Origin of the sequence: Streptomyces sp. NPDC051576 (genome assembly GCF_040681835.1) — a bacterium.
In the GTDB taxonomy this organism is placed as follows: Bacteria; Actinomycetota; Actinomycetes; order Streptomycetales; family Streptomycetaceae; genus Streptomyces.
In genome coordinates this window covers 293,871-349,030 of the sequence record NZ_JBFAZO010000002.1, presented here as the reverse complement: position 1 = coordinate 349,030, position 55,160 = coordinate 293,871, and the positions used below count along the sequence as shown (strand labels likewise).

At 71.3% G+C, this 55,160-nt stretch carries 53 protein-coding genes and 3 pseudogenes (1 of these 56 only partly in view); 32 read left to right on the top strand and 24 right to left on the bottom strand.

The annotated features are described in order from the left end of the window. The 3 genes from AB0M63_RS07515 to AB0M63_RS07505 all read right to left on the bottom strand — a co-directional run. Nucleotides 1-970: the 5' portion of a glycoside hydrolase gene (locus AB0M63_RS07515; protein ID WP_366018745.1), read on the bottom strand. Its footprint begins 887 nt before the window's first position; only the first 970 of its 1,857 coding nucleotides appear in the window; it begins with the start codon at nt 968-970; its stop codon lies beyond the left edge, outside the window. A gap of 11 nt (nt 971-981) precedes the next feature. Then, nucleotides 982-2,223 (bottom strand): ROK family transcriptional regulator, encoded by a 1,242-nt coding sequence (locus AB0M63_RS07510; protein WP_355907378.1) that lies wholly within the window; start codon nt 2,221-2,223, stop codon nt 982-984. Between the two features lie 136 nt (nt 2,224-2,359). After that, entirely contained in the window at nt 2,360-3,604 is a 1,245-nt protein-coding gene (locus tag AB0M63_RS07505) for a D-arabinono-1,4-lactone oxidase (protein ID WP_366018744.1), read from the bottom strand. Nucleotides 3,605-3,751: 147 nt separating this feature from the next. Here AB0M63_RS07505 and AB0M63_RS07500 point away from each other — a divergent pair, with 147 nt between their 5' ends. The 6 genes from AB0M63_RS07500 (at nt 3,752) to AB0M63_RS07475 (ending at nt 10,046) form a co-directional block, all read left to right on the top strand. Then, a complete protein-coding gene (locus AB0M63_RS07500) occupies nt 3,752-4,411 on the top strand; it encodes a pyridoxamine 5'-phosphate oxidase family protein (protein WP_366018743.1) in 660 nt (219 codons plus the stop codon). A 97-nt stretch (nt 4,412-4,508) separates the two neighbouring features. Then, nucleotides 4,509-5,828 (top strand): radical SAM protein, encoded by a 1,320-nt coding sequence (locus tag AB0M63_RS07495; RefSeq protein WP_366018742.1) that lies wholly within the window; start codon nt 4,509-4,511, stop codon nt 5,826-5,828. A gap of 221 nt (nt 5,829-6,049) precedes the next feature. Then, on the top strand, nt 6,050-7,540 hold the full coding sequence (locus AB0M63_RS07490) for a cellulose-binding domain-containing protein (RefSeq protein WP_366018741.1): 1,491 nt from the start codon (nt 6,050-6,052) through the stop codon (nt 7,538-7,540). Nucleotides 7,541-7,721: 181 nt separating this feature from the next. Beyond that, nucleotides 7,722-8,597 (top strand): BTAD domain-containing putative transcriptional regulator, encoded by an 876-nt coding sequence (locus tag AB0M63_RS07485; protein ID WP_366018740.1) that lies wholly within the window; start codon nt 7,722-7,724, stop codon nt 8,595-8,597. Between the two features lie 142 nt (nt 8,598-8,739). Beyond that, nucleotides 8,740-9,711, top strand: coding sequence for a glycoside hydrolase family 25 protein (locus AB0M63_RS07480; protein WP_355907360.1), 972 nt, complete (start codon nt 8,740-8,742; stop codon nt 9,709-9,711). A 41-nt stretch (nt 9,712-9,752) separates the two neighbouring features. Beyond that, entirely contained in the window at nt 9,753-10,046 is a 294-nt protein-coding gene (locus AB0M63_RS07475) for a hypothetical protein (RefSeq protein ID WP_355907356.1), read from the top strand. A 243-nt stretch (nt 10,047-10,289) separates the two neighbouring features. On the opposite strand, the gene AB0M63_RS07470 is transcribed toward AB0M63_RS07475, so the two are convergent. Continuing rightward, on the bottom strand, nt 10,290-10,496 hold the full coding sequence (locus tag AB0M63_RS07470) for a hypothetical protein (RefSeq protein ID WP_366018739.1): 207 nt from the start codon (nt 10,494-10,496) through the stop codon (nt 10,290-10,292). Nucleotides 10,497-10,772: 276 nt separating this feature from the next. Beyond that, nucleotides 10,773-11,621 carry an alpha/beta hydrolase-fold protein gene (locus AB0M63_RS07465; RefSeq protein WP_366018738.1) on the bottom strand — a complete coding sequence of 283 codons (849 nt, stop codon included), beginning with the start codon at nt 11,619-11,621 and terminating at the stop codon, nt 10,773-10,775. 84 nt (nt 11,622-11,705) lie between these two features. Between AB0M63_RS07465 and AB0M63_RS07460 the strand changes: the two genes are divergently transcribed. Together AB0M63_RS07460 and AB0M63_RS07455 are read left to right on the top strand one after the other, a co-directional pair. Then, nucleotides 11,706-12,122 carry a DUF6193 family natural product biosynthesis protein gene (locus AB0M63_RS07460; protein ID WP_366018737.1) on the top strand — a complete coding sequence of 139 codons (417 nt, stop codon included), beginning with the start codon at nt 11,706-11,708 and terminating at the stop codon, nt 12,120-12,122. Between the two features lie 183 nt (nt 12,123-12,305). After that, on the top strand, nt 12,306-12,749 hold the full coding sequence (locus AB0M63_RS07455; protein WP_366018736.1) for a VOC family protein: 444 nt from the start codon (nt 12,306-12,308) through the stop codon (nt 12,747-12,749). 220 nt (nt 12,750-12,969) lie between these two features. On the opposite strand, the gene AB0M63_RS07450 is transcribed toward AB0M63_RS07455, so the two are convergent. Next, nucleotides 12,970-13,833 carry a helix-turn-helix transcriptional regulator gene (locus tag AB0M63_RS07450; RefSeq protein ID WP_355907341.1) on the bottom strand — a complete coding sequence of 288 codons (864 nt, stop codon included), beginning with the start codon at nt 13,831-13,833 and terminating at the stop codon, nt 12,970-12,972. A 145-nt stretch (nt 13,834-13,978) separates the two neighbouring features. On the opposite strand from AB0M63_RS07450, the gene AB0M63_RS07445 reads away from it, so the two are divergent. Next, on the top strand, nt 13,979-14,950 hold the full coding sequence (locus AB0M63_RS07445; RefSeq protein ID WP_366018735.1) for an SDR family NAD(P)-dependent oxidoreductase: 972 nt from the start codon (nt 13,979-13,981) through the stop codon (nt 14,948-14,950). Between the two features lie 47 nt (nt 14,951-14,997). Here AB0M63_RS07445 and AB0M63_RS07440 read toward each other — a convergent pair whose 3' ends face one another. The 3 genes from AB0M63_RS07440 to AB0M63_RS07430 are packed head-to-tail and all read right to left on the bottom strand — an operon-like array spanning nt 14,998 to nt 16,929. Beyond that, entirely contained in the window at nt 14,998-16,026 is a 1,029-nt protein-coding gene (locus tag AB0M63_RS07440) for an iron-containing redox enzyme family protein (protein WP_366018734.1), read from the bottom strand. Further along, entirely contained in the window at nt 16,026-16,265 is a 240-nt protein-coding gene (locus AB0M63_RS07435; RefSeq protein WP_366018733.1) for a CDGSH iron-sulfur domain-containing protein, read from the bottom strand. The genes AB0M63_RS07440 and AB0M63_RS07435 overlap by 1 nt, the downstream gene beginning before the upstream one ends. Beyond that, complete coding sequence (locus tag AB0M63_RS07430; protein ID WP_355907330.1) at nt 16,249-16,929, bottom strand: HemK2/MTQ2 family protein methyltransferase; 681 nt, start codon at nt 16,927-16,929, stop codon at nt 16,249-16,251. Before AB0M63_RS07430 ends, AB0M63_RS07435 begins: the two co-directional genes overlap by 17 nt. Nucleotides 16,930-17,132: 203 nt before the next feature. Here AB0M63_RS07430 and AB0M63_RS07425 point away from each other — a divergent pair. Both AB0M63_RS07425 and AB0M63_RS07420 read left to right on the top strand, forming a co-directional pair. Continuing rightward, nucleotides 17,133-17,228, top strand: a pseudogene (locus AB0M63_RS07425) (NAD(P)-dependent dehydrogenase); the annotation flags it as partial. Nucleotides 17,229-17,423: 195 nt separating this feature from the next. Further along, nucleotides 17,424-18,089 carry a nitroreductase gene (locus AB0M63_RS07420; protein WP_366018732.1) on the top strand — a complete coding sequence of 222 codons (666 nt, stop codon included), beginning with the start codon at nt 17,424-17,426 and terminating at the stop codon, nt 18,087-18,089. A gap of 15 nt (nt 18,090-18,104) precedes the next feature. Here the strand turns inward: AB0M63_RS07420 and AB0M63_RS07415 are convergent, their stop codons facing one another. Then, nucleotides 18,105-18,659, bottom strand: coding sequence for an isochorismatase family cysteine hydrolase (locus AB0M63_RS07415; protein WP_366018731.1), 555 nt, complete (start codon nt 18,657-18,659; stop codon nt 18,105-18,107). An 84-nt stretch (nt 18,660-18,743) separates the two neighbouring features. Between AB0M63_RS07415 and AB0M63_RS07410 the strand changes: the two are divergent. Beyond that, nucleotides 18,744-18,941, top strand: a pseudogene (locus AB0M63_RS07410) (hypothetical protein); the annotation flags it as partial. A 53-nt stretch (nt 18,942-18,994) separates the two neighbouring features. On the opposite strand, the gene AB0M63_RS07405 reads toward AB0M63_RS07410, so the two are convergent. The 3 genes from AB0M63_RS07405 to AB0M63_RS07395 are packed head-to-tail and all read right to left on the bottom strand — an operon-like array spanning nt 18,995 to nt 20,159. Then, nucleotides 18,995-19,261: a DUF4235 domain-containing protein gene (locus tag AB0M63_RS07405; RefSeq protein WP_355907321.1), complete on the bottom strand. Its 267-nt coding sequence runs from the start codon at nt 19,259-19,261 to the stop codon at nt 18,995-18,997. Between the two features lie 35 nt (nt 19,262-19,296). Further along, complete coding sequence (locus AB0M63_RS07400) at nt 19,297-19,725, bottom strand: DUF3618 domain-containing protein (protein ID WP_366018730.1); 429 nt, start codon at nt 19,723-19,725, stop codon at nt 19,297-19,299. Then, complete coding sequence (locus AB0M63_RS07395; protein ID WP_355907315.1) at nt 19,722-20,159, bottom strand: phage holin family protein; 438 nt, start codon at nt 20,157-20,159, stop codon at nt 19,722-19,724. The genes AB0M63_RS07400 and AB0M63_RS07395 overlap by 4 nt, the downstream gene beginning before the upstream one ends. 205 nt (nt 20,160-20,364) lie before the next feature. Between AB0M63_RS07395 and AB0M63_RS07390 the strand changes: the two genes are divergently transcribed. The 5 genes and pseudogenes from AB0M63_RS07390 (at nt 20,365) to AB0M63_RS07370 (ending at nt 24,978) form a co-directional block, all read left to right on the top strand. Beyond that, nucleotides 20,365-20,526, top strand: coding sequence for a hydrophobic protein (locus AB0M63_RS07390; RefSeq protein ID WP_355907312.1), 162 nt, complete (start codon nt 20,365-20,367; stop codon nt 20,524-20,526). Between the two features lie 643 nt (nt 20,527-21,169). After that, nucleotides 21,170-21,431 (top strand): annotated as a pseudogene (locus AB0M63_RS07385) (catalase); the annotation flags it as partial. A gap of 473 nt (nt 21,432-21,904) precedes the next feature. Beyond that, nucleotides 21,905-23,014 carry a ribosome small subunit-dependent GTPase A gene (rsgA, locus tag AB0M63_RS07380; RefSeq protein ID WP_366018729.1) on the top strand — a complete coding sequence of 370 codons (1,110 nt, stop codon included), beginning with the start codon at nt 21,905-21,907 and terminating at the stop codon, nt 23,012-23,014. A gap of 75 nt (nt 23,015-23,089) precedes the next feature. Beyond that, on the top strand, nt 23,090-24,484 hold the full coding sequence (locus tag AB0M63_RS07375; RefSeq protein ID WP_355907443.1) for an AlkA N-terminal domain-containing protein: 1,395 nt from the start codon (nt 23,090-23,092) through the stop codon (nt 24,482-24,484). After that, nucleotides 24,481-24,978, top strand: a complete 498-nt coding sequence (locus tag AB0M63_RS07370; protein WP_355907307.1) for a methylated-DNA--[protein]-cysteine S-methyltransferase — start codon at nt 24,481-24,483, stop codon at nt 24,976-24,978. Before AB0M63_RS07375 ends, AB0M63_RS07370 begins: the two co-directional genes overlap by 4 nt. On the opposite strand, the gene AB0M63_RS07365 is transcribed toward AB0M63_RS07370, so the two are convergent. Then, nucleotides 24,975-25,346, bottom strand: a complete 372-nt coding sequence (locus AB0M63_RS07365) for a PPOX class F420-dependent oxidoreductase (RefSeq protein ID WP_355907305.1) — start codon at nt 25,344-25,346, stop codon at nt 24,975-24,977. The two genes, AB0M63_RS07370 and AB0M63_RS07365, sit on opposite strands and share 4 nt — an antisense overlap. Nucleotides 25,347-25,546: 200 nt before the next feature. On the opposite strand from AB0M63_RS07365, the gene AB0M63_RS07360 reads away from it, so the two are divergent. After that, nucleotides 25,547-26,755 (top strand): SGNH/GDSL hydrolase family protein, encoded by a 1,209-nt coding sequence (locus AB0M63_RS07360; protein ID WP_366018728.1) that lies wholly within the window; start codon nt 25,547-25,549, stop codon nt 26,753-26,755. A 29-nt stretch (nt 26,756-26,784) separates the two neighbouring features. Here AB0M63_RS07360 and AB0M63_RS07355 read toward each other — a convergent pair whose 3' ends face one another. Further along, entirely contained in the window at nt 26,785-27,267 is a 483-nt protein-coding gene (locus AB0M63_RS07355; RefSeq protein ID WP_355907299.1) for a DUF456 domain-containing protein, read from the bottom strand. A 581-nt stretch (nt 27,268-27,848) separates the two neighbouring features. Here AB0M63_RS07355 and AB0M63_RS07350 point away from each other — a divergent pair. Next, a complete protein-coding gene (locus AB0M63_RS07350; RefSeq protein WP_366018727.1) occupies nt 27,849-29,831 on the top strand; it encodes a protein phosphatase 2C domain-containing protein in 1,983 nt (660 codons plus the stop codon). A 79-nt stretch (nt 29,832-29,910) separates the two neighbouring features. Next, entirely contained in the window at nt 29,911-31,653 is a 1,743-nt protein-coding gene (locus tag AB0M63_RS07345; protein WP_366018726.1) for a pyruvate dehydrogenase, read from the top strand. 12 nt (nt 31,654-31,665) lie between these two features. Here AB0M63_RS07345 and AB0M63_RS07340 read toward each other — a convergent pair whose 3' ends face one another. Beyond that, the gene (locus AB0M63_RS07340; RefSeq protein ID WP_366018725.1) at nt 31,666-32,733 is read right to left on the bottom strand and encodes a helix-turn-helix transcriptional regulator; all 1,068 of its coding nucleotides are present in this window, start codon (nt 32,731-32,733) and stop codon (nt 31,666-31,668) included. Nucleotides 32,734-32,914: 181 nt separating this feature from the next. Here AB0M63_RS07340 and AB0M63_RS07335 point away from each other — a divergent pair, with 181 nt between their 5' ends. Both AB0M63_RS07335 and AB0M63_RS07330 read left to right on the top strand, forming a co-directional pair. Further along, nucleotides 32,915-33,385, top strand: coding sequence for a hypothetical protein (locus tag AB0M63_RS07335; RefSeq protein WP_366018724.1), 471 nt, complete (start codon nt 32,915-32,917; stop codon nt 33,383-33,385). A 477-nt stretch (nt 33,386-33,862) separates the two neighbouring features. Then, nucleotides 33,863-34,315 carry an ATP-binding protein gene (locus AB0M63_RS07330; protein ID WP_366018723.1) on the top strand — a complete coding sequence of 151 codons (453 nt, stop codon included), beginning with the start codon at nt 33,863-33,865 and terminating at the stop codon, nt 34,313-34,315. 84 nt (nt 34,316-34,399) lie between these two features. Here AB0M63_RS07330 and AB0M63_RS07325 read toward each other — a convergent pair whose 3' ends face one another. Further along, nucleotides 34,400-35,440, bottom strand: coding sequence for a DUF2637 domain-containing protein (locus AB0M63_RS07325; protein ID WP_355907284.1), 1,041 nt, complete (start codon nt 35,438-35,440; stop codon nt 34,400-34,402). A 303-nt stretch (nt 35,441-35,743) separates the two neighbouring features. Then, nucleotides 35,744-36,592, bottom strand: coding sequence for a (2Fe-2S)-binding protein (locus tag AB0M63_RS07320; RefSeq protein WP_366018722.1), 849 nt, complete (start codon nt 36,590-36,592; stop codon nt 35,744-35,746). 156 nt (nt 36,593-36,748) lie between these two features. Between AB0M63_RS07320 and AB0M63_RS07315 the strand changes: the two genes are divergently transcribed. Further along, the gene (locus tag AB0M63_RS07315) at nt 36,749-37,558 is read left to right on the top strand and encodes a GntR family transcriptional regulator (RefSeq protein WP_355907278.1); all 810 of its coding nucleotides are present in this window, start codon (nt 36,749-36,751) and stop codon (nt 37,556-37,558) included. 128 nt (nt 37,559-37,686) lie between these two features. Further along, the gene (locus tag AB0M63_RS07310) at nt 37,687-37,950 is read left to right on the top strand and encodes a hypothetical protein (RefSeq protein ID WP_366018721.1); all 264 of its coding nucleotides are present in this window, start codon (nt 37,687-37,689) and stop codon (nt 37,948-37,950) included. Nucleotide 37,951: 1 nt separating this feature from the next. Here the strand turns inward: AB0M63_RS07310 and AB0M63_RS07305 are convergent, their stop codons facing one another. Next, nucleotides 37,952-38,734: a hypothetical protein gene (locus tag AB0M63_RS07305; protein WP_355907272.1), complete on the bottom strand. Its 783-nt coding sequence runs from the start codon at nt 38,732-38,734 to the stop codon at nt 37,952-37,954. A 128-nt stretch (nt 38,735-38,862) separates the two neighbouring features. Beyond that, the gene (locus AB0M63_RS07300) at nt 38,863-40,527 is read right to left on the bottom strand and encodes a PucR family transcriptional regulator ligand-binding domain-containing protein (RefSeq protein WP_366018720.1); all 1,665 of its coding nucleotides are present in this window, start codon (nt 40,525-40,527) and stop codon (nt 38,863-38,865) included. Nucleotides 40,528-40,849: 322 nt separating this feature from the next. On the opposite strand from AB0M63_RS07300, the gene AB0M63_RS07295 reads away from it, so the two are divergent. From AB0M63_RS07295 to AB0M63_RS07275, 5 genes are all read left to right on the top strand, one after another. Beyond that, complete coding sequence (locus AB0M63_RS07295) at nt 40,850-41,740, top strand: xanthine dehydrogenase family protein subunit M (RefSeq protein WP_366018719.1); 891 nt, start codon at nt 40,850-40,852, stop codon at nt 41,738-41,740. After that, nucleotides 41,740-42,309 (top strand): (2Fe-2S)-binding protein, encoded by a 570-nt coding sequence (locus tag AB0M63_RS07290; RefSeq protein WP_366018718.1) that lies wholly within the window; start codon nt 41,740-41,742, stop codon nt 42,307-42,309. The genes AB0M63_RS07295 and AB0M63_RS07290 overlap by 1 nt, the downstream gene beginning before the upstream one ends. 2 nt (nt 42,310-42,311) lie before the next feature. After that, on the top strand, nt 42,312-44,696 hold the full coding sequence (locus tag AB0M63_RS07285; RefSeq protein ID WP_355907261.1) for a molybdopterin cofactor-binding domain-containing protein: 2,385 nt from the start codon (nt 42,312-42,314) through the stop codon (nt 44,694-44,696). 135 nt (nt 44,697-44,831) lie between these two features. Next, nucleotides 44,832-46,292, top strand: a complete 1,461-nt coding sequence (locus tag AB0M63_RS07280; RefSeq protein WP_355907258.1) for an NCS2 family permease — start codon at nt 44,832-44,834, stop codon at nt 46,290-46,292. A 49-nt stretch (nt 46,293-46,341) separates the two neighbouring features. Continuing rightward, on the top strand, nt 46,342-47,493 hold the full coding sequence (locus AB0M63_RS07275) for an XdhC/CoxI family protein (protein ID WP_355907255.1): 1,152 nt from the start codon (nt 46,342-46,344) through the stop codon (nt 47,491-47,493). A gap of 11 nt (nt 47,494-47,504) precedes the next feature. On the opposite strand, the gene AB0M63_RS07270 is transcribed toward AB0M63_RS07275, so the two are convergent. Next, on the bottom strand, nt 47,505-49,643 hold the full coding sequence (locus AB0M63_RS07270; protein WP_366018717.1) for a PQQ-binding-like beta-propeller repeat protein: 2,139 nt from the start codon (nt 49,641-49,643) through the stop codon (nt 47,505-47,507). A gap of 146 nt (nt 49,644-49,789) precedes the next feature. Between AB0M63_RS07270 and AB0M63_RS07265 the strand changes: the two genes are divergently transcribed. Beyond that, nucleotides 49,790-50,431, top strand: a complete 642-nt coding sequence (locus AB0M63_RS07265) for a LysE family translocator (RefSeq protein WP_355907249.1) — start codon at nt 49,790-49,792, stop codon at nt 50,429-50,431. Between the two features lie 180 nt (nt 50,432-50,611). On the opposite strand, the gene AB0M63_RS07260 is transcribed toward AB0M63_RS07265, so the two are convergent. After that, on the bottom strand, nt 50,612-51,052 hold the full coding sequence (locus tag AB0M63_RS07260) for an SRPBCC family protein (RefSeq protein ID WP_366018716.1): 441 nt from the start codon (nt 51,050-51,052) through the stop codon (nt 50,612-50,614). 204 nt (nt 51,053-51,256) lie between these two features. Between AB0M63_RS07260 and AB0M63_RS07255 the strand changes: the two genes are divergently transcribed. Then, complete coding sequence (locus AB0M63_RS07255; RefSeq protein ID WP_366018715.1) at nt 51,257-52,267, top strand: DUF2278 family protein; 1,011 nt, start codon at nt 51,257-51,259, stop codon at nt 52,265-52,267. An 87-nt stretch (nt 52,268-52,354) separates the two neighbouring features. After that, nucleotides 52,355-53,566, top strand: coding sequence for a cytochrome P450 (locus tag AB0M63_RS07250; RefSeq protein WP_366018714.1), 1,212 nt, complete (start codon nt 52,355-52,357; stop codon nt 53,564-53,566). A 1-nt stretch (nt 53,567) separates the two neighbouring features. Here the strand turns inward: AB0M63_RS07250 and AB0M63_RS07245 are convergent, their stop codons facing one another. Both AB0M63_RS07245 and AB0M63_RS07240 read right to left on the bottom strand, forming a co-directional pair. Next, nucleotides 53,568-54,302 (bottom strand): polysaccharide deacetylase family protein, encoded by a 735-nt coding sequence (locus AB0M63_RS07245; protein ID WP_366018988.1) that lies wholly within the window; start codon nt 54,300-54,302, stop codon nt 53,568-53,570. 135 nt (nt 54,303-54,437) lie between these two features. Beyond that, entirely contained in the window at nt 54,438-55,007 is a 570-nt protein-coding gene (locus AB0M63_RS07240) for a histidine phosphatase family protein (protein ID WP_366018713.1), read from the bottom strand. Nucleotides 55,008-55,160: the final 153 nt, after the last annotated feature.

Sequence of the window (55,160 nt, the reverse complement as noted above, 5' to 3'; positions counted from 1 at the left end):
TCAGCAGGGCGTTGTCGATCGTCGGGTCGTACTCCTGGTTCCAGCCCGTGGTGCCCTTGCCGAAGCAGCAGATCTCGGTGGCCCAGGACGGCTTGCCGACCGTCCTCGCCGTCTCGTAGACATTGCCCAACTGGCCGTCGTTCGGGTTGTTGTAGGTGTGGTGCGCCAGCTTCGACACGTACTGGGCGGTGTCCGGCTGTGAGATCCACTGCGGGAGCTCGGTGCTGAAACCGACCGTGCTGCTCGACTCGTCCGCGATGATGGAGGTCTTCTGCTGCCGGGCCCGCTGCTCGGCGCCCAACGCCCGCACGATGTCGTCGCGTTGGTCGACGGTGACCTGCATGCCCTCCTGGCCGCAGTCGCCGAAGTTGTTGTCGGGCTCGTTGAAGGGGCTGATGTAGTCGAACTTCGCGCCCTGCTTGGCGAAGTGGGCGGTGACGTCGGCGATGTACTTCGCGTAGTCGCCCTCGTTCTCCGCCTTCAACTGCCCGCCGCAGCTCTGCCCGTTGGTGGTCCACTGCGCGGGCGCGCTGTTGACGAAGCCGATCAGGTCCTGGACGCCGTACTGCGCCGCGTACTCGAGGAACGTCCGGCCGCCCTTGTCCTTGCTCCAGTCGTACGTCCCGTCGGCGTTCAGGAAGTCCTGGGCCGCACGGGCCGGGGTGGTCACCGCGGTGCCACCGCCGCCGATGTTGTAGCGGTAGGAGCTGAGGTCCAACCCCTTCGAGGAGAACAGGAGTCGGGCCACCCGCGCCTGGACGGCCGGGCTGAAGTGTTGCAGGTCGTTGACCCACCAGGCGCCGGACGCGCCGATGTTGTCGATGGTCTGGGCGGCATGGGGGGAGACCTCGGCCGGTGCGACGCCTTCGGCGTTCGCGGGTGGCGCGGAGATCAGGGCCCCGGTGACGGCGAGCGCGGCCGCCGCTGTCGCGAGGATCGATCTCCTGGGGTGGGGGTGAGTCACGTGCATCCCTTCCGTCGTCATGAAGGTGGTGCGGTACGGCTCCTTGCGGGGGTGGTGCGCCTCGCCCGCTGCCCGACCGACTGCAGTGCCCCTTCGAGTGCGAACGTCGCCGCGCCCAGGCACGCCGGATCGGTGGGGATGGGGGAGAGGACGATCTCGGTGGCGGCGAACGGCCGCCTGAGCGCGTGCCGTTGGACGGCCTCGCGCACTTCACGCAGCAGGGGGGTGCCGAGTTTGCGGGCGACCCAACTGCTGAGCACGACCACTTCGGGGTTGAGGACGTTGACGAGATTGGCGATGCCCGCACCGATGTAACGGGCGGTCTCCCGCACGACCTTGAGGGCCACGGGGTCGTTCGCGGCCACCCCCTGGGCCAGCGCGTCGATGGTGGCCGTCTGGTCCTCGGGGTGCAGCAGCGGGCTCTCGGGGCTCAACTCCCGTAGGTTCAGCATGATTCCGGGCGCGCCGACATAGGCCTCCACACAGCCGTGGTTGCCGCAGCGGCACAGTCGCCCGTCCAGGACGAGCGTGGTGTGGCCCCATTCGCCGGCGCTGTTGCTCACGCCCCGGTACAGGCCGCCGCCGAGCGCGAGCCCGGCGCCGACCCCGGTCCCGAGGTTGACCACCACCGCGTCCCCGCGTCCGCGCGCCGCCCCGAACCACATCTCGGCTACCGCGCCGGCCCGCAGCGGGTTGTCCAAGTAGAGGGGGTAGGCGATGACTTCGGAGAGCAGGTCGAGCAACGGCACGTCGTGCCAGTCCCAGTTGGGGGCGTACTCCGAGACACCGGTCCTCCGGTCCACCTGACCCGGCACGCTCACCCCGACGCCGAGCACCCGGGCCGCCTCGACGCCGGCCTGCGCGACCACCGAGCCGACGGCGGCGGCGACATGGCCGACCACCTGCTCCGGGAGGCTCTCGCCGGGCCGCATGTCCTCGTCGGCCCGGGCGAGGACGTTCAACGCCAGGTCGAACAGCTCGACATGGATGTACGTCTCCGCGATGTCGACGCCGATCAGCGCGCCCCCGGACGCGTTGACGGCGACGAGACCGCGCGGGCGGCCCCCCGCCGAGTCCTCGAACCCGACCTCGGTGATCATCCGCAGATCGAGCAGCTCACCGACGAGCGTGGCCACCGTGGCCAGGCTCAGTCCGGTGGCGGCGGCCAACTCCTGCCGGGAGGTGGGCGATTCGGCGATGATCTGGCGCAGCACCTCGTAACGGTTCGCGGTACGGATGTCACGTGATGTGCGCTTCACCGAGGTGCCCCCACCCTTTGCCGTCATACCGGGGCACGACGGCACCGGCGCGCGGCAAGGCTATGGGCTGCGGGCGAGGTTCGACAAGGGGTTAGGAAAGGGGCTGTATAAAGTCTGGCCCCCGCCATCGGTCCCCTCAGTCGCCGAGGACGTCCCGGACGAAGGCGTTGGCGAATTTGCCCTGTGGGTCGAGGCTCCGCGCCAGCGCCGCGAAGTCGCCGAGCCGGGGATAGCGTTCGCGCAGTACCGCCGCCTCCGCGGTGAACACCTTGCCCCAGTGCGGCCGCGCGTCGAAGGCGTCCAGCGCCTCCTCCAGCCGTCGCACCACGGGCAGTACCGCCGCCGTGTCCTCGATCCAGGTGAAGTGCAGCGCCACCGTGTCCCGGCCGTACGACGGGCTCAGCCACTGCGCGTCGGCGGCCACCGTCCGCACCTCGCAGGTCTGGAGCACACCGGCGACCGTGTCCCGGATGCCGTCGACCGCGTGCAGCGCGTCGAGCGCGGCCGAGCGCGGCAGCAGGTACTCCGACTGAAGTTCCGCGCCGCTGCTCGGGGTGAACTCCGCCCGGAAATGCGGCAGTCGCTCGTGCCACGGGCCCGCCACCCCGAGCTGTTCGGTGGTGTTGACCGCGGGCATCCCCGGCACCGGGTGCAGCGCCTCCGTGGCGGGCGCGGCCCACGGGAAGTCGACCGGTGACTGGTCGGTGCGCCGCTTCAGCCACACCTGCCGGAAGCCCGGCTCGCGCCAGTCGGTGAACAGACTCACGCTGTACGCCGACGCCGCCACCGTCTCGAAGTCCAGCCCGGCGAGCGGGAGTTCGGTGAAGACATACTGCTCGACCTCGAAGGCCGGCTCCAGGTCGAGGGTGAGCGAGGTGACGACACCGAGGGCGCCGAGCGAGGTCACGGTGCCCTCGAAGCGCTCGTCGTCGCGTGCGATCGTCACCGTGGCGCCGTCCGCCGTGACGATCTCGACCTCGCGGACGGCCGCCGCGAGCGAACCGTTGCCGACACCCGAGCCGTGGGTGCCGGTCGCCACCGAGCCGGCCACCGAAATGTGCGGCAGGGACGCCATGTTGGGGAGCGCGAGCCCGTGCCCGTGCACCCGGCGGGCCAGCTCCGCGTACCGGACGCCGCCCGACACCCGTACCGTACGGGCCGTGGTGTCCACGTCGAACTCGGGCGGCAGGGCGGCGATCGTCAGCAGGGTGCCGTCGGGGCCCGGCTCGGCGATCTCGTTGAAGGAGTGGCCGCTGCCCAGCACCCGGACCCGGTCGCTCTCGGCCACGAGGGTCCTGAGCGCGTCGAGTGTGCGCGGGCGGTGGAGTTCCTTCGCCGCGTAGGTGATGTTGCCGGCCCAGTTGGTGACCGTCTCCGTCATCCCTGCCGTCCCTCCGGGTGCGTGCGTTTTCCCCGACCCTCTCACCTGCGGACAACGGATACGGATTTCGTCGACCTACGGCAGTGAAAGTGACGTGATGGATAAATCCGTAGCCTATTTCCTGCGATATCGGTAGCCTCTCGTGTCATGGCCGACTCCCTTCCCGTCACCGACCTCACCCGCCACCGCCGCCTGCGCGAACAGGGCAGCCTCGACCGCGCCGACCTGGAGGCGATCCTCGACGCCGGGTTCGTCTGCCACCTCGGGGTCGTGATCGAGGGGCGCCCGGTCGTGATACCCACGGTGTACGGGCGGGACGGGCGCCGGCTCTATCTGCACGGGTCGGTCGCCAGCCGCAGTCTCGCGGGCGGCACCCCCGTGTGCGTCACCGTCACACATGTCGACGGGCTGGTGCTGGCCCGGTCGGTCTTCGAGCACGGGGTCAACTACCGCAGCGCGATGATCCACGCGGTGCCCCGCAAGGTCACCGACCCCGAGGAGAAACTCGCCGGGCTGCGCCGCCTCACCGAACACGCGACGCCGGGGCAGTGGTCGTACGCCAGGCAGCCGAACCGCAAGGAACTCGCCGCCACCACGCTGCTCGCCCTCTCCCTCGACGAGGCCTCCGTCAAGATCCGCACCGGCGCGCCCGACGACGGCGACGGTCCCGACGCGGAGCTGGGCCTGTGGGCGGGCACGCTCCCGCTGACCGCGACCTGGGGCACACCGACACCGGACCCACTGCTGTCGCCCGGCATCCCGGTACCGGACCACATCGCGCGCCGGGAGGGGGCCGTGCAGGGCTGACCCGCCGACACCCCCGCCCCCACCTCAAGACCGCCGGGGGCATACCGTGAGGAGTCGTACGCCTGAGCAGGGCGCCCGAGCCGGGAGGAGACACGGGATGGGCAGCCGTACCGCACTGGTCGAGGACCTGATGGAGCGCTTTCCGCATGTGCCGCGGGAAGCCGTCTTCAAGGAGGACCTGTTGCGCGGGGGTGTCGCCTTCGACCCGTCCGCGCTGAGCGACAACGAGGGCGGTGAGGTGAAGCCGAAGTCGTACTTCATCTTCTCCTTCGACCACGGCACCCTGCCGGAGCTGGGCGAGGCCGCGCTGCGGCGGCCGCCGGAGGAGATCATCCTCACCGGTGGACCGTACGACCTGCGGCGGACCGTCGTCTCCGTGCGCGTCAACCCGGCGTCGCCCTACCGCGTGGCCGCCGACGACGACGGCGTGCTCGGGCTGTATCTGGATGGCAAGCGGATCGCCGATGTCGGAGTGCCGCCCATGCCCGAGTACTACCGGCACAAGCTCGCCAACGGGAAGTCCGTGATGGAGGTCGCCCCGACCATCCAGTGGGGGTATCTCATCTACCTCACCGTCTTCCGCGTCTGCCAGTACTTCGGCGCCAAGGAGGAGTGCCAGTACTGCGACATCAACCACAACTGGCGCCAGCACAAGGCCGCCGGGCGGCCGTACACGGGCGTCAAGGATGTGGAGGAGGTGTTGGAGGCGCTGGAGATCATCGACCGGTACGACACCGCCAAGACGTCCACGGCCTACACCCTCACCGGCGGTGCGATCACCAAGACGGTCGCCGGGCGCGACGAGGCCGACTTCTACGGCCACTACGCCAAGGCCATCGAGGAGCGGTTCCCGGGTCGGTGGATCGGCAAGGTCGTGGCCCAGGCGCTGCCGAAGGACGACGTACAGCGGTTCAAGGACTACGGCGTGCAGATCTACCACCCCAACTACGAGGTGTGGGACGAGTATCTGTTCAAGCTGCACTGCCCGGGCAAGGAGCGCTACGTCGGCCGCGCCGAGTGGCACAAGCGCATCCTCGACTCCGCCGAGATCTTCGGCGCCCGCAATGTGATCCCCAACTTCGTGGCCGGCGTGGAGATGGCGGAGCCGTTCGGCTTCAAGACCGTTGACGAGGCGATCGCGTCGACGACCGAGGGCCTGCGCTTCTTCATGTCGCAGGGCATCACGCCCCGTTTCACCACCTGGTGCCCCGAGCCGACCACCCCGCTGGGCAAGGCGAATCCGCAGGGCGCTCCGCTGGAGTACCACATCCGGCTGCTGGAGGCCTACCGTTCGACGATGGAGGACTTCGGCCTCAAGTCCCCGCCCGGATACGGCGAACCGGGTCCCGGCCGCGCGGTCTTCTCCGTCAGCTCCTTCATGGACAGCCTTCCCGCCGAGGAGCCCGCGCCCTTGTAAGGAATCGGTAACGGTGTGGTCAACTCCCGCGACCGGTGAGACGGGAGAGGCTCGAACACGTACAACTGCACAGAGGGCGACTGACAGTTACCGCAATTGAATACGCGGCTTGTCAGTTGTGTGGGATGCGTGAAAGGCTCTTGCCCTGTCACGAGGCAGCCCCCCTCCAACTCGCTTACCGTCAGAGCTAGTTGGCCGTCATTCGTGGATGCAGGAGACCCATGCCCGACCTGCCGACTCCTCAGGACGCCGCTGAGGCAGCGCTGTTCACCGAGTGCTGGGACGCCGTGCTGTCCTACGCCGACCTGTGCACGTCCGGAGCCGCCTCGGCCACCGAACTGGCCGGCGAGGCGTTCACGCTCGGCATGCAGGAGGCCCGCAGCGCCGGGTCCGGCCCGATGCGCGGTTCCACCCGGCGCGTCCTGCCGGTGATACCGCTGCTGCTGACCGCCGTACGGACCACGGCGGCGGCCTGGGAGGCCGCCGGGCGGGGGCACCGGCTCGACCCGGACCTGCGGCTGTGGCTCAACTCGGACAAGGCGGCCCGCTACACCGGCATGCCGTTGCAGCGCCCGATCGCGCTGCGCGGCCTGCGGGACCTTCAGGAGGCGGACGCGGCGCTGCTGTGGCTGGCCGAGGTGGAGGCGCTGCCGATGCCCGTCGTGGCCCGCCGCCTCGGCCTCGACCCGGCGCTCGTCTCCGGTGAACTCGCCCAGGTGCGGGGCCTGTTCAGGGACCGCTGCCACCGCAGCCACCTCGACACACCGATGGCCGCCGAGTGCCGCAGCTATGCCCGGCTGCTGGACGCGGTGACCCGTTCACCGTCCGCCGACACGCCCGAGGACCTCTCACGGCACCTCGCCACCTGTGTGCAGTGCGCGGAGGCCGCCGCCTGCCTGCGGCTCCAGGGCGGCGGACTGCCGTCGGCCCTCGCGAGCGGCGTGATCGGCTGGGGCGGGCTCGCCTATCTGGAGCGCCGCCGCCGGGCCGCCGAGGTGCGGCTGGGCGCGGGGCGCCCCGCGGCCGAGATCGAGGCCGGGGAGCCGAGGGAGGGCGCGGGCAAGGCGCGCCTCGTGCGCAACGGGTTGCTCGCCGCCGCCGTCCTCCTCTCGCTGGTGGCGCTCGGCGTCTCGATGATGCCGATGGGCGGTGCCGGGCGCGACAACGCGGCCGGCGACGACGCCGACCGCCAGCCGGTGGCCGACCCCAGCTCCACGGTGGCATCCGTCGGCGCGCGCCCGCCGGTCACGGCCTCCTCGACCGGCCGGCCCGCGGCGAGCCACACGGCGACGGCCTCACCCGGCGACAAGAACCCCGACACGGAACCCCAGGGCACCGCCTCGGCCACCGCGAGCAACTCACCGGACCCGACGGCGAGTTCGAGCCCGAGTGCGCCGGCGAGCTGCGAGGTCACGTACGACATGGTCAACCAGTGGAACGACGGCTTCCAGGCCGCCGTCACCGTGACCACCACCAAGGCCCTCGACAACTGGCGCGTCTCCTGGTCTTACCGCGACGGCCAGCAGGTCACGCAGATGTGGGACGCGAGCGTCGCCCAGGACGGCTCCCGGGTCACCGCCACCGCCGCCGACTACAACAAGAACGTCGCCGCGGACGGCAGCTTCACCTTCGGCTTCCTCGGGACGTGGAACAACAGCAAGAACTCCGCGCCGTACGGGTTCACGCTCAACGGGGGCGCTTGCAGCCAGTAGTCGCGCGTACCCTGTGAGGTGCGCGTTCGAGGTGTCGCCGGGCACGTGACCCCGCGCGTCGGCTGCTCGGTCCGATGAGCGGAACGGCATATGACAGACCTTGTCCGGCCTCCCCAGGCTGGTCCCCGTACACGGCGCGCCGCTCAACCAGCGGTCGCCACACGGGGAAACGGGGACGGCGATGGCCTGGAACGAACTGACCGCGGAGACGCGAAGACACGGGACGACGGAAGACCCGGCGGGCGACCCGACAGGCGACCCGGCGGGAGACCTGACGGGCGATTCGGCAGAACGGTCACCGGCGCTCGCCCGGCTGCGGCTGTTCGGCGCCTTCCGGCTGGAGGGCAGAGAGGGGAGCATCGCCGTCCCCGCGAACGAGCAGCGGCTGCTGGCCTATCTCGGGCTGCACCAGCGCGCGCCCCGGTCGGTCGTCGCCGGGACCCTGTGGCCCGACGTCACCGAGGAGCACGCGCAGGGCAGCCTGCGGACCACGCTCTGGCGGCTGCGCCGGGTGCCGTACCCGGCGGTCGGCAGCGACGGCGACACCCTGTACCTCACGGACGGTGTGTCCGTCGACGTCGACGACTTCACCCGGGCCGCCCTGCGGCTGACCGGCCCCGGACACGATCCGGGTGACGTGGCGCCGCAGCTCGGACTGCCGGCGAGAGGCGAGCTGCTTCCCGGATGGGACGAGGAGTGGATCTGCTCCGAGCGGGAGCGGCTGCGCCAACTCCGACTGCACGCACTCGAATCGCTGAGTGCCCGGCACACCCGGCGCGGCAGCTACGCACTCGCGCTGGAGGCCGCCCTCACCTGCGTCGCGATCGAACCGCTCCGCGAGAGCGCGCACTGCGCGGTGGTGACCGTGCACCTCGCCGAGAGCAACGTCGTGGAGGCGATCCGGCACTACGAGGCGTTCCGGCGGCTGCTCCGCGCGGAACTGGGGATCGAGCCCTCGGCACGCTTCGCCGGCATGCTCCCGCAGCGGGCCGAGGGCGCCGTGCGCACACCGTCGCGCATGGCCGAGACGCCCGAGCGGCACGACCGCTCCGGGTGACGGGACCGGGCCCGGCGTCGTCGGCGGCGCCGGGCCCGGTGACGTTGACGCGGCGGTGACGTCCCGGTCACGGGGTGCCTGCCAGCGTTCCCCCTGACACGCCGAAGCCCCACGAACGACGACCCGAAAGGGGAATGCCGACATGGCCACCTGCCGTGGCGTCGACGTCTCCGCCTATCAGACGCCCCAGAACTGGACCGCCCGCAAGGCCGAGGGCGTCGTCTTCGCCTTCGCCAAGGCCAGCGAGGGCGAGCACACCCACGACACGCGCTTCGCCCAGCACATCACCGCGGTCATCGGCGCCGGACTCGTCCCCGGCGCCTACCACTTCGGCTGGCCGAACCAGAACCCCGCCACCGAGGCGGCCAACTACGTGGCGGCCGTGAAACCCCACGCCCGGCCCGGTTTCGTGCACTGGCTCGACCTGGAACGCCGGTCCGACGGCGCGAACTACGCCGGCGTCTCCGCGGCCGGGATCCAGTCCTACGCCACGAAGTGGATCACCGCGGTCCAGGCCGCGTTCCCCGGCCAGCGCGTCGGGGTCTACACCTCGGGCAGCGACCTGTCCGCCGGACACGCACCCGCCGCCGTACCGCTGTGGTACCCGGCCTACCCGTGGGCCGGCGCCGCGACCTACGCACAGGCCGAGGCGCACGCGCGGCCCGCCCCGTCCGGGCGGTCACCGCTGTTCTGGCAGTTCACCTCGACCCCGCTCGACCGATCCATCTGCTACCTGAGCGAGTCCGCGCTGCGTACGTGGGCCGCCGGAACGGAGACCGACATGCCGCTCACCGCCGACGACATCAGCAAGATCGCCACCGCTTCCGCGAAGGCGGTACTGACCATGGACGGCCTGATCGCCGCCCCCGCCGACGCCCCCGACGTGAAGACCAATCCGTACTGGGAGCTCCAGTCCTACATCAAGGACACCCACGTGCGGCTACGGGCCGTCCAGGCGACCGAGGCGGCGCAGAGCGCTGCCATCGCCCAACTCGCCACCGCCATCGCGACGTTCGACAAGAACATCGACCCCGCCGCGCTGGTCTCCTCCATCACGGCGGCCATCGAGACGGCCGTGGGCAAGGTCGTCGTCCACCTCGACACGGCCCCGTGAGCACGGGCCGCCGGCCACAGAAACTGAAAGGACTCCCTGCGATGAACCTCTTCGTCAGCTTCATGCGCACGCTCGTACCGATCGTCGCCGGACTCGTACTGACCCTCCTGGTCCATATCGGCGTCACCTTCGACTCGGCGTCGGTGGCCGCCGTCGTCACCACTGTCCTGACCGGCGCCTACTACACCGTCTTCCGGCTCCTGGAGACCCTCGCGGCGAAGATCCGGAACCGCCCGCTGGCGGCCGTCGCCGGGATCCTGCTGGGCTGGGCGACTCCGCCGGACTATCCGGCCACGGCCGGCTCGGCGGTCCGGCTCGCTCCCGAGAGGGCGTAGCAGCACGGCCCTTGTCATCGCCGCATGACGTCCCATCAGGCGGATCCCGCGTAGGTCTCCGCGCGAGGTGCGGGACGCCGGACGCCGTGCCCGACGGGCAGCGCGACGGCGCGGTGAGCACGCTGCTCATCGACGCGTGGCCCGGTCCACCCGCGTGCGCCGCCGTGCGTACGTACCTCTTCGTCGACGGCCTCGACGTGGTCGCGCGGAGCGACAGCGGAATGGCCGGCCTCGACCAGCCCGCTAGTCGCCCTTCTCAGGGCCCCAGCGCTCGGGCCCTCCATCACGCCAGTCGATCCACGGTGACTCCGCCACCTCCGCCGGGTCGATCTCCAGCCCGGCTCGGCGGAGAAACTCGGCGATGTCGGCCAGGTTGTGGGCCAGGCCGAGGATCTCGCCGTCCACGCGCACACGCCGGCCGCCCTTGGGCAACGGCGGAAGCACGATCACGCGAACCGGCCCGGACCTGCCTCCGGCGTCATCCGGGACCTGTGCCTCTCCGTCCCAGTGCGTCATTGGTGCAGCCGCTCACTCTCATCACCGTAGGACCGTTCCAGGTGGCGGAAGAGACGGAAGGGATGAGAGGGGTGAGAGGGATGGGAGGGGCGGAAGCGGAGCCGGGCGGGGGCGTGAGGGAGCGATCGCATGGCCAGATTCAAGCACGTGTTCGAATATTTAGGCCACCAAAGAGGCCAGGCGGGGTTGTCGATCAGCGCCTGGCGGCACTCAGCCCTCGCCGGACCGCCACAGCCAGCGGAGGGCATCGGGGAGCAGGACGCCGCCGTGGTTGGGGCTGTGACCGCCGTCGCCAAGCACGAGGCGGAAGTCGTAGCCGGCTTCCGCGAGCGCGGCGGCGACGCGCAGGTTGTCGGCGAGCCAGTTCCGCTCGGGCTCGTTCCAGCGCAGGTCACGATGGCCCGCTTGCAGGAAGACGCGCAGCGGCTTGCGGGGGACGCGTGGAATGAGTTCGGGGTACGGGTTGCCGTCCGGCATCTGCGTGAAGCTGGACAGGAACGCGGTGACCCGGCGGAACTTGTCGGGGCGCAGCCAGGCCGCGGTGAAGGCGCAGTTGCCGCCGCTGCTGCCACCGCAGATGCCCCACTGATCGGGGTCCTCGGTGATCGAACAGCGCTTGCCGACCTCGGGGATGATCTCGTTCAGGAGAAAACCCACGTACCGGTCGTCGAACGCGTCGTACTCGGTGTTGCGGTTCTTCGGTTCTACGGCGTCGGGGAAGACGCCGGGGTCGACGAACACGCCGATGGTGGCCGGGATGTCACCCCGGTGCGTGAGGTTGTCGAGGACGATCGCGCCGCGGACCTCTCCCGCGGGGTCCAGGTACCACCAGCCGTCCTGGAACACCATGAGCGAAGCTGGTTCGGCGGGGTTGTGATGTGCCGGCACGTGCACCCAGAACTTCCGGGACGTGCCGGGGTAACTCGCGCTGTCGTTCCAGTCGAACTCGATCGTCTCGCCCCGGGGTACGCCGGGCTGTGCGGTGGAGTCCGGGCCGTGGGCATAGCGGACGTCCGACTGGTGGATCGGAAGCGGTCGGTAGGGAACCTCGATCGTCACGTGGGTCAACCTAGGAGAGACCGCGACCTGCTCAAAGGGGTTTCGGGCATGCACTGCCCCGGCTGTGGCGAGATGATGGTCGCCATGGACACAACACCGCCGGGCCGAGCCCGCGTCGAAGCGGGTTGGCAGAAGGTTCGCGACGACGGGCGGGTTCGCCCGGATCTGCTCGCGGCGGCCTTCGCCGAACCCCGCCTGCGCCAACTGTTCCCGTGGACAGGCATGGGCGAGCTGCACTTCAGCCGCTGCACAGAAAATCCCTGGACATGGGACATCCCCTACGTCCTGCCTGCGGCAGAGGGCGAGTACTGGGTCGCCGGCCCTCTGCGCACCGAGACCGTCGGTCCCGCCGCGACGCCCCGACAAGCTGTCACGATGGTGCTCGGCCGTCTCCCTCCCGACTGCGGCCCTGCCTTCGTCGGAACCCGGGACGAACTCGCCGCCCACGAGGCCACGGTCCTCCCCTCGGCCGCCGGGGACGTGGACCGCTCAACAGACTGATCCCCGCGGGAAAACGGCACATCCCCGACCCCTGCGCTCGCTGTGGTCTCTGAATCGGGAGTCGGGATTCGGGATTCGGTGGTCCGCTGATGTCGAGAACGTGCCATCGGCTCCGTCCCAGGGGCATCAGCGGCCACCACCGGCCGCACGAGGAAGCACGACGAGGAAGAAGGAGACGCCGGCATGGCGATTCAGCGGATGGACAACGTCGGCATCGTCGTCGAGGGCATGGATGCCGCCATCGCGTTCTTCGTGGAACTCGGTATGGAGCTGGAGGGCAGGGCGGATGTCGAGGGCCTCTTCGCCGACCAGTGCACCGGACTCGACGGCGTCCACTGTGACATCGCGATGGTCCGGACGCCGGACGGCCACAGCCGGCTTGAGCTGGCGAAGTACCGCAGCCCTACGGCGATCAGCGCCGGGCCGCGCAACCGGCCGCACAACATTCTGGGCACGCACCGCGTCATGTTCGCCGTGGACGACATCAAGGACACCGTTGCCCGCCTCCGTCGCTCTCACGGCGCCGAACTCGTCGGCGAGATCGCCCGGTTCGAGGACAGCTATCTGCTCTGCTACCTCCGCGGCCCTGACGGCATCATCGTCGGCCTGGCCGAGCAACTGAACTGAACGCTCGCTGAGAACCGGCTCGTTGTCGGCCGAAGGGCGTGGGTGGGCGATGAGGCTCACATCCGTACGATGAGCACCCGGTGAATTCGTCGCAGGCGAAGTCGGCTGTGCCGTAGTTGGGGCCGTCGGCGCAGTGATGCCGATGGCCCGGGCCACGCCCGACAGGGCCAGAAGCTCCAACTACAGCGCAGAGAGGGAGACATGACGCACGGGCCTGCTTTCATGCGTGCGCGGTGGTGGTTCGGGCGCCGGTCACGCGAAGGAGGTCCAGTTTCCCCGCGTCGTCGCTTCCGGCCGCCGCCGTGTAGGTGACCATGCGCAGGTCCGCGCCGGGGACGATGAGAACGTCGCAGTCGAGGTGGATGTCGCCGACCTCGGGGTGCCGGATCGTCTTGCGGTCGCTCGTGTGCTGGGCGGCCGTCTCCGTGGCCCATTGATGGGCGAAGTCGTCCGACACCTCTCGCAGTTCCCGCACGAGACGACCGAGTTGGGCGTCCGTGGGACAGCGGGACACCGCGTCCTTGAGGTCGGCGACGATCGACGCGGCGAAGGTGTCCGGTCCGCGCTCGGACCGGACGGAGAGCATCAGGGCATGAGCGGCGCCGTCGCCGAAGAGCGCGCGGGCGAGGTTCCGTTCGCTGACGGGGAGGAATGAGGGGTCACCGAGCAGGGCGCACCACGCGGTGTTCCACCACACCAAGGTCCAGTCGGCGGCGAACACCCCGATCGGGACGTCGCCCAGGCGTGCGACGAGCCGTTGGATCCCTGCGGGCACATGGGTGTTGACCGTCCCGTCCCGGGGCGGCAGGAGCCCGGCGCCTCGGTACAACTGGTCGCGCTCCGCGCGGGACAACTGAAGGGCCCGGGCGAGGGCGCCGACGACCTGGGGCGAGGGGTTCTTCGCACGTCCCTGTTCCAGGCGCAGGACGTAGTCGACGGAGAGCCCGGCCAACTGTGCGAGCTCCTCGCGGCGCAGGCCCGGTGCACGACGTCCGGGCATCACGGTGAAGCCGGCGTCCGCCGGGGGCAGGCGGTCGCGCCAGGCGCGCAGGAGTGCGGCGAAATCGGAGCGGGCGGAAGCCATGGGTCCATTCTCGCCTCCAGGGAGTGGACGAGCCTGGGTACTGCCAGTCCTAGTGACGGCTACGGCACTGGCCGGCATCGGCGCGAGCCGCGAAGGTGAGGACGCGCCCGAGGGGCGCCATCGGCCGACCAGCTAAGGAGTCCCCATGCGGCACACCATCGTGATGACGGGAGCGAGCGGCGGGATCGGCCGCGTCGCGGCGGAGTACATCCTGCGCCGTTCGCCGGACGCGCACCTCGTCGTCGTAGCACGCGGACCCTCCGGCGCACGGACGGCCGCGGAGCTCGGAACGGGCGGACACGCGGTCTCGCACGTCTCGGCGGACCTCGGCTCGCTGCAGAGCGTCCGCTCGGCCGCCACCGAGATCCGCGACCGGCTGGAGCGAGGTGAACTGCCGCCGCTGCGCGGCTTCGTGGGCAACGCGGGCGTGCAGTACTCGAACGCGCTCACCGAGGGCCCCGACGGGTTCGAGTCCACCTTCACCGTCAACGTGCTCGCCAACCACCTGTTCGTACGCCTTCTCCAGGACCGCTTCGCCGCTCCCGCCCGGATCGTGATCACGACCAGCGACACCCACTTCGGCGACTTCAGGCACAACCTGGGTCTGGTGCCGGGACCGGTCTGGAAGTCCCCGGACGCCCTCGCCCGCACAGGAGCCTTCTCCGCACCGGACACCGTGGCCGCCGGACGCACCGCGTACTCGACGAGCAAGCTGGCGACGATCTACCTGGTGCACGCGTACGCGCGCCGGCTGCCGGCCGGGATCGACGCCGTCACCTACAACCCGGCGTTCGTCCCCGGCACGGGTCTCGCGCGCAACGCGGGACCCCTCTCCCGGTTCGCGATGCGGCGCGTCATGCCGATGCTGACGCTCACACCGTTCGCCACCAGCCGCGCCGCTGCGGGCCGCCACCTTGCCGATGCCGTCCTCGGCACACCCCGGGTACCGACCGGTTCCTACGTCGACCGCGGCCGTGCGGACCGCTCGTCGGATGAGTCCTACGACCCACGGCGTGAGGACGAACTCTGGGCGGCCGTCGAACGGTTCACCGCGGTGACCGGCAGGCTCGGCACCACCGCCGCCGGAAGCAGCACCGCGAGCGGCAGCGCCGACTGACGGTGGTTCCGGCCCGGCCGGGGAGGACGGCTCTGGGCCTGCGCTCGCTACCGCCCCGCCGGACTCGGGCTCCCGATGGGGGTGCGGAGCGCGCTGCGATTGTCGTGCCACGCCCGGAGGAGTTGTGTGCCGAGCCGGTCCTCCAGCAGGACGGTTGCCTGGATGCCGAAGACGACGTCGGGTTCCAGGCCGGGTTCGTTCTCCAGGAGGCCGCCGATCACTTCGTGGCGTACGACCTGTTCGTGGACGGCGTCGGCCTCGACGTGTTCGTCGTAGAAGCGTGCGGCGGCGGGCCCGGCGCCGGTGCGGCGCATGGCCTTGGCCAGTCGGCGTGAGCCGGGTGGGGAGGTCACCTCGACGGTGGCGAAGTGACCGACGAGTGCGCCGCGCAGGGCCCGGTGCAGTCCGAGAAGGGACATGAGGTTCACGGGGGCGAGGGCCTCGGCGGGGGCCGCGTGGAGGTAGTGGCCGTAGGCGGTCTCCAGGCCGAGGTCCGTCATGAGGTCGGCGAAGAGCCGGGCATGGATGTCGTCCGCGCGTCCGGCGCCGAACTCGTCGAACTCCACCGCCACCATCGCCGCCTTGGCGCGCCCGTATAGCCGGGGGAGGACCCACGCGTGCGGATCCGCCTCCTTGAGGTGGTAGAGCGAGCGGAGCGCCGCGTACTCCCTGAGTTGGGGCAGGCCGCCCTCGTTCCGCAAGTAGTGGGTGACGCTGGTGGTGGGGTCGCCGACGGGTTCGGTCAGCAGTCCGTCGAGGGCCTGCCGCAGGGGCTGGGGGCCGGGTACGTCGGCGCGCAGCGCGGTGAGGAAGCGCCGTTCGAGCGCGCGGCGGAGAGCCAGGAGGTCCGGGTCCCACTCGTGGCTGTCGTCGACGCCGGCGAAGCCCTGGTAGTGCAGTTCGTACAGGAGGTAGAGGGCGAGTTGCAGATCCTCCCCGTACGGGTCGGCGCTGGTCGTCTCCTGTGGCGGTGGCGTGATGCCTTCCCGGAGCGCGGAGACGACGGCGGCGGAGAGCGTTCCTCGCGGGGAGGGCAGGGGCGGGCTTTCGAGCCGGGCTTCCCGGTGGGCGGACATCACTCGCCCCGCTTCTGGTCGTCGGGAGCCCGCCGGTCCCGCGGCTTCTCGTGGCGGCGGTGGCTGGTGTCGCACCAGGGGTAGGTACGACTGCGCCGGCAGGTGCAGACCGCGACCGCGAAGCGTCGTGAGACGACGACCCTGCCGTCGTCCGTGACCACCTCGACCGGGCCTTCCACGAGCAGGGGCCCTCCGGGGTCGACCCGGATGCGGCGCGGGCGTTCAGGCGTGTTCGGCACGGACGACCACCACTTCCTCCTCGTTCTCCTCGGCCATCAGGCCCTCGTGACGCAGCCAGGGAAGGCGGGAGCGCAGCACCGGTCCGAGGGGGATCAGCACGCGATCGGTGACCGTCGCCTTCATTCCGGCTCTCTCCAACCGCTCCAGGGTGGCGTCGGTTCCGCACAGGCCCGAATGGACGAGGAGCAGGACTCCGCCGGCCCGCAGCGCCGAGGGCGCGCCGTCACAGATCCGGTCCACGAGCGCGCGGCCGTCACGCCCCGCGTCCCAGGACCGGGCCGGGCCCCGCCGGGGCAGACGGTCGGTGGGCGAGGGGACGTAGGGGGGATTGCTGACGACCAGGTCGAAGGAGCGGCCGGGGACGGCATCCGTCAGATCTCCGCGGTGTACGACGACGTGTTGCCGGGCGGCCAGCGCGTTGAGGCGCGCGGTGAGCACCGCACGCCAGGAGATGTCCACGGCGGTCACCCGCGCACCCAGTCGCGCCGCCGCCACGGAGAGCGCTCCGGTTCCGGTTCCCAGATCCAGTACCTCCGACCCGGGGGCCACGCCCTCGCGGCACAGGGCGCGGGTGAGGAGCCGGGTGTCGTGCTGGGGCCGGTAGACCCCGGGCGGTGCGAGGAGAAAAGACGGCGTGGGGCGCGGGAGCACTGCGGTGGCCATATGCACCTCCGGTACGTGAGCGGCGTGGGACGACCCGGTGCACTCTGTCCCACCCATCGCTCGGTGGAAGCCGCTCACCACTGGGGTGCCGGCGTCGCGGGCGTCCCGTCAGCGAGTCGGATCCCGTTCGACACTCGGGTCTGTTCACGCCGCGAGTGCCCCGACACCCGTGATCCACACGTCGGCCCCAACTCGGACACCTCCGCGACGGCGCGGACGTCCTGTTCACCTACCTGCCCGAAGAGGACGAAGGAGACGAAGAGACCCGCGCGACCGCCCGCCTCGTCGAGGAAGCCGGTTCCCCCGGTTCGAAAGGCCGGGTGCCCGCCGGACCGTAGCTCATGCTGGCCTTGTCGTGGTCGTTGGCCGCCAGGACCGCGGACCGGTGGTCGGCGCGGTCCCGCCGGGGACGCTGAGTCCGATGAGGATCCGACGGGGAACCCACCCTCGTGTCTTCGCTGCCCGCGACGGACGCGATGGAGAGGACGCAAGACGTGGATGTGTATGAAGCCGTGGACAGTCGCCGGGCGGTGCGGGCGTTCAGCGACGAGCCGGTATCCAAGGAGGTGCTCGAACGAGTGCTGGCCGCGGCGACGCGGGCTCCGTCGAGTGGGAACCTCCAGCCGTGGCATGTGTACGTCGTCAGCGGCGAGCCCCTCGCCGAGCTGAAAAGACGCGCGACGGCCAGGGCGCTGGCGGGCGACCCGGGTGATGAGCGGGAGTATCCGATGTACCCGGCCGAGCTGACGGCGCCGTATCTGGACCGCTTCTCCGCCGCGGCCGCCCAGCGGTACGAAGCGCTGGGGATCGAGCGCGACGACCCCGACAGGCCCATGAAGATCGCGGCCTTGAACTCGGAGGCGTTCGGGGCGCCGGTCGTACTCTTCTGCTACCTCGACCGGACGATGGGGCCCGGGCAGTGGGGGGACGCGGGGATGTACCTGCAGACGGTCATGCTGTTGCTGAGGGCGGAGGGGCTGCACAGTTGCCCCCAGGTGATGTGGACGATGTACCGCAGGACCGTCGGCCAGACAGTCGGAGCCGGTGATGGGCTCGCGCTGTTCTGCGGTGTCTCGGTGGGTTTCGAGAGGGAAGGCGTGCCGCAACTGCGCACCGGGCGGGCGGACCTGACGGAAACCGTGAGCTTCATCGGGGTGTGACCCGCTGCCCCGTACTCAGCGGCCGGTGGTGTCGGAGAAGCGGACGTCGTCGGCGATGGTGATGCGCGCGGCCATGTTGCGTTCCATCATCCTCAGGGCGGCTTCGGCCAGGTCCTGGTGGATGTGGGCGACCGCGTCGCGGGGCACCGTCACGCTCAGATGCCGGATGTGGGCGTCGAGCGCCGAGTACAGCACGCACTGCTCGGTGACCTGCCCGCACAGCACCACGTGGTCGACGTCTTCCTGGCCGAGCAGGTAGCTGAGCGGGGTCTCGTAGAAGGCCGAGTGCCGTGCCTTGACGACGAAGAGCGACGTGTCGTCGGGCGCGACGGCCCGCACCAGGTCCGCGTGCGGGCCGCTCAGCGCGGTCTTCAGGAGTTCGCCGTGGTGGGAGCGCCACTGGCCGAAGTTGTCGTTGACGTAGATGACCGGGGCTCCGGACCGGCGTGCGCGTTCCAGGAGTCTGGTCACTCCCGGCAGGCATGCCTTCACCGAGGGAAGCAGCAGGTCGGCGTCGTCGTGGTCGTACGTGTTGATCATGTCGATGACGATCAGCGCGGTCTTTGCCATGCCTCCCACCCTGCACCGTAGAACCGCCTCTTCGCCTCCGGTCGCGGGTAGCCGAAGGCGGGTGGCTACTCGGGCTGCGACATCGTGAGCGCCGGGCGAGCACGTCATGCCGGGCTCGCGTCTCCGAAGGCGCGGAAAGCGGAAAGGCGGCTCGACGTGACGGACAAGGTCCCGTTGCGGACCTGTCGCGGAAAGTGTGGGGACAAGCGGCTGGCCGTTCCCACCGAGGACCATCCGCTGGAGCACGAGGGGTTCGAGGGCGTGATCCCCGAGGGTGAGTACGCGCAGGCTCCCGGCAGCTCCTCGGTCGGAGCCGCCGGGAGCGGAACGGCGGATCAGCCGGGCCAGATGCCGGTCAGGCGCCGGGTGGCCACCGCGCCACCGCGGTCGACAGCCGCTTTGACCCCGGCGAAGATCGCGCCCTGCAGTACGGCGGCCAGCAGCACCTCGCTCCACTCGCGGTCCTCGTCCGTGGCGTCGGGCGCGTCCTCGTCGTGGCTGAACACCTTCCACGCCTGCTTGAACAGCGCGCCAGCAGCCATACCACTGAGCGCGCCGAGCGCCAGACCGACCGGCTTGTAGGCCACCTTGGAGGCTTTCATCCGGACCCCCTGCTTCTTCGCTTCTTTCCTCTTCGTCACTTCTTCTTACGACGCAGCAGTACACAGACGACCAGGAACGCCACGCCCGCACCGATCAGGGCGGTGCGGTTGTTCCGCACGGGCTCAGGCGCCTTCGCCTGCCACATCTGTTCCGCCTGCGACGCCTTGGCCTTCACCTGCTCGGCAGCCACGGCCGCCTTGTCCTTGACCGTGTCGGGCACCTTGTCCTGCAGCACGTGCGAGGCCTCGGATGCCTTCACCTTGGCCTGTCCGGTCAGTTCCGCGGCCTTGGCCGTCGTCTGCTCCTTCAGGGCGGTGGCCTTCTCCTGCGCGCGGGCCTTGACGTCGGCCTTGTCGGCCAAGGCCTGGACCGTGTCGCCCAGTTCGTGCCGGGTCTGTTCGACCTGCTCGCGCAGTTCTTCCGTGCTCGCGGCGGTCGGCTCGTCGTCGGGTGGTTGCGTCATCGCTTGGCACTCTCCTTGATCTCGGCCACATCGGCCTTCACGCTGTGGATGGTCTGCTCGGGAGCGGGCGGGGCCGCCTGGCCGACCTCCTTCTTTCCGGTCAGGGCCAGCACCGCGGTCAGCAGGCCGAGAACCGCGGTCACGATCAGGGCCGCGGCCCAGACCGGCAACGGCACCGCAAGGGCCGCGATCCCGGCCGTGACCAGCGCTTGCAGGGTGAGGAAGCCGGCCAGGCCGGCCCCGCCGAAGAGCCCGCCGCCCTTGCCGTAGAGCTTGCCCTTCTCCTTCATCTCCGCCTGGGCCAGACGCATCTCGCCCCGCACCAGCTCCGCGAGCTGCTGCGAGGCACGCTGCACCAGCTCACCGACCGGCTCTTCGGCCGCGTCACTGTGCCGGGTAGTGCTGCCGGTCGGGTACCTACCTGTCTCATCCATGACTCGCCCTCCTTCGCCGTGACGTCCAAGTACCCCCGAATACGAGAAAGACCGCCGCGCCGAACCCGTTCGTGTCACTCGACAGGGCGTGGTTTCACAGAGGGCGACCCGTGGCCGCCGTCCGCAGGGTCATTGGCCGGAGATTCCGCTCCCGGTGTGTGAGGCAAAAGAACCTGGGCATCCGGTGGTGCGGAGGTTGATAACTATGGTTCCCCTGCTTCTCGTACTCCTGCTTGCCCTGATTCTCTTCGGTGCGGGATTCGCGCTGAAGGCTTTGTGGTTCGTCGCCGTCATCGTGCTGGCGGTCTGGCTGGTCGGATTCGTCGCTCGCCCCAGGGGAGGAAGCGGCCGCTGGTACCGCTGGTAGACGTAGCGGACGACATCTCTCCTCATACGGGCCCCGGTCTTGGACCGGGGCCCGTATGTAATGGGGGGCATTGCTGTTTTCGAAACCCCCGCACCTTCAGCAATGCATATCGTGCCCGGAATTCAGAATGGCTGATGAATCTTCGTAGCCGGTGGGGGCACCCGGCAGGGGGCAGTGTTCACCCCCTTTCCGGAGAGATCATGACGGAGAAGACCGAGAGCCCGAAGTCCAGCCGATACTGCAAGGTGTGCGGCACGCCGGCCGGAGACGGGACGCTGTGCGGGCGCTGCGGGGCCGTCCTGGAGGTTCCGACGCACCGGGGCGCACAAGCAGATCCGGGATCCGCCTCCGAACAGCCCACACCGCTGCGGGCGGCGAGGCACCTGAGGCACATGCGGGCCTTCTACGGAGCCGGCGCCGCCCTCTGGGTGGTCTCGACCGCCTGGACGGCATGGGACTCTCCCGGAAGCCGACCCATGTGGACGTCAGTGCTTCTCTTCGTCGTCTTCACAGGCTTGCTGGCCCTGGCGACCGTGTGGCTGCGGCGCCTTGAGGACACGAACGGCGCGGGGTCCGCCCGTCACGCCGCACCCCGAGCGTCAGTTGTTGCGCGCGTCGGGACCTCGCACTCCTGAAAGTGGTCGAGAAGGTCGCCTTACGCGTCGGGCACCTGGTGCCAGGCATCGATGTCACCAACGACCCCCTGCTGCGGGGACGGCTCTTCTCCTATCTCGACACCCAGCTCACATGCACCAGACCGCGGTCCACCGAGGCGTGGCACGAGCGCGAACACATCGTCGCCGCCTACACCTTCGAGCTCGGCACGTGCCGGGAGACCGCCGTCAAGGAACGGGCGCCGCGGGTGCTCGCCAACATCAGTGGTCGAACTGAGCGCCGCACTCTCCTGACTCGGCCGGGAATGGCCGGTCGAGGGCCGCATCATCGGCATCGTCACCAGAGGCACGGACGACCTTGCTGGCCGGAGCCTGGAGGCGGCCGGTCTGCCCGAAGGCCCCGAGGGAGCGGTGTTCGCCACGACCGCCTCCGACGTACTGCGAGGCGTGACGTATCTCCTCGCGGGACACCACGCCTGGGGCGGCTTCACGCTTGCCCTGTGACCGACGGTCCGCTGGTGGAAATTCGGTGGTGTCACGGCCGGCGGATCCCTAGAGTCGTCTCTGTTGGAGCGGCCACCCGCGTGGTGCCGCCGGTGACTTGGCTTGTGCCGTGGGAGGTGTGACCGATGGCTGTCTCTGTGATGGGCGCTGCCCGCATCCGGAAGTTCATCAAGTCCACTCCCGTGGCCTCCGGCTGACCACTCCTCTTCTATCGCGCCTGTGCGCGTGCTGCCGGGGCCACCCTTGTGAAGGGTCACCCCTTGTCTTTCTCCTCTCTTTCGAGTTCGGCTTCGTCACACCCGCTCGCCCCGTACGCCTGGGACGCGGACTGGGAGGCCGAGTTCGCCCCCTTCGCCGAGCGGGGTCTCCTGCCCGGCCGTGTCGTACGGGTCGACCGCGGCCAGTGTGATGTCGTCACGTCGGCTGGCGTTATCCGTGCCGACACCGAGTTCGTCGTGCCCCGTGACCCGATGAAGGTCGTGTGCACGGGGGACTGGGCCGCCGTCGATCCCGAGGGCGGTAGTCCGCGGTACGTGCGGACGCTGCTGCCGCGTCGTACCGCCTTTGTGCGGTCCACCTCCTCCAAGCGGTCCGAGGGGCAGATCCTCGCGGCCAATGTCGATCACGCGATCGTGGCCGTACCCCTGAACGGGGAGGTCGACCTCGGTCGTATCGAACGGTTTCTCGCGCTCGCCTGGGAGTCCGGTGCCCAGCCCGTCGTCGTGCTGACCAAGGCCGACCTCGTGCCGGACGCGGCGACGCTGTCGTATCTCGTCCAGGACGTGGAGACGACGGCGCCCGGTGTGCCGGTGCTGACCGTCAGTGCCGCGGCCGGGGAAGGGATCGACGTCCTCGCGGCGGTCGCCGCCGGTGGTACGTCCGTGCTGCTGGGGCAGTCCGGTGCGGGCAAGTCGACGCTCGCGAACGCGCTGCTCGGCGAGGACGTGATGGACGTCCAGGCGACGCGTGACGTGGACGGCAAGGGCCGTCATACGACCACCACGCGCAATCTGCTCGTCCTGCCCGGCGGCGGGGTGCTGATCGACACCCCCGGGCTGCGGGGCGTCGGACTGTGGGACGCGCAGACCGGGGTCGGGCAGGTCTTCGCGGAGATCGAGGAACTGGCGGGACGGTGCCGCTTCCACGACTGCGCCCACACCGCCGAACCCGGGTGCGCGGTGCTCGCCGCTCTCGACTCCGGTGAACTCTCCGAACGCCGGCTCGACAGCTACCGCAAGCTCATGCGCGAGAACCAGTGGATCGTCGCCAAGACCGACGCCCGGCTCAGGGCCGAGCTGCGCCGCGACTGGAAGCGGAAGGGGGCGGAGGGCAAGGCGGCCATGGAGGCGAAGCGGGGGCGCTGGGCCTGAGGTCCGCCCCCCCGTAACGTCGCGTCCGATTTCCGCCAGCCCCGATCCCGGGGATGGCGGAGACTGGACGGCGTGATGGACGAGGACACCAGGTACGAAGCCGTTCGGAGCCGGGACGCCCGGTTCGACGGTGACTTCTTCTTCGGCGTCGCCACGACCGGGATCTACTGCCGGCCCAGTTGCCCGGCCGTGACGCCGAAGCGGCGCAACGTGCGGTTCTTCGCGACGGCCGCCGCCGCGCAGGGCTCGGGTTTCCGGGCCTGCCGGCGGTGCCGTCCCGACGCCGTGCCGGGCTCGGCCGAGTGGAACGCGCGCGCCGATGTCGTGGGCCGTGCCATGCGGCTGATCGGCGACGGCGTCGTCGACCGTGAGGGCGTCGCCGGGCTCGCCGTACGCCTCGGATACAGCGCGCGGCAGGTCCAGCGGCAGCTCACCGCCGAACTCGGCGCCGGTCCCGTCGCCCTCGCCCGGGCCCAACGGGCGCACACCGCACGGGTACTCGTGCAGACCACCGACCTGCCGATCACGGAGATCGCGTTCGCGTCCGGGTTCGCCAGCGTGCGCCAGTTCAACGACACGATGCGCGCCGTGTACGCGTCGAGCCCGAGCGAGCTGCGCACCAGCGCGCCCAAGGGCCCGACGAGGGGTACCGGGCCCTCCGCCGGCATCCCGCTGCGGCTCGCCCACCGGGGCCCCTACCAGTCCGCCGCCGTCTTCGACCTGCTCGCCCGCGAGGCCGTCCCCGGCATCGAGGAACTCACCGGCGCCCCCGGCCGCCGCACCTACCGCCGTACCCTCCGCCTCCCGTACGGCACCGGGATCGTCGCGGTCGACGAACGCCCCGGCACCCTCGCGGCCGGGTCCCCCGCCCACCCCGGCGGCTGGCTCGACGCCCATCTGCACCTCACCGACCACCGCGACCTGACCACCGCCGTACAGCGGCTGCGCCGGCTCTTCGACCTCGACGCCGATCCGTACGCCGTCGACGAGCGGCTCGGCGACGACCCCCGGCTCGGCCCGCTCGTCGCGGCCCGGCCTGGCCTGCGCTCGCCGGGCGCCGCCGATCCGGAGGAACTGGCCGTGCGGGCTCTGGTCGGGCGGGCGGAGGCCGAGCGGCTGGTGCGGCGCTACGGCAAGACGCTGGACGCCCCGTCCGGCACCCTCACCCACCTCTTCCCCGAGCCGGCCGCCCTCGCCGAGGCCGCGCCCGGCGATCCCCTGGCCGCCCTCGCCACCGCCCTGGCCGACGGCACCGTACGACTCGACGCCGGCGTCGACCGGGACGACGCGCAGGACGCCCTGCTCGCGCTGCCCGGCATGGACGCCGCGACCGTCGCCGTGATCCGCACCCGCGCCCTCGGCGACCCCGACGTGGCGCCGCCCGGCGCCGACATCCCGGACGCCTGGCGCCCCTGGCGTTCCTATGCCGTACAACACCTGCGCACGGCAGGGGAGTTGGAGTCCCGATGACCGACCCCACGAACACCCGCTGGATGAGCTTCGAGAGCCCCCTGGGGCAACTCCTGCTCACCGCCGACGAGTTCGGCGCCCTCACCTCCCTCTCGGTCCCCGGCCAGAAGGGTGGCCGTACCGTCCAGCCGGAGTGGCGGCAGGATCCCGGTCCCTTCCGGGCCGCCGGGGCACAGCTCGCCGCCTACTTCGCCGGTGAACTCAAGGAATTCCACCTGGAGTTGCGCGCCTCCGGCACCGACTTCCGGGAGCGCGTGTGGACCGCGCTCGACTCCGTGCCGTACGGCGCGACGACGACGTACGGCGAGATCGCCGCCCGGATCGGCGCGCCCCGGGCCGCCGTCCGGGCCGTGGGCGGGGCGATCGGCGCCAACCCGCTGCTGGTCGTCCGCCCCTGTCACCGGGTGATCGGCGCCGACGGATCGCTGACGGGCTACGCGGGCGGCCTCGACCGCAAGGTGTCGCTCCTCACCCTGGAGCACGCGCTGGACTAGTCGGTCTCCAGCCCCCAACTGTGGATCCGCCGGGGGTGGATCCGAATGACCTCCTCGCTCATGTGCGGCCCCAACTCGTGCGGACCGACGAGGAGTTCGGCCTCGCCGCGGATGTCGATACCGCGGACCTTCCACGGTCTGACGCTGACGATGTCGTCCACGACCAGCGCGACCTTCGGGTTCGCCCGCAGGTTGCGCCACTTCTTCGTCGTCCCCATCGCGTAGCCGCCGACCAGGATCGTCCCGTCGTCCTGCGGGAAGAAGCCGACGGGATTCGCCTGCGGCTGCCCCTGGGGATCGACGGTGGCCAGTCGCCCCAGCCGCTGGGACGTGAGGTAGGCGCGCTCGGCCTCGGTGAATGCGGTCATGCCCGAAGCCAAACACGCCTGCCCGCCCCGACGCATCGGCTTCAGGGCCTACGCCTTCCGCCTTACCCCTCCGCCCTACCCCTTCCGCCCTACTCCGGACAGGCGGATACGGCGGCGGTCGCCGGTGATGCTCCGCCGTCCGCCCACCCCGGCATGCCACGGTCGCCTCCTCACGGTCGGCGGGGAGAGGCGGAGCGCTCATGGTCGGGGCCGGACGGATCGGCGTGGCACTGCTCGTACTGGTGCTGGGAGCGGGAGCCGGCCAGGGCACGGCGACCGCCGACGACCCGGCCCCCGCACCGCTCGACACCTGGACCGGCACCTGGGAGGCCGCGCCCTCTGGCACCGCCCCGGCCCAGCCCGGCGCCTCCCTCCGCAACGTCGTCCACCTCAGCGTCGGCGGCAGCGCGGTCCGCGTCCGGCTCACCAACCGGCTCGGCACCGCCCCTCTCGACCTCGACACGGTGACCGTCGCCCTGCGCCAGACCGGTCCGGACGCCCTGCCCGGCTCGATGCGCACCGCCACCTTCAAGGGCGCCGGGACGGTCACCGTCCCGGCCGGCGAGGACCTGGTCACCGACCCGATCCAGCTCGCCGTACCCGCCTCAGCGGACCTCCTGGTCACGGTCCACACGCCCGCCGACTCCGGCCCGGCCACCTACCACCGCGCCGCCGGACAGACCAACTACCGTGCACCGAGCGGCAATTGGGCGGCCGACAGCGACGGCTCCGCGTACACGACGACCACCACCTCCTGGTACTACGTCACCGGCGTCGACGTCCTCGACGCCCCCGCGGCCGGCAGTGTCGTCGCGTTCGGCGACTCCCTCACCGACGGCAACGGCTCCACCCGCGACGCCAACCACCGCTGGCCCGACCGGCTCGCTGACCGCCTCGCCGCGTTGCCTTCCTCCCGCCGCCTCGGCGTCCTCAACGCCGGTGTCTCCGGCAACCGGCTGCTCCGCGAGGACGTCGGGCCCAGCGCCCTGACCCGCTTCGACGCCGACGCCCTGTCGCGGTCGGGCGTGCGGGTGGTGATCGTCCTGGAGGGCATCAACGACATCAAGGGCACCCCGAACGCCACCGACCCCGAGGCCTTCGAGGACGCCTACCGCACGCTCGTGACCCGCGCGCACGCCCTGGGCATCCGGGTCATCGGCGCGACCCTCACGCCGTACGGCGGCAACGGCGCGTACACGGCGGCCCGGGAAGCCGTACGCCAGGAGGTCAACGCCTTCATCCGCGCCGGCGGCCCCTTCGACGCCGTCGTCGACTTCGACACGGCCGTCCGCGACCCGGAGGAGCCGCAGCGGATCCGGCCCGCCTACGACTCCGGCGACCACCTCCACTTCAACGACGCCGGCATGCGGGCCCTCGCCGACACGGTCGACCTCGCCGAACTCGGGTGAGGTCGGCAGGGCGGGACAGGTCCGACGTGTCAGCCCCAGATGGTGGCGCCCAGCCACGCGCCCGCGATCAGCAGACACGTGAACAGTTCGGTCAGCACGCTGGAGCCGCCGGACCGCATCGCCGTACGGAGCGAGGCCATGGCCTCACCGTGCCGGCCCAGCCGCAGCCGTTCGTGGAGGTAGATCCCGGCCATGAAGCCGGGGATCGCGCCCAGCACGGGGATCAGCAGGAAGCCGAGGAACGCGCCGACTCCGGCGTACACGGCCATTCGGGGGGTCGCGCCGCTCGCGCGCAGCCGGCGCGGAGGCAGGACCCAGCGCACCACCTGGGAGAGGAACAGGACGACCGTCGCGCCCACGAGGACGCCCCAGGAGACCGGCTGCGGGTCCTTCAGCGCCCACCACAGGACCGCGGCCCACACCAGCCACGACCCCGGCACGCCGGGCACCAGGACTCCGCACAGGCCGAGCAGGATGACGACGCCGACCAGCAGGAGTTCAGCCACTCCCATCTGCCCAGCGTGCGGGATACGGGGTGAAATCGCAGGTCAGCCGTCGGCGGGCCGGCGCCGTTCGTGGGTGTGCCGGACTGGTTGCGGCCGGGGCGTCACGCTGGTCGGCAGCAGGGGCAGCGCCTTCAGGTCCGTTCCGTCGGGCCGTCCGGCTGGTGCGCGGTGGCCGCGGATGTGCGGCGGGGGCGGGGGAGGTGACGAGGGTGTCAACTGCCGCCCGCAATGCCCGTACTGGGGCCGCTCGGCCTGCGGATTCGTGCGCGGCGGGCTGCGGGGCAGGCGGGTGTGCATCACAGGGGATCTTCAGGAAAGCGGGTCACACTTGGGGCCGGACGGGTCGAACCGGCAACGGGATTCCGTCAATTGGAACGCGCCCCGGACCGTAGGGGATCCGGGGCCGGGCCACTCAGACGTCGCCGGGCGGTTCTCCCGTGGGGGGTGGGACCGTCCGGCGGCTCTGTATTTCCCTGTGGCGGACGGGCGTTCGGTACGTCATCCGACACGCCGTTCGAGGAGGGGTGCGCACCGGATTTTCCGGACGCCCCGTTTTCTTCCGGCCCGTGCGGTGGACAATTAGGGGCATGAGCCAGCAGGGGGGAACGCCGACCGGTCACGAGGACGACTGGTGGGGCCAGCTGTACGACGACTCCGCGGACGACACGGGGCCCACGGCCGCGGCCGACTCCGTCGACGACCGGTTCGCCTCGGCGGCGGGGACGGTGGGCGGGGGCGTGGCGAGAGACGGCACGGGTGTCCCGGCGCCCCGCCCGGCAACCAACTCCGAGCCACCGACCGACTCCCCGCGCAATCCTTGGGAACGGGGATCCACGGCACCTCCGGTCCCTGAGACGTCGCTTTGGGACGAGGATGAGGGTGAGGGTGAGGGCAGCTCGTCCGGCGCTTCGACGGGTGGGCCCGGTCCCCTCCGGGGCGACATGGCGGACGGTGCCAATCCACCCCCTTCGGCGCGACGGGGCGCGGGAACGGACCCACACCTCGATCCTCCGTCGTTCCCACCCACAGCCCCCGGCAACACCACTCCGCCGTCGGCTGGACAGAGCCTCCCACCGGCTCCCCGCGACGCGCCCGCCGCCGAAGGCCTCCCGCCCTCACCCGCCCACCCGGGCACTCCCATGGGCGCTCGCCTGGATCCTCCGCCGTTCCCACCCACGGCCCCCGGCGACAACGCACCACCGCCGCCCCCGCAGAGCGTCCATACGGACACCCAGCCCGATGTCCCGCCGACCTCGTCTCAGCCGCCCGCCGCCGAAGACGTTCCGCCTCCACCCGTCCATCCCGGCACCCCCACAGACGCCCGCCTCAACCCCCCGCCCGCTCCGCTCACCGCCCCGGGCGACAGCCCTCGGGCCGTCGACGGAAGCGCCCCCCGGCCAGCGCCTCCTTCCGGCGGCGACTACCCACCCCGGCCAGCCCCGCAGGGCTCCCGCCTCGACCCGCCCCGGTACCCACCGACGCCGACCGCTCCCGCACCTCCCGCCCCACAGACCCGCCCCGCGGGCGCCCCCCTCCCTCCCCACCCTCAGCTTCCCGTCCCGCCGTCCCCCCACAACCTCCCCGCCCTCCCCTCTCCACCGCCCCCCACCCCCGACTACGTAGGCTCCGGCCCGCCCACCTACGACGCCGAACCCACCGCGCTGCCCCCGGCCGACCCCGACGAGCTGGACGATCTGGTCGCGGACACCGTGTTGGACGGGGCCCGGTACGGGACGAGTACCTTGCGGGCCGCGTCTGTGCGGGGGGACTCCGCCCGGTTCAGGGGGGAGCCGCGGCGGGACTCGTTGCTGACCGCGCGGTTCGGCAGCGGGGAGCAGGCGTTGGTGCTGGTGGCGATGGCGACCGGGGCCCGGGCCACGCCGGGGGCGCATCGGGCCGCAGCCGAGGCCTGTCACTGGATCGGGCGGGCTGTCGGGCGGAGCCACGCGCGGCTGGCCGAGGACATCCGGGGCGCCCGGCGCGGTGACCTGAAGTCCGGCCTGCACCGCCTCACCGACCGCAGCCTCGGCAAGCTCCGAGCCAGCGCCGCCGAACAGGGCGTCGACCCGGAGGAGTACTCGGCCACCCTGCGGTGTCTCCTCCTTCCCGCGCATCCGGAGTGCCGTACGCGCGTCTTCTTCGGAGTCGGCCCGGGCGGACTGTTCCGGCTGCGCGACGGCGAGTGGCAGGACATCGAACCCACCGTCGGCGACGCCATCGGCGAAGCCGTCGTCGGCTACGGCTCGCAGCCCGCCGAGACCCCCGAGGGCGACCGGCTCACCATGGACCTCGGCATCCCGACACCCCCGAGCCCGTACGAACCCGCCCCCGAACCGCCCCGCGAACCCTTCCGTTTCCGTGCCTCCGTCGCCCGCCCGGGCGACACCCTCCTGATGTGCACAGGCGGCCTCGCCGAACCGCTGCGCGGCGAGCCCGAACTCTCCGCGCATCTGTCGGAGCGGTGGTCCGGCACCACCGCCCCCGGCCTGGCCGCCTTCCTCGCCGACACCCAAGTACGGGTCAAGGGCTATGCCGACGACCGCACAGCGGCAGCCGTTTGGGAGGCGTGACGGCCAGTGCTGTGAATTCATGGAACCCAGAGGTATCCGCCGGCACAGCACACCGGACACCGAAGGGCACGCGAGAACCATGGCCAAGCAGAACGTTGCCGAACAGTTCGTCGACATCCTCGTCCGCGCCGGCGTCAAGCGCCTCTACGGCGTCGTCGGCGACAGCCTCAACCCGGTCGTGGACGCGATCCGCCGCAACTCCGCCATCGACTGGATCCACGTACGGCACGAGGAGACCGCCGCCTTCGCCGCCGGCGCGGAAGCGCAGACAACCGGCAAGCTCGCCGCCTGCGCCGGCTCCTGCGGCCCCGGCAACCTGCACCTCATCAACGGCCTCTACGACGCCCACCGCTCGATGGCCCCGGTCCTCGCCCTCGCCTCGCAGATCCCCTCCAGCGAGATCGGCCTCGGGTACTTCCAGGAGACCCACCCGGACCGGCTCTTCCAGGAGTGCAGTCACTACAGCGAGCTGATCTCCAACCCGAAACAGATGCCCCGGCTGCTGCAGACCGCCATCCAGCACGCGGTCGGCCAGTCCGGCGTCAGCGTCGTCTCCCTCCCCGGCGACATCGCCTCCGAGCCCGCCCCCGACCGGGCCGCCGAGACCGCCCTCGTCACCTCCCGCCCCTCCGTCCGCCCCGGCGACACCGAGATCGACCAACTCGTCGAGATGATCGACGCGGCCGACAAGGTCACGCTCTTCTGCGGCAGCGGCACGGCCGGCGCGCACGCCGAGGTCATGGAGTTCGCCGAGAAGATCAAGTCCCCGATCGGGCACGCGCTGCGCGGGAAGGAGTGGATCCAGTACGACAACAAGTTCGACGTCGGGATGAGCGGACTCCTCGGCTACGGCGCCGCCTACGAGGCCACCCACGAGTGCGACCTGCTGATCCTCATCGGCACCGACTTCCCGTACAACGCGTTCCTGCCCGACGACGTGAAGATCGCCCAGATCGACGTACGGCCCGAACACCTCGGCCGGCGCTCGAAGTTGGACCTCGCGGTGTGGGGCGACGCCAAGGAGACACTGCGTTGTCTGACCCCGCGGGTGAAGCCGAAGGAGGACCGGCGGTTCCTCGACCGGATGCTCAAGAAGCACGCCGACGCGCTGGAGGGGGTCGTCAAGGCGTATACGCGGAAAGTGGAGAAGCACGTCCCGATCCACCCCGAGTACGTGGCCGCCGTACTCGACGAACTGGCCGATGACGATGCCGTGTTCACGGTCGACACGGGGATGTGCAACGTCTGGGCCGCCCGCTACATCACCCCCAACGGCCGCCGCCGCATCATCGGTTCGTTCTCCCACGGCTCGATGGCGAACGCGCTGCCGATGGCGATCGGCGCCCAGTTCACCGACACCGGGCGGCAGGTCGTGTCGATGTCCGGCGACGGCGGATTCTCCATGCTGATGGGCGACTTCCTCACCCTCGTCCAGTACGACCTGCCGGTGAAGGTCGTCCTGTTCAACAACTCCTCCCTGGGAATGGTCGAGTTGGAGATGCTCGTCGCGGGTCTGCCGTCGTACGGCACCAGCAACAAGAACCCGGACTTCGGAGCCGTGGCGCGCGCCTGTGGTGCGTACGGTGTGCGGGTCGAGAAGCCCAAGGACCTCCAAGGCGCCCTGAAGGCGGCCTTCAAGCACAAGGGCCCGGCCCTCGTCGACATCGTCACCGACCCCAACGCCCTGTCCATCCCGCCGAAGATCAGCACGGAGATGGTGACGGGCTTCGCGCTGTCGGCGTCGAAGATCGTGCTGGACGGGGGAGTTGGGCGCATGCTGCAGATGGCGCGGTCCAACATCCGTAACGTGCCCCGCCCTTAGCCCGACCGCCGCTCAGCCGATCGGGGTCCAGCCGTGCTCGCCGTACCAGTAGTGCGGCAGGCCCTTGAACGAGCTGGTGCGGAACGGCTGCCCGTGGTCGTCGATCCGGAGGGTGCCGGTGCGGCCCTGCGAGGACCAGTCGAGCTCCAGGTACCAGCGGCAGTCGCAGGTCCCGGTGCGGGCCTTGACCAGCAGGACCTCCGGGTCCGTGGCCGAGACGCGGTACGGCAGCCGCACCGCAGGTACCCGCTTGCCCATATCGCTGCCCGGCTCCGGAAGAGCGAGGGGGCGGTGGGCGTCGAGGTTCACGCCGAAGTAGCGCGGGGTGATGTCCCCGCCGCAACCCCGGGCCATCGAGTAGGCGGTGCCCGGGGCTGGTGTCGTACGGCCGACGACCCGTACCCGAAGTGCCTCCAGGACCACAGCGGTTGAGGTCCTGCCCTGCACCGAGATCTCCACGTCGGTCTGCCCGCCGTGCACCGCGTGCTGGGTCGCCGCCCAAGCTCCGGCGTCCTGCTGGACCGGGGGCGGCGGCACGTCCTTGGTCGCCTTGTCGATGACGTAGTCGTGGTCGCAGCCGATCTCCCACACCTGGGAGTCGGCGGTCCACGTGAGGGGTGCCGGGGGTGCGGACGGGGAGGCCTTGGGCCGGGCGGTGTCGTGGGTGGAGACCGCCGAGAGACTGCCCCACACCGCGAGCGTCACGCACACCACGGCGACGGTGAGGGTGAGCCGTCGGCGGTACCAGGGGCCGGGTGCCGGCGCGGGGACTTCCCGCGGCACCGGTTCAGGGGCCGGGTTCCCGGCGGGCCGTGGCCGCTGCCGTGCCGCCACCGCGAGGATCCAGAAGCGGTGCAGCTCCAGCCGTTCCTCCGGGGTCGCCCCGCACAGCGCCGCGAAGCGTTCCACCGGGGCGAAGTCGAGGGGGACCGCCTCGCCCACGCAGTAGCGGTGCAGGGTCGAGGCGTTCATGTTCAGGCGGCGGGCCAGCGCGCCGTAGCTGCGGTCCGTGCGGTCCTTGAGGCGGCGCAGCAGGGCCGCGAACTCCTCCACGTCCTTGTCGTCGCTCTCGCCCGACACCGTGCCCCCGTGCGTGTCGCGTCCCAGGACGGCATCCCAGGCACTCCACATATCAGGAGGTCGGACGGGGTGGGACGGTTCCACCGTTGCGGGTTGGGCGGTGGCCATTGCGGTCGTCCGCGCCGGGCGCCGAAGCTCTGAGCGACCACAGCAAGGCACCGACCCGAAACGGGGAACCCACGTGAACAGCAAGAAGGCCACGCGCCGCACCGCCCTCGCCGCCGGCCTCGTCCTCGCCCTCGGGCTGGGCGCGGCGGCCCAGGCCTCCGCCGGCGCCCCGCGCACCGTGAGCGGCTCACCGGACGACAACATCACCCGCATCGCCGACTTCTACGGTGCCTACATCGACGCCGAGAGCGACCTCGACGGCGGTGGCGGCAAGCTCGCTCAGCAACTGCGCGCGTACTACCTCACCCCGGCCTACCTGAAGGAGCTGGCGGCCTGGGAGGACAAGAACCACGCGGACGGCGTCCTCCAGGCCCAGAACACCCCCATGAGGTGGAAGGTCACCGACAACGGCACCGCCGGCTACACCGAGGCCGCCATCACCCTGACCTGGGGCGGCGGCGACACCACCAGGCTGATCGTCGACATGACCCGCACGACTCACAAGATCTTTCACATCGGTACGAAGGGGATCGGGGGCAAGTAGGCCCGGGGGAGGGGCCGTTCGCGGTTCCTGAGCGGCTGATTCCGGCCAGTTTCGCGGAGCGTGGGCCTCGGGGGCGGCCCGGGGGGACCAGCCGCCCCACGCCTTCGCGGACTACGGCCGGATCGGCAGTCGCGCATCGGCAGTCGGTTCGATCGTCCGTGGTCAGGACGCCACGGGATGTCTGGTCCCGGCGCCGTGAACCCTCACATCCCGGAGGGGAGCGCCCTGAGAGGTCACTCCGGGCCGCATGCTCGGTACGGTGGCCGTTCGACCGTACGGACGGTATCGCTCCCGATTCCGCCGTCCCGCCGGATCCGGCCCCACCATGGCCGAACACCTGGTCGTTGATGATTCGACATGACTGCCCCGTTCCCGGCGAGGGCATGGATCCCCGTGAACATGTTCGAGCAGGAGGGGAACCGGCAAACCGGCGTGCAGGCGGGGGTCATGAAGAGGCAAGCACGAGGGGGCGGTCCCATGGCGGTCGGGGCCTCCTCGGTGAAAGCGGTGGAGGACACGGCAGACAGCGCCGGAGAACCGGCGCAGCCGCCTCAGCTGAGGCGCAGACTCGGACGCGCGGACCTGCGGGCGGTGCCCGAGGCACGCAGAGCGTTGCGCGAACTGCTACGGCACTGGGGGAGGCCGGGACGATCGGAGATAGCGGAGCTGCTCACGAGTGAGCTCGTCACCAACGCGCTGGTCCACACCGACCACGACGCCGTACTGACGGCGACCGTCGGACCCCGTGGACTGCGTGTGGAGGTAAGGGACTTCGTGGCCCGCAGGCCCCGACTGCACGTACCGGACGCCGACGACGGTACGCACGGGCGGGGCCTGGTCCTGGTGCAGTCCCTCGCGGACGCCTGGGGAGTGTCGGCCCACGGGGTGGGCAAGTCCGTCTGGTTCGAGCTCGGTTCGGACGCGGCATGAGCAACGGGGCGGGGGCGGCGTCCAGTTGGACTCCGCCCCCGCCCCGTTGTCGCCCGGTCCCGGACCTCGTAAGGGTCCCGGATCTCAGCCGAACTGCTGCTCCAGGTCCTTGAGCTTGCGCTCAAGGGAGTCGAGCCGCGGCAGGGCCATCGTGTCGTCCTCCGCGGTGAGGTCGACGGTTATCGGGTCAGATGCCCCCCGGACGGGCTGGAGTGAGGGACGCGTGCGAACCGGCAGCTGTTCCGGCGTCGATAGGGCAGGCTCCGCGGATGCTTGTCCGGAGCCGCGCTCCAGGGCCTGCGGTTCCTGCGACCGGCCGCCGCCCCGGCCGATGAGGCCGCGCTGGCCCCGGCTGATGGCCTTGAGCTGGGCCCGCTCGATCCGCTGCTGGTCGCGCCGGCGCAGTCGGGTCTCTTCCTTCTTCGCCTTGTCCTCGCGCACTTCCTCGACCGCTTCGTCCAGGCTGCGCACGTTCTCCAGGAGCATCAGCGACCAGGCACTGTAGGTCTCCCGGGGGGCCCGCAGCCAGCGGACGATACGGATCTGCGGCAGCGGGCGCGGCACCAGACCCTGCTCGCGCAGCGCGGCCCGGCGGGTCTGCTTCAGCGCGCGGTCGAACAGGACCGCGGCCGACAGCGACATGCCGGAGAAGAACTGCGGAGCACCCGCGTGGTCGACACCCCTGGGCGCGTGCACCCAGTTGAACCAGGCCGCGGCGGCCGCGAACGTCCACACCAGTATCCGGGAGCCGAGGGCGGCGTCGCCGTGGCTGGCCTCGCGGACCGCGAGGACGGAGCAGAACATGGCCGCGCCGTCCAGGCCGAACGGGACCAGGTACTCCCAGCCGTCGGTGAGGCCGAGGTTCTCCTGGCCGAAGCCGACCAGTCCGTGGAAGGAGAGGGCCGCGGCGACCGCGGCGCAGCAGAACAGAAGGACGTAGGAGGCGATGCCGTATATGGCTTCCTTGCGCCTGCGGCGCTCCTCGGTGCGCTCCCACGAGTCGTCTTTCGCGTGCTCCCCGCCGGACCGCTTGCTCCGCGCGAGCACCGCCACCGCCGCCAGCATGCCCAGGAGCAGTACGGCGCCGGGAAGCAGCCAGTTCAGCGATATGTCGGTCAGTCTCATCTGGGGTCCCTTGCATTGGGATAGGGCGTAACGCCCGCCATAGTGGCCCAATCCCAACGGCCCTCAGGCGTTTTCGGGGCAAGAGGCCGCCAAGGAGGTGCAAGGGGATGCCCAGGGCGGCTTTCTGCTCGAACTGCCGCTTGAGGGGCGGGAGTTGAGTTCGAATAAGACTACCCGTACGGGTGGTTCCACGGAAAGTTCCTGCGACAAGTGAGGAAGTTGTGAAGTACCTGTTACCGGGCGGGCGTCTCGTTCGCGGCCGATCTTAGCGGGGCGGGAATCCGGCCCGTCACTGAGGGTCCCTCAACTCGCGGCGGCGGCCAGCAGCTTGGTGACCCGCTCGGCCTCGCAGGTGCGCGGACAGGTGGGGCAGGCGTCCAGCGCGTCCAGCGTGTAGTACATGCAGCAGCTCGCCCGGTCCCGGGTCGGCAGTGACTCCCCGTCGGGGCCGGTCAGTTCACGGAACGCGGCCGAACCGACGTACGGCTTGGTCGTCCCCGGCAGCAGCGCCTCCAACTCGCTTACGGCACGCGGCTGTTCGCCGAGGAGATCGGCGACGTACCAGATCCCCTCCACCACCTCGTCGGTCGCCATGCCCCACAGGGCGCGGCCCCGCCGTCGCATCCTCGGGCCGAAGCCGGCCAGCAGGGGCTCCATGTGCTCGGCGACCGCGGCCCGCACCTCGGCCCGCAGCGCCTCCTCGTCCGCGACCACCCGCGCGCCGGGCAGCGCCGCCGCCGGGTCGCCGGGCAGACAGGCGAAGGAGTCGACCCGCACGACCAGGTGGCCCATGTCGAGGCCCTCGGCGGTGCGGTCGTAGGAGACATGGGTCACGGGGAGGCGGGGGACGCGGCGGTGCAGGAACCACGGCACGGTGAACAGGAGGCAGACCGGCCAGGAGTAGCGGTGCAGGCCGAAGCTGGCTATCACGTCCGGGCGCCCCCGCTGCCCGTGGTCGCGCAGGACCTGGGCGTCGTCCCAGGCGAGGAACTCCTCCAGACCCGAGCCGCCCTCGGCGAGTTCGGCCGCCCGGGTCCAGCCGCCGCCGGTCGGGGCCGGTTGTCCCGGAGAGAGTTCGGTGATCGCGAGCCCGGGGATGACCTCGGTGAGGCGGGCGTACGCGTCCGCTACGGCCGAAGAAGTCAGGGGCATTCCGGGACCACCGATTCGCCGTTGGTTAGAGGTAAGGCTTACCTTACCCAACCGACCCATAATTTGAACTAGTCCGATCTGCGCCTAAGGTGCTTGACGGACGAGTAACAAGCAGCCGTAATGACCCCAAGTACCGACACGTCCGGAGGAGGACCCGTGAAGCAGGGCACGCAGAGCTCCGCCGGGACGGGTACTCCGGATCCCCGTGCGGCCAGAGGGGCCTGGGTGCCGCCGCAGCAGACCGCCGCCGACATGGACCGGGACCGGGATCTCGCGGACGGCGCCGGTGCGGTGCGCGGTGAGCACACGCACAGCGAGACGCCGATCCCGCGCCCCCGTGCCGTCGTCCAGCGGTCCTCCGTGCGCGGGCAGATCCTGGACGCCCTGCGCACCGCGCTCGTCGGCGGGGAGCTGACCCCGGGCGAGGTCTACTCCGCGCCCGCGCTCGGCGACCGGTTCGGTGTCTCCGCCACCCCCGTGCGCGAGGCCATGCAGCAGCTCGCCACCGAGGGCGCCGTCGAGGTCGTACCCAACCGTGGCTTCCGCGTGATCGAGCGGGGCGCCCGGGAACTCGCCGAACTGGCCGAGATCCGCGCCCTGATCGAGGTCCCCGTGATGCTGCGGCTCGCCCGCACGGTGCCCGCCGCCCGCTGGTCCGACCTGCGCCCGCTGGCCGAGGGGACCGTCCGGGCCGCGTCCTCCGGGTGCCGGGCCACCTATGCCGAGTCCGACCGGGCCTTCCACCGCGCGGTGCTCGCCCTGGCCGGCAACGAACAACTCGTCCAGATCGCCGAGGACCTGCACCGCCGCGCCCAGTGGCCGCTGGTCGGCGGCCCGGTCACCCGCGGGCGCGCCGACCTCGTGGCGGACGCGGCCGAACACCTGGCGCTCCTGGAGGCGTTGGTCGCGGGGGAGTGGGACGTGGTGCAGTCGCTGGTGCGGGAGCACTTCGCGGGAGCCGCGTGAATCCGAATATGTGACTCCGGTCACGAGCGGGTCCGGGTCCGGCCACCGAGGACCGCACCGGGAACCCGGCCGACCGGCGGTGACGTGCCCCACGGAAAGGGACGACCGTTCCACGGGGGAGAGCGCCGATGTTTCCGAATCCCGGCCGGCAGGCCGCACAGCGAGGCGCCGAGGCATCGGCCCGTCAGGGATACCAGGACGGACTGCGCGCCGCACAGGCGGGCGCCCGGCGCGGCCATTCCGGCTCACGGCGCGGGGGCGGACTCGTGTCCTTCCTACTCCTCGTCGCCGTCGGGGTGTTGGTCGCCCGCGACCCCGAACTCCGGGCATCCGTCCTGCAGTTGGTCCACCACGTCGTGAACGTCGTCCAGAACCGGACCGACGGCCACTGATCTACGCCGTCGCCGCCCCCGGCGCGGGCACCGCCAACTGCCGTGCCAGCCAGGTCGGTACACCGCCGAGCAGCCGGAACAGCCGCCGTGCCTCCTCGCGCAACCGGGACGCCTCCGGCTCCACCTCCGCGTCCGCGAGCGACGCGAGGGCCGGTGCCGTACCGACGAGGTAGCCCAACTCCTCCCGGATCCGCAGTGATTCGGCGAAGCCGTGCCGTGCCTCCGCCAACTCCCCGTCCCGCAGGGCGAGTCCGGCCAGATGGCGCCAGGTGAACGACAGCAGCAGCGGGTCGGCCTGCTCGGCCGCCCCCGCGTGCGCGCGCCGGTAGGCGGCCCGCGCGGCCTGCGGCGATCGGGCCAGGTTCTCGGCGAGCAGCCCCCGCCGGAAGTCCAGCAGCGCCCGCCCACCGCCGCCCGGCGGGATCAGCGCCGCCGCCCGCCCGAGCGCGGCCCGCGCCTCGTCCGCCCGGTCCCGGACCCCGAGCAGGGTGGCCGCGTAGGCGAGCTGCCCGCGCTCACAGGCCGCCGCGCCCCGCTCGTCGTCACTGTGGGCCAGCGCCTCGGCCGTACGCAGCGCGTCCTCGGCCTCCTCCCAGCCCCGCTCGGTGTACAGGCAGCGCTCCACGAGCAGCGCGGTCCGCTGGAGGGCCGCCGCCGCGGTGTCGGGCCGCAGCAGCGCCGCCGCGTCGGCCCAACAGGCCCGCGAGCGCAGCCGCCACACCGCGGTCTGGAGGGGATCGTCATCGGCGGTCGTTCCGTTCCCAGACATGGCGGAATACGCCACGTTGCCCTCCCCGAGCACACCATTGAGCTGTTGAGTGGTGGCCGCATCTCAGCACGAATCCCGGCGCCCGGCCAAGAGGGTGGGTGAAAGAATTCACAAAGTCGTGTGATCGTCCGGGGAGCGCGGGGTCAGCTCATCCGCAGTGCCAGGAAGAAATCCAGCTTGTCCTCGAGGCGCGAGAGGTCCCGACTCGTCAACTGCTCGATCCTGCCGACCCGGTAGCGCAGCGTGTTGACATGCAGGTGCAGCCGGGACGCACAGCGCGTCCACGAGCCGTCGCACTCCAGGAACGCCTCCAGCGTCGGGATCAGCTCCGCGCGGTGCCTGCGGTCGTACTCGCGCAGCGGGTCCAGGAGGCGGGCGGTGAACGCCCGCCGCACGTCGTCCGGCACGAACGGCAGCAGCAGGACGTGCGAGGCCAGCTCCTGATGCCCGGCCGCGCACACCCGCCCGGCACGCGCCGCGGCCACCCGCCGCGCGTGCCGCGCCTCCTCCAGCGCCCCGCGCAGCCCCTCCGCCGAGTGCACGGCCGCGCTCACCCCGAGCGTGACCCGCCCGTCGCCGTCGAGCCCGGCCGACAGCGGATCCCGTACGGCCGTCAGGAGCACGTCCGCGTGGATACCGGACTCGGAGCCGTCGTGCTCCGCCGAGACCGCGGGCAGCGGTACGAGCGCGATCGCCTCGTCGCCGGAATGGGCCACGGCGATCCGGTCGGACGGCTCGGGGCCCGTCGCCAGCGGGTCGACCAGGATCTCCTCAAGGAGCGACTGGGCGACCGGTCCTGCCTCGATGTCGCCGCCCTCCCACTCGACCCGGGCCACCACCACCTGCCAGTGCGGGGCCGCCCCGAGCCCGGGCAGCAGGACGGGTGCGGCGACCCGCAGCCGCGCGGCGATCTCGGCCGGCGCGGCACCCGTCTGGACCAGCTCCAGGACCTCCTGCGCGAGCCGTCTGCGGACCGTGCGCGCCGCGTCCCGGCGGTCCCGCTCGACCGCGATGAGCTGGGTGACGCCCTGGAGCAGGTCGAGCCGCTCGTCCGGCCAGTCCCCGGCGTCCGCCTCGACCGCGAGCAGCCAGTCCGACAGGACCGTCTCGCGTACGTCCCGCGAGCGGCCACCACGAATCGGGAAGAGCGAGTACGTGGCGCCGCCCAGGACCAGCCGGTGCGGACCCCGGCGGCCGGTGCGGGTGGCCGTCAGGTGCTCGGCGGCCAGTTGCGCGCACACGTCCGCGGACAGGGCGGGCCCCGCCCCCGACATCTTCGCGCCCGCGATGAGCCGTCCGGTCGGCGACAGCACCCACGCCCGCAGGTCCAGGTCGGAACCGAGCAGGTCCAGGACCACGTCCGGGCCGCCGCCCGCCGGGCCCGAGGTCATCATCCGGCGGTGCCGGTCCACCACGGCCGCGAGATCACCGGCCCGCTCGCCGGAGACCTGCCGTACGACATGCTCGGTGATCGTCGCGAACGCCACCGACTCGTTGACCGCGAACAGCGGCAGCCGGTGCCGGGCGCAGGCGGCTATCAGGTCGTCCGGGACGGCCCCCAGCTCGGCCTCGCCGGCGGCCAGCGCGGCCACCCCGGCGGACACCAGGAGCCGTACGAACGGCTCGGTGTCGGAGGTGTCACGGCGCCAGGCCAGGCCGGTCAGGACCAGCTCGCCGCCGGAGAGATAGCGGCTGGGGTCGCGCAGGTCGGTGGTCATCACCCCGCGGACCGTGCGGTCCAGCTCGTCCGCCCCGCCGAGCAGCCGCAGCCCCAGCGCATCGGTGTCCAGAAGTGCGCGCAGCCGCATCGCCGTCGCCGCCGTTCTTTGTCTAGAAAACTACGATGAACCATGAGGTGCTGTGGGTGTGAGGCCGTGCGGGGCTGTTTCCCACGTTTCCACAGGGAATCGGAGGGGTTACTGATGGCCTCCGTTCATACGAATCTACAAGATGCCCGCGCTGGCCAGCCAACTCCTTCATGGTTTCCGTGACTGACCCCGTGGGAGCACGGCGCTGTGTACTGACCTCACGCTGCATTAACAGCGCATGAACGAGCCGGGCCCGCCGCACACGAACTGGCTTGATCCGTACGATCCCGTACGACCCACGAGACGAAGAAGAGAGCCGGTCATGGACTTCCTTCGCCCCGCAAGCTGGGAGGAGGCGCTCGCCGCGAAGGCCGAGCACCCCACCGCAGTACCGATCGCGGGCGGCACCGACGTGATGGTCGAGATCAACTTCGACCACCGCCGGCCCGAGTACCTGCTCGACCTGAACCGCGTCGGCGACCTCTACGAGTGGGAGGTCGGCGCCGACAGCGTGCGGCTCGGGGCCTCCGTCCCGTACACCCGGATCATGGAGAACCTGCGCGCCGAGCTGCCGGGCCTCTCCCTCGCCTCGCACACGGTCGCCTCCCCGCAGATCCGCAACCGCGGCGGAGTCGGTGGCAACCTCGGCACCGCATCCCCGGCCGGCGATGCCCACCCCGCGCTCCTCGCGGCGGGCGCCGAGGTCGAGGCCGAGTCGGTGCGCGGCAGCCGTCGTATCCCGATCGACGAGTTCTACACCGGAGTGAAGCGCAACGCGCTCGCGCCCGACGAGCTGATCCGGGCCGTCCACATCAAGAAGGCGGACGGCCCGCAGCAGTACTCCAAGGTCGGCACCCGCAACGCGATGGTCATCGCGGTCTGCGCCTTCGGACTGGCTCTCCATCCCGAGACCCGCACGGTCCGCACCGGCATCGGATCGGCCGCGCCGACCCCCGTCCGGGCGAAGGCCGCCGAGGAATTCCTGAACGCCGCGCTCGACGAGGGCGGCTTCTGGGAGAACGGGAAGATCATCACCCCGTCGCTCGCCAAGCAGTTCGCGGACCTGTGCTCCGCCGCCTGCAACCCGATCGACGACGTCCGGGGCACCGCGAGCTACCGCCGCCACGCGGTCGGCATCATGGCCCGCCGCACCCTGACCTGGACCTGGGAGTCCTACCGCGGCACCGCCGCCCGCACGGAGGGAGTCGCCTGATGCGCGTCAATTTCACGGTCAACGGCCGTCCGCAGGAAGCCGACGACGTCTGGGAGGGCGAGTCCCTGCTGTACGTCCTGCGGGAGCGGTTGGGCCTGCCGGGCTCCAAGAACGCCTGCGAGCAAGGGGAGTGCGGTTCCTGCACCGTCCGCCTCGACGGCGTCCCGGTGTGTTCCTGCCTGGTCGCCGCCGGTCAGGTCGAGGGCCGCGAGGTCGTCACCGTCGAGGGGCTCGCGGACTACGCCAAGCAGCGCGCGGAGCACGGGAGTTGCGGCACGTCCTTGCAGGAGGCCCAGCAGTGGGCCGCCAAGGGACACGACTCCCAGACCGGTGAGGGCACCCAACTCGCCCCCATCCAGCAGGCGTTCATCGACGCCGGCGCCGTGCAGTGCGGCTTCTGCACCCCCGGACTCCTCGTCGCCGCCGACGAGATGCTGGAGCACAACCCGACCCCGACCGACGCCGACATCCGCGAGGCGCTCTCGGGCAACCTCTGCCGTTGCACCGGCTACGAGAAGATCATGGACGCGGTCCGCCTGGCGGCCGCCCGGCAGGGAGAGGCGGTCTGACGATGGGCACCACCGGCACTCCCACGAACCTCACCCAGCGCTCCAAGACCCGGGGCGGCATCGGCGAGTCCACGCTCCGCCCGGACGGCACCCTCAAGGTCACCGGCGAGTTCGCGTACTCGTCCGACATGTGGCACGAGGACATGCTCTGGGGCCAGATCCTCAGGTCCACGGTCGCTCACGCGGAGATCGTGTCCATCGACACCGTCGAGGCCCTGAAGACCCCCGGCGTCTACGCCGTCATGACCTACGACGACCTGCCGACCGACGTGAAGAACTACGGCCTGGAGATCCAGGACACCCCGGTCCTCGCCCACGGCAAAGTCCGCCACCACGGCGAGCCGGTCGCGATCGTCGCCGCCGACCACCCGGAGACGGCCCGCCGCGCCGCCGCGAAGATCAAGGTCGAGTACCGCGAACTCCCGGTCATCACCGACGAGTTGTCCGCCACCGCGCCGGACGCGATCCTCATCCACGAGGGCCGCGACGACCACCACATCGGCCATGTCCCGCACCCGAACATCGTGCACCGCCAGCCGATCGTGCGCGGTGACGTGGAAGCCGCCCGGGAGCGCGCCGACTTCATCGTCGAGGGCGAGTACACCTTCGGCATGCAGGACCAGGCGTTCCTCGGCCCGGAGTCCGGTCTCGCCGTCCCCGCCGAGGACGGCGGGGTCGACCTCTACATCGCCACCCAGTGGCTGCACTCCGACCTGCGCCAGATCGCGCCCGTCCTCGGCCTGCCCGAGGACAAGGTCCGCATGACCCTGTCCGGCGTCGGCGGCGCCTTCGGCGGCCGTGAGGATCTGTCGATGCAGATCCACGCCTGTCTGCTGGCCCTGCGCACCGGCAAACCGGTGAAGATCGTCTACAACCGCTTCGAGTCCTTCTTCGGACACGTCCACCGCCACCCCGCCAAGCTCCACTACGAGCACGGCGCGACCAAGGACGGCAAGCTCACCCACCTCAAGGCCCGGATCGTCCTGGACGGCGGCGCCTACGCGTCCGCCTCCCCGGCGGTCGTCGGCAACGCCTCCTCCCTCGGCGCCGGACCGTACGTCGTCGACAACGTCGACATCGAGGCCATCGCCCTCTACACCAACAACCCGCCCTGCGGCGCGATGCGCGGCTTCGGCGCGGTCCAGGCGTGCTTCGCCTACGAGGCCCAGATGGACAAGCTCGCCGACAAGGTGGGCATGGACCGGGTCGCGTTCCGTCAGCTCAACGCGATGGAGCAGGGCACGATCATGCCGACCGGGCAGCCGGTCGACTCGCCGGCCCCGGTCGCCGAACTCCTGCGCCGCGTCAAGGCGATGCCCATGCCGCCCGAGCAGCAGTGGCTCGCCGCCGGAGAGGCCGCCGACGTACGGCAGTTGCCGGGCGGCCTGTCCAACACCACGCACGGCGAAGGCGTCGTCCGCGGGGTCGGCTACGCGGTCGGCATCAAGAACGTCGGCTTCTCCGAGGGCTTCGACGACTACTCGACGGCGAAGGTCCGCCTGGAAGTCGTGGCCGGTGAGCCCGTCGCCGTCGTGCACACCGCGATGGCGGAGGTCGGCCAGGGCGGTGTCACCGTCCACGCGCAGATCGCCCGCACCGAGCTGGGTGTCACGCAGGTGACCATCAACCCGGCCGACACCCAGGTGGGCAGCGCCGGTTCGACCTCCGCGTCCCGGCAGACGTACGTCACCGGTGGCGCGGTGAAGAACTCCTGCGAGCTGGTCCGCGAGAAGGTCCTGGAGCTGGGCCGCCGCAAGCTCGGTACGTACCACCCCGCTTGGGCCACCGCCGAACTCCTGCTGGAGGGCGGCAAGGTCGTCACCGACGCGGGCGAGGTCCTCGCCGATCTGGTGGACGTCCTCGAGGACGAGGCCGTCGAGATCGAGGCCGAGTGGCGCCACCGCCCCACCGAGGCCTTCGACCTCCGTACCGGACAGGGCTTCGGCCATGTCCAGTACACGTTCGCCGCGCACCGCGCCGTCGTCGAGGTCGACACCGAACTCGGCCTGGTGAAGGTCATCGAGCTGGCCTGCGCACAGGACGTCGGCAAGGCGCTCAACCCGCTGTCCGTCATCGGCCAGATCCAGGGCGGTACCACCCAGGGTCTCGGTGTGGCGGTCATGGAGGAGATCATCGTCGACCCGAAGACCGCCAAGGTCAGGAACCCGTCCTTCACGGACTACCTGATCCCCACCATCCTCGACACGCCGACCATCCCGGTCGATGTGCTCGAACTCGCCGACGAGCACGCCCCGTACGGGCTGCGCGGCATCGGCGAGGCACCCACCCTGTCGTCGACTCCCGCCGTTCTGGCGGCGATCCGCAACGCGACCGGGCTGGAACTGAACAGGACACCGGTCCGCCCGGAGCACCTCACGGGCATGTAGTCCAGGGGGACTTGAGTCCCCCTGACTCCCCTCTTTGTTCGTCTCGGGCCGTCCCCCGGGTCGTGCACCTTCCCAAAACCCGCCGCCCACAGGGCAGTTGCGCGGGTGCCCCTATGAACCTTGGGAGACGGCACCATGACCCAGCAGTCCGTGGAGCCCAGGACCACAGCCGAAGACGCGGGCGAAGGAACCCGCGTCCCGGCCGGCCGGTCCTGGCTCGACCGGTATTTCCACATAAGCCGGCGGCAGTCCACCGTCGCGCGTGAAGTGCGTGGCGGAGTCACCACCTTCATGGCGATGGCCTACATCCTGCTGCTCAACCCCCTGATCCTGTCCGGCAAGGACGTCGCGGGGAACACGCTCGGCCAGCAGGGCCTGATCACCGCGACCGCGTTCGCGGCGGCCTTCACCACCCTGCTGATGGGCTTCGTCGGCAAGGTCCCGCTGGCCCTCGCCGCCGGCCTCTCCGTCTCCGGTGTGCTCTCCTCGCAGGTCGCCCCGCAGATGACCTGGCCGCAGGCGATGGGCATGTGCGTGATCTACGGCGTGGTCATCATGCTGCTGGTCGTCACCGGCCTGCGCGAGATGATCATGAACGCGATCCCGCTCGCGCTCAAACACGGCATCACGATGGGCATCGGCCTGTTCATCGCCCTCATCGGCTTCTACAAGTCGGGCTTCGTGCACCAGGGCAGGGCGACCCCCCTCACCCTCGGCCCGGCGGGTGAACTCGCGGGCTGGCCCGTCCTGTTGTTCGCCGGCACCCTGCTCCTCATCTTCATGCTCCAGGCCCGCAACATGCCCGGCGCCATCCTCGTCGGCATCATCAGCGGCACGGTCGTCGCCGCGATCCTGAACGCCGCCGGGGTCATCGACCCCAAGCAGTGGGCCAGCGGCGCCGCCCCCGAACTGCACGGCAGCGCGGTCTCCATGCCGGACTTCTCGCTCTTCGGGCATGTGGAGTTCGGCGGCTGGGGCAAGGTCGGCGCGATGACGGTCGGCATGATCGTGTTCACGCTCGTGCTGGCCGGGTTCTTCGACGCGATGGCCACCATCATCGGCGTCGGCACGGAGGCGAAGCTCGCCGACGACAAGGGCCGGATGCCGGGCCTGTCGAAGGCGCTGTTCATCGACGGCGCCGGCGGCGCGATCGGCGGTGTGGCGGGCGGCTCCGGCCAGACCGTCTTCATCGAGTCGGCCACCGGCGTCGGCGAGGGCGCCCGCACGGGCCTCGCCTCGGTCGTCACCGGCCTGTTCTTCGCCGCCTGTCTCTTCTTCACCCCGCTCACCGCGCTCGTCCCGCAGGAGGTCGCGTCCGCCGCCCTCGTGGTCATCGGCTCGATGATGCTGATGAACGCCCGGCACGTGGACTGGGCCGACCGCGCCACCGCGATCCCGGTCTTCCTGACCGTGGTCGTGATGCCGTTCACGTACAGCATCACCGCGGGCGTCTCCGCGGGTGTCATCTCGTACGTCGCCATCAAGACCGCCCAGGGCAAGGCGCGCGAGATCGGCCCCTTCATGTGGGTCCTGACCGCCGTCTTCCTCGTCTACTTCGCCCTCAACCCGATCGAGGGCTGGCTCGGCGTGCACTAGCCGCGCGCCTCGACAGCTCTTCCCCGCAACCCCGTTAGGAGACCGAGAGATGCTGGACATCGCCGAAGAGCTGCACCGGTGGGTCGAGCAGGGCCGCGACTTCGCCGTCGCCACCGTGGTGGCCGTCAGCGGCAGCGCGCCCCGCCGGCCCGGCGCCGCCCTCGCGGTGGACGCCGACGGCACGGCGATCGGCTCGGTCTCCGGGGGCTGCGTGGAAGGCGCCGTCTACGAACTGTGCCAACAGGCCCTCACAGACGGCGAAACCGTCCTGGAGCGCTTCGGCTACAGCGACGAGGACGCCTTCGCCGTGGGCCTGACCTGCGGCGGAGTCATCGACATCCTCGTCACACCGGTACGGGCCGAAGACCCGGCCCGCCCGGTGGTCACCGCCGCCCTGTCGGCGGCCGCCCGCGGTCAGGCGGCGGCACTGGCCCGCATCGTCTCCGGCCCGGCCGGGCTGCGGGGCCGCGCCCTCGTCGTACGCCCCGACGGCTCCTACGACGGCGGGTTCGGCGCCCACCCCGAACTGGACCGCACGGTCGCCGCCGAGGCCGGTGCCCTGCTGGACGCCGGCCGTACCGGCACCGTGGAGATCGGCGAACAGGGCTCCCGCTGCGGGGCCCCGCTCACCGTCCTGGTCGAGTCCTCGGTCCCGCCACCCCGGATGATCGTCTTCGGCGCGATCGACTTCGCCTCCGCGCTGGTCCGCATCGGCAAGTTCCTCGGCTACCACGTCACGGTGTGCGACGCACGCCCCGTCTTCGCCACCAGGGCCCGCTTCCCCGACGCCGACGAGATCGTCGTCGAGTGGCCCCACACCTACCTCGACCGCACGGACGTCGACGCCCGTACCGTCCTGTGCGTCCTCACCCACGACGCCAAGTTCGACGTACCCCTGCTCCGGCTCGCCCTCCGTCTCCCGGTGGCGTACGTCGGGGCGATGGGCTCCCGCCGCACCCACCTCGACCGCAACGAGCGCCTGCGCGAAGTCGGCGTCACGGAAATGGAGTTGGCCCGCCTGCGGTCTCCGATCGGCCTCGATCTGGGCGCTCGGACGCCCGAGGAGACCGCCCTGTCGATCGCCTCCGAGATCGTCGCCAACAGGCGTGGCGGCAGCGGGAGTTCACTCACCGGCGCGCACACCCCGATCCACCACGACGGGGCGTCGGTGACGGTCGGGCGGATCGGGTCTGTGGCCTGAGACCCCGGCGCTCAGCGCGGCAGGGCGGGCCGGTCCGGTCGTACCGAGAAGGCCGTGTCGCCCGCCACCGCCACCAGCGCGTCCTTGACGAGCAGGACGTACGGGTCCGTGTCGTCCGCGGAGTCGCCGGGATTCTGGAGGGCGGAGGTGCGCCAACGCACCGCGCCGGTACGGACGTTCAGGGCCAGCAGCCGCCCGAACCGGTTGGCGAAGTACAGGGTGTCGAACTTCGCCGAGTACACCGGTGTCGACAGGTTCTCGATGTCCGTCTCCCGCTGCCACAGCCGCTTTCCGTCGCTGACCCGCACGGCGGTGACCGTCCCGTTGGGGCGGACGAAGTAGACGACGCCCTTGACCAGAGTGGGCGTGCCGCGCGTCGTGCCCGGCAGTGGGATCGCGAGCCCCCCGCCGACGGGGTCCACCTCCTCCAGCCTGGTGTACGGCTGGTCCTCGCCGGGGCCGAAGGAACCCGCCGCCAGCTTCGGCACCGCGAACAGCGGGCGCCCGTCGACCATGCCCAGCGGCACGGCCCCGGTGGGCACCGTGGCGACCTCCTTCGCCGTGCCGCCGGCGGGGTTCAGGTGCACCAGGGCGACACCGTCCTTGGTGGGGTCGTCCGCGGGAGTGCACAGGCCGTACGGGGTGCCGCCCAGGACCGCCGGGGTGCAGGCGTCGCCGACGCTCGACGACGCGGGCGTGGTCCACAGGCGGCTGCCCGACTCGTCGTAGGCGACGAAATGCGTCGCGTGCTCGTCCATCGCCAGGATTCCGCCGTCGAACAGGACGGCGTCACGGTCCTCGCTGACCGGGTGTTCCCACAGCTGGGTGCCGGTCTTCGCGTCCAGGGCCACCAGGCGGCGGGTGATGTAGGTCTGGGTCGAGTCCGGCTTGACGTAGGTGTAGACGCGGCCGTCCCTGACACCGATCGGGCGCGAGGTCTCGGGGCTGGTGCCCGACCGCCAGTCGACCCGGCCCGAGGCGGCGTCGAGCGCGGTGACCGTGAAACCGGTGCCGGCGCAGTACACAGTGGTGGTGGCGCCCGCCACACAGCCGGACTGGCCGTAGTCCAGGGGCTCGCCCGTCTTGGCGGTGAGCAGGCTCGCCCGCCAGGACTGCCAGCCGGTGGGCAGCGCCACGGCGGTGGTGGAGGACTTGGCCGCGGCCGTGCCCGAGTCCGTGCCGTCGGCCGACATCCGGTGCAGGGTCGTGAGGCCGAGCGCGGTGACGGCGAGCGTGGCGGCGAGGGCGATGGCCAGGCGTCGTCGTCCCCGGCGCGGGCGGGGGCCGCTGCCCGGGACGGTCTCGGGTGTCGCCGGGCGGGGGCGTGCCGGTGCCGGCGCGGTGGAGTCGGACAGGGTGAGCAACATGCCGTGCAGCTCGGCCAGTTGGGGACGGGCCGCCGCGTCCTTGTCCAGGCAGCGTTCGGCGATGCTCCGCAGCGGCTCGGGCACTCCGTCCAACCGGGGCTGCTCGTACATGACCTGATAGCCCGTCAGATACGGGCTGGCGCCGTCGAAGGGGCGGTTGCCGGTGGCCGCGTACACCAGCAGGGAGCCCAGCGAGAAGACGTCGGAGGCGGCGGTGACGTCCCGGGGCGCGGCGAACTGCTCGGGGGACATGAAGGGCGGGGTGCCGATCAGCCGCCCGGTCACGGTGAGGGACTGGTTGTCGGCGGCGCGGGAGATACCGAAGTCGATGACGCGGGGTCCGTCCTCGGCGAGCAGGACGTTGCTGGGTTTCAGGTCGCGGTGCACCACCCCGGCCTGGTGGATGTCCCGCAGCGCCTCGACCAGACCCAGCGCCAGGGTGCGCAGGGTCTGCCCGCCCAACGGGCCCTCCTTCTCGACGACTTCGGCCAGGGTGCGGCCGGGCACGTAGAGCGTGGCCATCCAGGGGACCTCGGCGTCGGGGTCGGCGTCCACGACGGGCGCGGTGAACGCGCCGCTCACCCGGCGGACGGCCGCGATCTCCTGCCGGAAGCGGGCCCGGAACTCCTCGTCCAGCGCGTACTGCGCGTGCACGACCTTGACCGCGACCTGCCGTCCCGAGGCCGACCGCGCGAGATACACCACGCCCATCCCGCCGTTGCCGAGCCGGTCGAGCAGCGTATAGCCGCCGATGGACTCCGCGTCTCCGGGGCGCAGCGACATTCGCCGGTCACCTTTCCTGATTCCCGTGCCCACAAGGGCCGTTCAGGATCATCACACTAGAGCGTTCGCCACGGGCGGCGGACATCGACGTCGGGGGAGAGGGAAATCGGTTGCGGGCCCGGGGTGCCCGCGTCTTCCATGGGCCCATGGTGTCCACCGACCGACTGCTCGCCTTCGCGACCCTGTCCTTCCTGCTGATCGTGGTGCCCGGCCCCAGCGTGCTGTTCGTGATCGGGCGGGCGCTGGCGCACGGCCGACGCGCCGCGCTGACCACCGTGGTGGGCAACACACTCGGCGCCTATCTGCTCGTCGTCGCCGTGGCCCTCGGCATCGGATCGCTGGTCGAGCGCTCGGTCTTGGTCTTCACGACCCTGAAGCTCGCCGGCGCCGCCTACCTCGTGTACCTCGGCGTGAAGGCGTGGCGCCAACGCGGCTCGCTGCGCGCCGCGTTCGCGGGGGAGGAGGCGGCCCCGCACAGCGGTCTGCGCACCCTGTGGGAGGGATTCGCCGTCGGGGTGGCCAACCCCAAGACGATCGTGTTCTTCGCCGCCGTCCTGCCCCAGTTCGTGGACCGCGAACAGGGCCGGGTGACGGCGCAGATGCTGCTGCTCGGCCTGGTCTTCAACCTCATCGCCGTGGTCTCCGACAGCGTGTGGGGCCTGGCCGCAGCCACCGCACGCGGCTGGTTCGCCCGCTCACCGCGCCGCCTCTCGGCGGTCGGCGGCGCGGGCGGCCTCACGATGATCGGCCTGGGCGTGACGGTTGCCGTGACCGGCCGCAAGGACTGACTGGGCTAGGCCCTGTCTTCAAATCCCCCTCGTCGCCCGGAGGGCGGCCCCGCGGCGTCCGGTGCGTGCTCTCGGTGTGCCGGGTGCAGGCCCTCGTACTGGATGTACTTGGGCTTGTGCCCGGTGCAGCGAGAGTGCGTGCCGGGCGTCGCGGGGCAGAGGGGGATTTGAAGACAGGGCCTAGGGCCGCCTCAGCAGCCGGTTCACCGCCCGCCCGAACATCGACCGCGCCACCGCGCGCAGCGGCCCGTCGAAGAGCCGCGGCAGGAACCGGACCCGCAGCTCCTCCCGCCAGACCACACGGCTCCGGCCGCCCGGCCCTGGCCGCACCTCGATCTCCGCCCAGCCCAGGACGACCCGCCCCCGCTTCTCCAGCCGGACCAGACCCGGCTCGTCCTCCGACGGCGGCCGCCACACGGTGACCTCCATCCGGTCGTCGAAGGAGAGCGGACCGAAACCCGAGCGGGCCACGAAGACCGTGCCCTCACCGGTCGGTGGCGGAGTGAGCACGGTGACCCGGGTCAGTGGGACCACATCGGCGTGGCGTGGCCACTCCGTCAACCGGCGCCACGCCTCCTCAAGGGGAAGCGGTGCCGTGCGTTCGAGACGGAAGCTGACCATGCAGAGATCGTAGAGAACCCTCCCTGTTCGACGGTACTTTCACCGACAGCTCACACCCTTGGCGTAGAGGTTCACAGGGACGGAGACGACGTACACCGGACAGCCGCCCCGAGTTTCCCCGCGCCCCGGCCGGAACTGACGCCTCCCCCCTACGCTCTGACCCGAGGGCGGGCATCCCGCCTGCCCACGGGGGAGTTGGTCGTCATGCCACTGAAGGCCTACGGCGTACTGATCACACGAGCGGTCGACACGCGGCGCGAAGGCGCCGCCGGCACACCGCACTACCAGATCCATCTCACGGACGACGCGGGCACGCACTTTCGAGCCGCCGTCAACGTCCTGTCCGCGGAGCGGCCCTCCGAGCTGCTCTACCTCGTCGACGAGGACTTCCAACACCCCGTCACGGCCCGCCTGGAGGGCCTGCCGAGCGGCTGGAACACCCTGCTGCCCGGGCCCGGCGGCCCGAACCTCGACTTCGTGCGCGGCAACCTCTTCGACCCGGCGCGGCTGCGTACGCTCCCGCCGGACGCGAGCGGGCCCGACAACGACCTCGCCGACCTCCTCGACCACTACGTACGACGCGCGGTGGACGACCCGGAGGCCCGGCTGTACGTCTTCGGCGAGCGCTTCGGCCCCGAACCGACCGTCAAGGACAAGGTGTTCGGGTTCCTGCCCGGCAACGGCGTCCACGACATCCATATGAACCAGGGCAACAGCCGCCGCTTCAGCGGCGACGACGGGGTCTGGCAGGACGGCGGCATCCTCGTCCACTTCCCGGCACGGTCGCGGTGGGTCGGCATCTTCCTCGCCTTCCAGAGCCAGTCCTGGCACACCGACGACACCACCGGCCACACCCTGGAGGGCACCGACGGCTCCCGCGACGAGCCCGGCGGGCAGCCCCTGCGGATCGTGGCGGCCCTCGTCAACCCGAGCGGCCCGGCCCCCGAGACGGAGAGCGTCACCCTCCTCAACGCCTCGCCCGATCCACTCGACCCGGCCGGCTGGCACGTCCGCGACCGGCTGGGCCACTCCTGCGCGGTACCGCCCGGCGCCCTCGCCCCGGGTGCCACCCTGCTCGTCCCGCTCACGGACGGCGTCCAACTCGGCAACCAGGGCGGCGAGATCACCCTCCTCGACGCGGCAGGACTCAAGGTGCACGGCGTCTCCTACACCGCCGAGCAGGCCGCGCGGGAGGGCTGGACCGTGGTGTTCTGACCCCGCCCGGCACCTCCCTTCCGTACCGCCCGCGCGTACGGCACCATGAGCGCGACCCGCACCGCAGCACCGGCCGGAGGGTGTCCCGTGGACCGCGAACTGCACGCCAGGCTCGACGAGTTGCAGCGCGACCCGTATCCGCTCTACACCCGGGCGCGGCAGACCGACGGGCTCACCCACCTCGCCGAACTCGACGCCTGGCTCGTCGCCCGGGACGCCGACGTACGCGAAGTCCTGCGCCGCCCCGAGGACTTCTCCTCCGCGATGGCGCTACGGCCCGACGTGCTGCCCGCGCCCGCCGCCCTCGCCGTGCTCGGCGGAGGGTTCGGCGGGCGGCCCGTCGTGGTCACCGCGGACGGTGCCGAGCACCAGCGGCTGCGCGCGCCCATCGTCCGCGGCCTCTCACCGGCCCGCGTCACGGCCGTCCTGCCGTACGCCGCCGAGCGCGCCGCCGCCCTGGTGGACGCCTTCGCCGGGGACGGGCACGTCGAGCTGATGTCGGCCTACGCCAAGCGGCTCCCCGGCGAGGTCATCGGGAGGATCGTCGGCCTCGACCCCGCCGATGTGCCCGGGGTCGTCCACGGCGGTCACCGCGCCGAGGAACTCCTCTTCCGCCCCCTGCCCGAGGACGAGCAGATCGCCGCGGCCGAGGACGTCGTCGCGATGCAGCGGACCCTCGACCGGTACGTACAGGAACGGTACGACGAGCCCCGCGAGGACCTCTGCTCGGAGCTGATCGCCTCCGTCGTGGAGGGGCCGCTGACGTTTGAGCACCGGCACCAACTCGTCGCCCACCTCCAGAACCTGCTCCTCGCCGGACACCTCACCACCACCGCGCTCATCGGCACCACCGTCCTGCATCTGTTGCGTCACCCGGGCCAGTGGGAGCTGCTGTGCGCGGAACCCGATCGCATCCCCGCGGCGATCGAGGAGGCGGCACGCTACGACACCGCGCTCCAGGGCTTCCGCCGGATCACCACCCGGCCCGTCGTCCTGGCCGGCACCGAACTCCCCGCCGGGGCAGCGCTGTTCGTCGCCTTCGGCGCGGCCAACCGCGACGAGCGGCGGCACGCGCGCGCCGACACCTTCGACATCACCCGCACATCGAGCCGCCATCTCGCCTTCGGCTTCGGCGTGCACAGTTGCCCGGGCTCCCAGCTCGCCCGGGAACAACTCCGCCTCACCCTGGAGGAGTTGACCCGCCGGCTGCCCGGCCTGCGGCCGGCGGAGGACCGTCCGGTCGTCATGCGGCCGACGATGATCCACCGTTCCCCGTACGTCCTGCGTCTGACGTGGTGACTCAGGGCCGGTACACCTTTCCGGGCTCGGCTTTGCCCGGCGCCAGCAGTTGCGGCACGGTCACGAACACATAGCCGCGTTCCTTCAGGGCGTCGATGACGCCGGGGACGGCGGGCACGGTGCCCGCGTAGAGGTCGTGGAGCAGGATGATGCCGTCCCGGGAGGCCTGGGCGAGGACGCGCTTGGTGATCAGCGCGGAGTCGGTGGTCGCGTAGTCCTTGGCGGTGACGCTCCACAGGACCTCCGAGAGGCCCAGTTCACGGCAGATCCGGTGCACGGTGTCGTTCGTGCGGCCCTGCGGCGGGCGCATCAGCGTCGGCCGCCTGCCGGTTATTCGTTCTATCGCGTCGTCCGTCCGCTCCAGTTCGTCGCGGATCTGCGCGGGCGTGATCCTGGTCAGGATCTTGTGGTCCCAGGTGTGGCTGGCCACCTCGTGGCCCTCGGCGGCCATGCGCTCGACCAGTTCCGGGTACTTCTCGATGTGCCGCTTGCCGAGCAGGAAGAAGGTCGCCGGGACCCGCTTCTCCTTCAGGATGTCGAGCAGCCGCGCCGAGTTCTCGCTCGGTCCGGCGTCGAAGGTCAGCGCGATGCACTTGACCTCACGGCAGTCGACCGTCCCGAACCGGGCCTGCGCGGTGGCGGACGCGGCCTTCGCCCGGGCGGCGGCCGGCGCCGTCGTGTCGAGCCTCGCGCAGCCGCTCGACGAGAGGGCCAGCGAGGCGGTCGCCATGAACATGCCGACGGCACGCAACCCGGCCCGGGTTCTTTTCCTCTTCTTACTCAGAGATGGCATGCCGGGACTATACACAGCGAGTAGAAACGGTGTGTATAGTCGATCGGCGTGGCCGCGGGAGGCGACTCCCGTACCGCGCTAGGCCCCCAACTCCCGCCCGAGGCGCAGGTTCCAGCGCCCGGACTGTCCGCTGAGGTCCGTCGCGGTCAGCGGGGGTACGTCCAGCCGCCAGAACGCGGGCCCGGGCACGCCGAGAACCGTGACCGCCAGGGCCCGTACGATCTCCTGCTCCACCACCGCGAGGGTCCTGCCCTCGAACGCCGCCGCCGCGTTCAGCCAGCGCGCCGCCCGCTCGCACAACGCCCGCACCGACTCCCCGCCGTGCGGCGCGGCATCCGGGTCCGACAACCACGACATCAGCTGCTCCGGCTCCCGGGCCATCACCTCGTCGAGGGTCAGACCCCGCCAGCGGCCCATGTCGAGCCCCGCCAACTCGGGCTCCGGGGCAGCCGCGAGACCGAGCGCGCACGCCGTCTCACGGCAGCGCGCGGTGGGGGAGACCAGCACCCGGTCGGCCGCCCGCAGCGAGCCGGCGGCGGACTCGGCGCCGGCCCTGCCGCTCGGGTCGAGCGGGGCACCGTCGTCGAACCGGGTCTCCCGCAGGGACCGGTTCATCGCCGGTGAGATCAAGGTGATGCGGCTGGTCACTCGGTCGCTCCAGTTCTCCGGGCTGTGGGGCACATCGTCTCGCGCGTAGGCACGGCGGGGGGCGGCGCGGGGGGGGTGGCGCCCCCCCCCCCCCCCCCCCGGGCGGGGACCCGGCGGGTCGCGCAGCCCCGCCGGGGCGCCCCCCCCCCCGTG

What these genes read in the sequence shown, in the direction of transcription:
- AB0M63_RS07505 (WP_366018744.1), bottom strand. Translation starts at nt 3,604, where the DNA reads ATGACGGAGACGGTCACCAACTGGGCCGGCAACATCACCTACGCGGCG.
- AB0M63_RS07500 (WP_366018743.1), top strand. Translation starts at nt 3,752, where the DNA reads ATGGCCGACTCCCTTCCCGTCACCGACCTCACCCGCCACCGCCGCCTG.
- AB0M63_RS07495 (WP_366018742.1), top strand. Translation starts at nt 4,509, where the DNA reads ATGGGCAGCCGTACCGCACTGGTCGAGGACCTGATGGAGCGCTTTCCG.
- AB0M63_RS07490 (WP_366018741.1), top strand. Translation starts at nt 6,050, where the DNA reads ATGCCCGACCTGCCGACTCCTCAGGACGCCGCTGAGGCAGCGCTGTTC.
- AB0M63_RS07485 (WP_366018740.1), top strand. Translation starts at nt 7,722, where the DNA reads ATGGCCTGGAACGAACTGACCGCGGAGACGCGAAGACACGGGACGACG.
- AB0M63_RS07480 (WP_355907360.1), top strand. Translation starts at nt 8,740, where the DNA reads ATGGCCACCTGCCGTGGCGTCGACGTCTCCGCCTATCAGACGCCCCAG.
- AB0M63_RS07475 (WP_355907356.1), top strand. Translation starts at nt 9,753, where the DNA reads ATGAACCTCTTCGTCAGCTTCATGCGCACGCTCGTACCGATCGTCGCC.
- AB0M63_RS07460 (WP_366018737.1), top strand. Translation starts at nt 11,706, where the DNA reads ATGGACACAACACCGCCGGGCCGAGCCCGCGTCGAAGCGGGTTGGCAG.
- AB0M63_RS07455 (WP_366018736.1), top strand. Translation starts at nt 12,306, where the DNA reads ATGGCGATTCAGCGGATGGACAACGTCGGCATCGTCGTCGAGGGCATG.
- AB0M63_RS07450 (WP_355907341.1), bottom strand. Translation starts at nt 13,833, where the DNA reads ATGGCTTCCGCCCGCTCCGATTTCGCCGCACTCCTGCGCGCCTGGCGC.
- AB0M63_RS07445 (WP_366018735.1), top strand. Translation starts at nt 13,979, where the DNA reads ATGCGGCACACCATCGTGATGACGGGAGCGAGCGGCGGGATCGGCCGC.
- AB0M63_RS07440 (WP_366018734.1), bottom strand. Translation starts at nt 16,026, where the DNA reads ATGTCCGCCCACCGGGAAGCCCGGCTCGAAAGCCCGCCCCTGCCCTCC.
- AB0M63_RS07430 (WP_355907330.1), bottom strand. Translation starts at nt 16,929, where the DNA reads ATGGCCACCGCAGTGCTCCCGCGCCCCACGCCGTCTTTTCTCCTCGCA.
- AB0M63_RS07415 (WP_366018731.1), bottom strand. Translation starts at nt 18,659, where the DNA reads ATGGCAAAGACCGCGCTGATCGTCATCGACATGATCAACACGTACGAC.
- AB0M63_RS07405 (WP_355907321.1), bottom strand. Translation starts at nt 19,261, where the DNA reads ATGAAAGCCTCCAAGGTGGCCTACAAGCCGGTCGGTCTGGCGCTCGGC.
- AB0M63_RS07400 (WP_366018730.1), bottom strand. Translation starts at nt 19,725, where the DNA reads ATGACGCAACCACCCGACGACGAGCCGACCGCCGCGAGCACGGAAGAA.
- AB0M63_RS07395 (WP_355907315.1), bottom strand. Translation starts at nt 20,159, where the DNA reads ATGGATGAGACAGGTAGGTACCCGACCGGCAGCACTACCCGGCACAGT.
- AB0M63_RS07390 (WP_355907312.1), top strand. Translation starts at nt 20,365, where the DNA reads ATGGTTCCCCTGCTTCTCGTACTCCTGCTTGCCCTGATTCTCTTCGGT.
- AB0M63_RS07375 (WP_355907443.1), top strand. Translation starts at nt 23,090, where the DNA reads ATGGACGAGGACACCAGGTACGAAGCCGTTCGGAGCCGGGACGCCCGG.
- AB0M63_RS07370 (WP_355907307.1), top strand. Translation starts at nt 24,481, where the DNA reads ATGACCGACCCCACGAACACCCGCTGGATGAGCTTCGAGAGCCCCCTG.
- AB0M63_RS07365 (WP_355907305.1), bottom strand. Translation starts at nt 25,346, where the DNA reads ATGACCGCATTCACCGAGGCCGAGCGCGCCTACCTCACGTCCCAGCGG.
- AB0M63_RS07360 (WP_366018728.1), top strand. Translation starts at nt 25,547, where the DNA reads ATGGTCGGGGCCGGACGGATCGGCGTGGCACTGCTCGTACTGGTGCTG.
- AB0M63_RS07355 (WP_355907299.1), bottom strand. Translation starts at nt 27,267, where the DNA reads ATGGGAGTGGCTGAACTCCTGCTGGTCGGCGTCGTCATCCTGCTCGGC.
- AB0M63_RS07350 (WP_366018727.1), top strand. Translation starts at nt 27,849, where the DNA reads ATGAGCCAGCAGGGGGGAACGCCGACCGGTCACGAGGACGACTGGTGG.
- AB0M63_RS07345 (WP_366018726.1), top strand. Translation starts at nt 29,911, where the DNA reads ATGGCCAAGCAGAACGTTGCCGAACAGTTCGTCGACATCCTCGTCCGC.
- AB0M63_RS07330 (WP_366018723.1), top strand. Translation starts at nt 33,863, where the DNA reads ATGGCGGTCGGGGCCTCCTCGGTGAAAGCGGTGGAGGACACGGCAGAC.
- AB0M63_RS07325 (WP_355907284.1), bottom strand. Translation starts at nt 35,440, where the DNA reads ATGAGACTGACCGACATATCGCTGAACTGGCTGCTTCCCGGCGCCGTA.
- AB0M63_RS07320 (WP_366018722.1), bottom strand. Translation starts at nt 36,592, where the DNA reads ATGCCCCTGACTTCTTCGGCCGTAGCGGACGCGTACGCCCGCCTCACC.
- AB0M63_RS07310 (WP_366018721.1), top strand. Translation starts at nt 37,687, where the DNA reads ATGTTTCCGAATCCCGGCCGGCAGGCCGCACAGCGAGGCGCCGAGGCA.
- AB0M63_RS07300 (WP_366018720.1), bottom strand. Translation starts at nt 40,527, where the DNA reads ATGCGGCTGCGCGCACTTCTGGACACCGATGCGCTGGGGCTGCGGCTG.
- AB0M63_RS07295 (WP_366018719.1), top strand. Translation starts at nt 40,850, where the DNA reads ATGGACTTCCTTCGCCCCGCAAGCTGGGAGGAGGCGCTCGCCGCGAAG.
- AB0M63_RS07290 (WP_366018718.1), top strand. Translation starts at nt 41,740, where the DNA reads ATGCGCGTCAATTTCACGGTCAACGGCCGTCCGCAGGAAGCCGACGAC.
- AB0M63_RS07285 (WP_355907261.1), top strand. Translation starts at nt 42,312, where the DNA reads ATGGGCACCACCGGCACTCCCACGAACCTCACCCAGCGCTCCAAGACC.
- AB0M63_RS07280 (WP_355907258.1), top strand. Translation starts at nt 44,832, where the DNA reads ATGACCCAGCAGTCCGTGGAGCCCAGGACCACAGCCGAAGACGCGGGC.
- AB0M63_RS07275 (WP_355907255.1), top strand. Translation starts at nt 46,342, where the DNA reads ATGCTGGACATCGCCGAAGAGCTGCACCGGTGGGTCGAGCAGGGCCGC.
- AB0M63_RS07270 (WP_366018717.1), bottom strand. Translation starts at nt 49,643, where the DNA reads ATGTCGCTGCGCCCCGGAGACGCGGAGTCCATCGGCGGCTATACGCTG.
- AB0M63_RS07265 (WP_355907249.1), top strand. Translation starts at nt 49,790, where the DNA reads ATGGTGTCCACCGACCGACTGCTCGCCTTCGCGACCCTGTCCTTCCTG.
- AB0M63_RS07260 (WP_366018716.1), bottom strand. Translation starts at nt 51,052, where the DNA reads ATGGTCAGCTTCCGTCTCGAACGCACGGCACCGCTTCCCCTTGAGGAG.
- AB0M63_RS07255 (WP_366018715.1), top strand. Translation starts at nt 51,257, where the DNA reads ATGCCACTGAAGGCCTACGGCGTACTGATCACACGAGCGGTCGACACG.
- AB0M63_RS07245 (WP_366018988.1), bottom strand. Translation starts at nt 54,302, where the DNA reads ATGTTCATGGCGACCGCCTCGCTGGCCCTCTCGTCGAGCGGCTGCGCG.